This window comes from Streptomyces sp. CHD11, assembly GCF_018638295.1.
In the GTDB taxonomy this organism is placed as follows: Bacteria; Actinomycetota; Actinomycetes; order Streptomycetales; family Streptomycetaceae; genus Streptomyces.
This window is the reverse complement of the sequence record NZ_JABTTS010000026.1, coordinates 57,672-115,342: the sequence shown is the minus strand read 5'-3', so window position 1 is coordinate 115,342 and position 57,671 is coordinate 57,672. Positions and strand designations below refer to the sequence as shown.

The following is a 57,671-nucleotide window of genomic DNA, read 5'->3' as shown; positions in this document are numbered from 1 at the left end:
TGGTGCCGACGCTAGGGCGGTCCGGCACCCCGCCCCAGGTAACGGCTCCGGCAGGCTCTCGGCAACTCCGCGCGCGAGCGCCGATGCTGCTACCGCGCAAGCTGCCGCCGAGCTGCCTGGCCGCGCCGCGTCCGCGGGGGTAAGGCTGGTCCGTATGAGCACCCTTGACCCCGTGGCGCCGGCAGCACCGTGGATCGCCGGGCGGTACGCCGCCGGGCCGGCCCGGCTCCGGCTGTTCTGCCTGCCGCCCGCCGGAGGCAGCGCGGCCTCCTTCACCGTCTGGCGTCCGTACCTGCCCCGGGGCGTCGAGCTCGCCCCGGTACAGCTGCCGGGCCGCGGTCCGCGCATCGACGAACCGGTGCCGTACGCCCTGGAACCGCTGGCCGACGCCCTCCTCGATGCGCTGCGTGGCGAACTCGACCTGCCGTACGTGCTGTTCGGCCACAGCTTCGGCGCCGTCGTGGCCTACGAGCTCACCCGGCGCATCGAGCGGCAGCACGGCCTGCGGGCCCCCGCCGCGCTGGTCGTCTCGGCCCACCGGGCCCCGCACGTACCCCTCGGCCGGGAGCGCCTCACCGGCAGCGGCGACCGGAGGCTGGCCGCCTGGCTGCACCGCACCGGCGGACTGCCCGGAGAGCTCCTGGAGCACCCCGAGTTCCTGCGCGACCTGCTGCGTGCGGTGCGGGCCGATCTGGAGATCGCCGAACGCTACCTCCTGCCCGGTCCGGTCCCGGTGCGCTGCCCGCTCGTCGTCCTGGCCGGCGCCGACGACGACGTCTGTGCCCCCTCCGCGGCCGAACCCTGGGCCGGATACGGCGCGCCGCCGCCCCGGACGCGCGTCGTACCCGGCGGGCACTCCTACCCGCGGACGCATCCGGAGTCGACGCTGGCGGCCGTGACCGGCGAGCTGCGCCGCCTCGGCCTACCGGGGCTCGGGGCGGAGGGTGACCGGGAGGGCTGACATGCCGCTGAGGAAGTTGGAGTAGACGTACTCCGGCTCCCCGGCGGGCTCCGCCCCGGCCACCAGGTCCCGCACGCTCTCCAGCAGGGCCGACAGCTCCGCGCGGGCAAGGAAGGCGCCCAGGCAGAAGTGCGGCCCGTACGCGAAGGACAGGTGCTTGTTGGGGGTCCGGGACAGGTCGAAGACGTCCGGCCGGTCGAAGACCCGCTCGTCCCGGTTGGCCGAGGCCATCCAGACGGTGACGATGTCGCCCTCCTCGACGAACCGGTCGCCCAGCAGCACGTCCTGCGCGGCGGTCCGGCCGCTGTGCAGCGCCGGGGTGGTCCAGCGCAGCACCTCCTCGACCGCCGACGACGTCTCCACGGCACCGGACTTCAGCGCCCGCCACTGGTCCGGCCGCTCCATCAGGGCGTGCAGGGCGCCCACCATGGAGAAGCGGGTCGTCTCGTGACCGCCCATGATGATGCTGTAGCAGTTGAAGACGATCTCCTCGTGCGTCAGCGGACGTCCGTCGATCTCCCGGTTCACCAGCAGGCCGACCACGTCGTCGTAGGGCTTCCTGCGCCGCTCGGCGGCCAGCTCCGAGAAGTACAGCAGCAGGCCGTTGCGCGAGGACCAGGTGGCCTCCTGGTCGGGCACGCCGTCCGCGGACGACAGCGCCGAGGACGTCAGGGAGATGATGTGGCCCCGGTCGGCGGCCGGCACACCCAGCAGGTCGCAGATCGCGGCCAGCGGGATGTGCGCGGCGACGTCGGCCGCGAAGTCCGCCGTGCCCCGCTCGACCGCCTCCGCGACGAGCCGGCGGGTGCCGCGGCGCACACTGTCCACCACCACCTCCAGCGACCGCGGGGAGAACGGCCTGAGCAGCGCGCTGCGCAGCGCCCGGTGCGGGTGCCCGTCGGTGACGGCGAGCATCTTCCCGGCCGCGGAGTCGCCGCCCGCCAGCAGCGTGTCGAGGACGTTGCCCCGCTCGGAGGTGAACGTCTCGCTGTCGCCCAGCACGGCGGCCGCGTCCGCGTGGCCGCTGACCGCCCAGAACCCCGGGCCGTGCGCGCCCTCCGGCTGCCAGTGCACCGGGTCCTCGGCGCGCATCCGGCGCCACAGCGGGCCCAGGTCGTGGCGGGCGTGCAGCAGCGGGTCGGCGAGGTCCACCTCGTCGAGCGCCACCGGATCCGGGACGGGGCGGGTCTGCAGATACATCTTCGGTCCCTAGGGCTCGGTCGGACGGCTTGCGGGCGAAGCCGGGTCAGCGCAGGGGCTCGGTGGGTCCGGGGAAGAACGCCGTCGTCGCCCCGGCGGTCTCGGCCCCGTCCACCGTGAACTGCTGGCCCGACACGAAGGCCGCACCGGGCGAGGCGAGGAAGTGGAAGACCTCCGCGATCTCCTCGGGCAGCGCGTGCCGCCGGGCCGGGATACGCGCGTTGACCTCGTCGAGCATGGCGTCGGTGTACTCGGCGCGCTGCATCGGCGTCAGCACCGCCCCCGGCGCCACGCACGCCGTACGGATCAGCGGGGCCAGCTCGACCGCGAAGGTCTGGCACAGCGACGTCACGCCGGCCTTGCTGGCGTTGTAGTCGGCGTACAGCGGGTAGCCGCGGGATCCGTTGACGGAGGCCGTCGCCAGCAGCACCCCCTCGCCCCGGCGCAGCATGTGCGCCGCGGAGTGCCGCCACAGGGCGAGGACGCCCATGAGGTTGACGTCGAGGGTGCGCCGGGCCTCCGCCTCGGTGATCTCCAGGATGCCGTGCCGGACGCTGATGCCGGCGTTGGCGACGACGACATCCAGCCGCCCCCGCTCGGCGGCCACCCGGTCGACGGCGTCCCGGACGGCGTCCCAGTCGGCGACGTCCGCCGTGACCCGGTGGACCTCGCCGCCGCCCTCCCGGGGCCCGTCCGGGCGGCCGGCGGCCGGGGGCCGCACGTCCAGGTTGACCACGTGGTCGCCGGCCCGGGCGAAGCGTTCGGCGGTGGCCTGCCCGATGCCGCTGGAGGCGCCGGACACGATGACGGTGCGCATGACGATGCTGCCTTTCGCGTACGTGGGGACCGGCCGGGTCAGACGATGACGCGCGGGTGGTCGAGGGCGTAACCGCTCAGGTTGCGGCGCAGGTTGCGGCTGACGGTGAGCTTCTTCAGCCAGCGGTCGGTGCCGTCGTAGCGGGCGGTGAAGGACCTGCGGCCGTGCACCGCACGGTAGTTGTCGACGATCAGCAGGGAGCCTGGGGCGACCGCGACGTCCCGCTGGACGCGGTGCAGCTCCGCCATCAGCCGGTCCAGCGCGGCCTCGGCCCGCGTGTCGCCGGGCAGGGTGTCCATGAACGGGCGGTCGATGCGCAGGTACGGGCTCAGCCGGTCGCCGAACAGCACGGCCGTCGGCGCCGGGCGCCCGGCCATCGCGCGCAGCCGGGGCAGCGCCGGGTGGCCGGGCGCGGAGGTCTCCAGCTGCCGGATGTGCTCGGTGTCCGGGCGGATCAGGAACCGGTCCTCGGCGAGCACCGCCCGGTCGGCGCCGGCGAGCCGGACGTCGTTCACCGAGGCGACGATGGTCGGCACCGCGTCGGGGTTGCGCAGCCCCATCAGCAGCAGGTAGTCGCAGCGGTTGGGGTGGAAGCCGTCCTCGGTGTGGAACTCCAGCAGCGCCTCGCTGCCGTACCCGCTCTGCCGGTCCTCGTCGCCGTGGATCGGCAGGATGTTCTGGATGATCCGCCCCTCCTGCAGGGTCGCCCAGCCGAACGGGTCGCCGAGCAGCAGGCCGCACAGCGCCAGCCACACCTCCTGGTCGCGGGCCGTGCGTCCGTGGATCGCCTCGCGCCAGTGACCGGGTGTGGGACCGAGCGCGCCGCCGTCCACCGGGAAGCCGTGCACCAGGCAGGAGGCGTTGCGCTCGCTGCGCCGGTACTCCAGCAGGAACGTGCGCAGGCCCGCCGGCAGCAACTCCTCGGCGGTGAGCGCGCGGTCGTAGAACTCGGGCAGGCTCGGCGCGCCGTAGACCTCGCCGAGTTTCTCCGCGGCGGCGCGCAGCTCGGACACCTCGTCGGCGTCCAGGAGGTACTCGGCGGGAGCGTCCGGGGTGCCGGGCGCGCGGCCGGCGTCCGGGAGGGACGCGTCGACGGTCGGGTTCATGGTTGTCATCTCGGTGTCCTCACCGGGTCGTGACCGCTCGGGTCGTCCGTCGTTCGGTCCTGTGCGGTCCGCGCCGCCAGGCGGCGGCCGGAACGCGCGGTGGAGCGCACCGGACCGGCCGAGCAGGGTCCCGGCCGTGTCGTGGTCCAGTGGTGGTGCGGGATGGCGCTGTACGGGTGGTGACCGGCGAAGGGGCGTGGTCCGCCCTACCGCCAGTCCTGCGCGAACCGGTCCAGCTCCTCCTGGTCCAGCGTGATCAGGGGCTCCCCGGGATCCGCCGTCGTGGCGGCCGGGGGCGGGGTGAGCTCCTTGACCGCCACGGCGATGGAGGCCACGGTCCGGTGGGCGAACACGTCCCGCGGGGAGATGTCCAGACCCGCCTCGCGCGCCAGGGTGACCAGCCTGATCGAGACGATGGAATCGCCGCCGAGATCGAAGAAGCTGTCGTCGACCCCGACCCGCTCCACCCCGAGGGCCTCGGCGAAGAGGGAGCACAGCAACTCCTCGCGGGGGGTGTCCGGCGCCCGCCCGTCCGCCACGGCCGCGAACTCCGGCGCCGGCAGCGCGTTCAGGTCGAGCTTGCCGCTCGCGGTCACCGGCAGCCGGTCCAGGACGGCGACCGCCGCGGGCACCATGTGCTCGGGCAGCGACTCGGCGGCCCGGCGGCGCAGCAGCACCGGGTCGGGCCGGGCGCCGGCGGCCGGGGCGGCGTACGCCACCAGCTGCCGGTGGCCGGGACGGTCCTCGCGTACGACCACCACGGCCTGCGCGACCGCGGGGTCCTCGGCGAGCACGGCCTCGATCTCACCGGGCTCGATACGGAACCCGCGTACCTTGACCTGCCGGTCGACGCGGCCGAGGAACTCCAGGTCGCCCCCGGGCCCCCGGCGGGCCAGGTCGCCGGTGCGGTACATGCGTGCCCCGGGCGGGCCGAACGGATCGGCGACGAAACGCTCCGCGGTCGGCGCGGGGCGGCCGAGGTAACCGCGCGCCAGGCCCTCGCCGGCCACGTACAGCTCACCGGGCACGCCCGCCGGCACCGGCTGCAGGGCTCCGTCCAGCAGGTACGTGCGGGCGCCGGTGACGGGCTCGCCGAGAGGCGGACGGACCCGGCCGCCCAGCGGGCGGCTCATCGTCGCCATGACGGTCGCCTCGGTCGGTCCGTAGGCGTTGACCATGCGGCGACCGGGCGACCAGCGTTCCACCAGGTCGGGCGGGCATGCCTCGGCCCCCACGACGAGGGTCACGGCCGGCGGCAGCGCGTCCCCGGCCAGCACGGCCAGGGAGGAGGGCGGCAGCAGCAACGCCGTCACACCGTGCCGGGCCACCGTGGCCGCCAGCGCCGGGCCGGGCAGCAGCTCGTCGGCCGGCGCGGTGATCGCGCACGCCCCGGTCAGCAGGGCGGTCGCCAGTTCCCACACCGAGGCGTCGAAGCTCGGCGAGGCGAACAGCAGCACCCGTTCGTCCGAACGCAGGCCGAGACCGGCGCGCTGCTGGGCGACCAGGGCCGCGATCCCGAGGTGCGGCACCTGCACGCCCTTCGGGCGGCCGGTCGACCCGGAGGTGTAGATGACGTACGCGGTGTGCGCGGGCCTGAGCGGCGTCACCCGGTCCGCGTCCGTCAGGTCGGCGCCGGAGAGGCCGGCGTCCACGGGCTCCGTGCGCAGGCAGCGGGTCCGTGCCGCGCCCGCCCCGGCGAGCAGCTCCGTCGTCCGCGGTGCGGTCAGCACCAGCACCGGCCGGGCGTCGCCGACGATGTGCCGCAGACGTTCCGGCGGGTAGCCGGGGTCCAGCGGGAGGTAGGCGGCGCCGGCCTTGAACACGGCCAGCACCGCGACCACCCATTCCGCGGACCTGGGCAGCGCCACGCCCACGACGTCCTCCGGGCCGATGTTCTCGGCCACCAGTTCCCGCGCCAGCCGGTTGGCCCGCTCGTTGAGCTCGCCGTACGACAGCGCGTCCTCTCCGCCGGCCACGGCGACGGCGCCGGGCCGCTCCCGCACCCGCTCCTCGAACAGGGCGGTGAAGGTGTCCGGTCGGGGAGAGGGAGGTCCCTCCGCGGCGGCACGCAGCGCGGTCCGCTCCCCGGCCGTGAGCAGGTCCAGCCGTCCGGGCGGGGCCGACGGGTCGGCCAGGAAACCGTCCAGGACCGCCCGGACCCGGGTGAGCAGGGCAGCGCTCTCCTCCGGGGTGAACAGGTCGGCCCGGTAACTGAGTTCGAGCCTCAGCCGCTCGCCCGGCACCACCACCAGGTTCAACGGGTAGTGCGAGGCTCCCGGCGCGGGTTCCTCGTCCACCGTCATGCGCAGCCCCGGCACCTGCCGCTGGACGGCCTCACCGTCGAACGGCGCGCTCGCGAAGTCGACGACGGTGTCGAAGAGTTCGCCCATCCCGTGGGTCCGCTGCACCTCGGTCAGACCGAGGTGCTGGTACGGCCGCAGTCCGGCCTGCCGCTCCTGGAGACCGGCCAGCAGCGCGCCGAACGGCCGGGCCGCGTCGAGCCGGACGCGCACCGGGACGGTGTTCATCAGCAGGCCCACGATGTCCTCGGAGCCGGGCAGTTCCGCCGGGCGGGCTGCGGTGGTGGCGCCGAAGACGATGTCGTCGCGGCCGAGGAGCCGGCCCAGGACGACCGCCCAGGCCCCCTGCACCAGGGTGTTGAGGGTCAGTCCGGCGCCGCGGACCGCGGCGGTGAGCGCGGCGGTCCGTTCGGCGCCGACGGTGTGCGTCACCAGGTGCGGCACACCGGCCGTGGCGGCCTCCGCGTCCGGGGCGACCAGCGTGGGCTCGTCGAACCCGGCCAGCGCCTCGCCCCAGGCACGGGCCGCCGCCGCGTCGTCCAGAGCACCCAGCCAGCGCACGAAGTCGGTGAACTGCGCCGGCGCGGGGCCCGGGTGGGCGCCGCCGCGGGCGTATGCGGCGAACAGGTCACGGAAGAACAGCGGCAGGGACCATCCGTCGAGCAGCCCGTGGTGGTGCGACACCACCAGCAGATGGTCGTCGTCCGCGAACCGGACCAGCGTCACCCGCAGCAGGGGCGGCTCGGCCAGATCGAAGCGCCGCATCCGCTCGTCGGCCAGCAGCTCGGCCACCCGGGCCCGCCGGTGCGTCTCGTCCAGGCCGCTCAGGTCGACCTCGCTCCAGGGCACGGGGACGTCCTGGTGCACCAGTTGCACCAGGCGGCCCGAGCCGAGCAGCCGGAAGGAGACCCGCAGCGCGGTGTGCCGGGCCAGGACCGCCTCGCAGGCCGCGCGCAGCACCGCCGGGGAGAGGGTGCCGGTGAGCCGTACCGGCGCCTGGGCGGTGTAGACGTCGACACCGCCGGCGGCCAGCATCGCGTGGAAGTGCATGCCCTGCTGCAGCGGTGTCGGCGGCAGCACCTCGGCGTACCGCCGCCCCGGTGTCCCCAGCTCGGCCAGTTCGGCCTCGGTGAGGATGATCGGCGGCCCGGCCGCGGCAGCGGGCTCGTCCGCCGCGGGACCGGCCTGGGGGCACGTCCCGGCGAGCCGGGCGATCGTCTTGTGGACGAACACGTCCCGGACGGCGACCGCGAGCCCGGCACGGTGCGCGCGGGCGGCGAGCCGCATGGCGATGATGGAGTCGCCGCCGAGGTCGAAGAAGTCGTCGTCGACGCCGACCCGTTCCCGGCCCAGCACCTCGGCGAACACCTCGTGCAGGATCCGCTCCGGCTCCGTGGACGGTGGCCGGTAGGCGCTCGCCGCCTCGAACCGCGGCTCGGGCAGCGCCCGCCGGTCCACCTTGCCGTTGGGCGTGAGCGGGAAGGCGTCCACCGCCATCACCAGCGCCGGGACCATGTACGCGGGCAGCCGTTCGGCGACGGCCGCGCGCAGCGCGTCGGGACGTACCCCGGCACCGGGCACCGCCTGTACGTAGCCCACGACCCGCCGCACCCCGCCCGCGTCCTCGGACACCGCCGCCACCGCCCGGTCCACGGAGGCGTCGGCCGTGAGGGCGGCCTCGATCTCGCCGAGCTCGACCCGGTGCCCGCGGATCTTCACCTGGAAGTCGGACCGGCCGCGGTACTCCACCACCCCGTCCGGGCGGCGCAGCCCCAGGTCACCGGTGCGGTACATGCGCGCGCCCGGCTCCCCGAACACGTCGGCGACGAAGCGCTCCGCGGTCGCCGCCGGGCGGTCCAGGTAGCCGCGGGCCACCCCGCCGCCGGCGATGTACAGCTCGCCGGTGACCCCGTCCGGTACCGGTCGCAGGAAGGTGTCCAGGACGTAGACACGCGTGTTGTCGGCCGGGGTGCCGATGGCCGGGCCGGCCGCGGCGCCGCCGTGCCACAGCATGGCGTCCACGGTGCACTCGGCGGGCCCGTAGAGGTTGTGGACCGACAGATCGGGCGCCGCGTGCAGCGCCTCCCACAGGTCGGCGCCCACCTCCTCGCCGCCGAGCGCCAGGACGCGCACCCGGTGTCCCGGTCCGGACGCCTCGAACATGCCGGCCGCGAGCAGCTGGCGGGCGACCGACGGTGTGGTGTCGACGACGTCGACGGCCGCGCGGGCCGTGAGACCGGCCAGGGCGACGGCGTCCTTGCGGACGTCGTCGTCGACCAGCAGCAGCTCGTGCCCGCCGACCATCCACAGCAGCTGGCTCCAGGAGGCGTCGAAGCCGAGGGAGTTGGTCAGAGCCGCGCGCAGCGTCCGGCCCCCGGCACGCCGCTGCTCCGGCTCGAAGAAGTTGTCCCGGTGGCTGTGGAACATGTTGACCAGGTTGCGGTGCTCGACCACCACCCCCTTGGGCCGGCCGGTCGAGCCCGAGGTGTGGATGACGTACGCCGGATGCCCCGGCCGCAGCGGCCGCGTGCGGTCGGCGTCCGTCAGGTCCGAGGCGTCCTCGGGCAGCACGGCGTCGTCGGTGCGCAGCGTCCGGCCGGGCACCCGCGGCGCGGTCGTCGCGTCGGTCAGCACCAGCACCGGCCGGGCCTGTGCGCACATCGCCGCGATCCGCCCGGCCGGGTGCCCGGTGTCGACCGGCAGATAGCCCGCGCCCGACTTCAGCACCGCCAGGATCGCCACCACCGTGTCCACGGTGCGCGGCAGCGCCACGCCGACCAGCAGCCCGGGACCCGCCCCCTCGGCGGCCAGCAGCCGCGCCAGCCGGTTGGCCCGGGCGTTGAGGGCGGCGAAGGTCAGGCTGGTGACGCCGTCCCCGACGGCCACCGCGTCCCCGGTGGCCCGCACCTGCTCCTCGAACACCTGGGGCAGCGTTTGCTCCGGATGCGCCACGGCCCGCCCGGAGCACGTGCGCAGCAGTTCCCCGCGCTCGGCCGGGAGGCACAGCGGCAGCCGCCCCGCCGGGAGATCGGGTCCCTCGGCGATGTCGCGCAGCAGCCCGCAGAGCCGTCGCAGCAGCCCGGCCGCGGCGTCGGCGGTGTACACGTCCTCGCGGTGGTTGAGCTCCAGCCGCAGTCCTTCGCCGGGGTGCACGGCGAGGCTCAGCGGGTAGTGGGTGCCCTCGAACGCGTCGTCGACGATGTCGCGCAGCAGCGTCACCGCGAGGCCGGGCACCTCGGCGCCGCGGACGGCGCTGTCGACGGGGACGTTCTCGAAGGCGACGGTGGTGTCGAACAGTTCCCCCACGCCCGCGGCGCGGTGGATGTCGGCCAGGCCCAGGTACTCGTGCCGGGTCAGCGCCGTCTGCTCGTCCTGGAGACGGGCGAGCAGCCCGGCCACCGGTTCGGCCGGATCGATCCGCACCCGTGCGGGCACCGTGTTCATGGTGAGGCCGACCATCCGTTCACTGCCCGGCAGGTCGGGCGGCCGGCCGGCGACCGTCTGGCCGTGGACCACGTCCCGGCTGCCCGTCAGCACCGACAGCAGCAGCGACCAGGCACCCTGGACGACGGTGTTCAGGGTCAGCCCGCGCGAGCGCGCCGTCTCCGTCAGCCGTGCCGTGTCCGCCGGGGACAGCTCCGCGACGGCGCGCCGCTGGGCCCGGGCCGCCCCGCCGTTCCCGGACGGGCCGGCGACCAGGGTGGGACCGTCGAGACCGGCCAGCGCCGACCGCCACGCGCGTTCGGCCTCCTCGCGGTCCTGCGCCGCGAGCCAGCCGAGGTAGTCACCGAACGGCGCCGCGGGCTCCAGGGCCCCGGCCGAGCCGCCGTCCCGGTGGATGCGGAACAGGTCGGCCAGCAGCAGCGGCAGCGACCAGCCGTCCAGCAGGATGTGATGGTGCGTCATCAGCAGGACGTGCCGCTCGGCGGCGAGCCGGACGAGGGTGAAGCGCAGCAGCGGCGGCCGGGCCATGTCGAAGCGCCGCGCCCGGTCGTCCGCCAGCAGCCGGGTCAGGCGCAGCCGCTGCTCGCCGCTGCCGAAGCCGGAGAAGTCGACCTCCTCCCACGCCGGCTCCGCGGACCGCGCGACGGCCTGTACGGCCTCGCCCGAGCGGCGCCGCAGGAACCCCGCCCGCAGACTCGCGTGCCGGGCGGTCAGCGCGGCCGTGGAGCGGCGCAGCACCGCGGTGTCGAGCGCGCCGGTCAGCTCCAGGGGCGTCTGCACGGTGTAGAAGTCGACGGAGGGCTCCGTGCCGTCCGCCGGGCCCGCGCCGTTCCCCTCGTCGAACAGGGCGTGGAAGAGCATGCCCTGCTGCAACGGGGTCAGCGGCAGCACCGCTTCCAAGGAAGTCTGTTTCACAGTGTCGTCCCCCACTGGGCTTCGAGCTCGTCGAGTTCGTCCGCATCGAGCCGCACCAGGCTGTCGGCGCGCGGTGCCGCGGCCCCGGGACCGGTGTCCCGGGCCACCTCGGCGAGCCGCGCGATGGTCTTGTGACCGAAGATGTCCCTGGCGGTCAGGGTGAGACCGGCCTGGTGGGCCCCGGCCGCCAGACGGGTGGCGGTGACGGAGTCGCCGCCGAGGTCGAAGAAGCTGTCGTCGACGCCGACCCGCTCCCGGCCCAGCACCTCGGCGAACACCGCGTGCAGGATCCGCTCCCGCTCCGAGGAGGGCGGCCGGTAGGCGCTCGCCGCCTCGAACCGGGGCTCGGGCAGCGCTCGGACGTCGACCTTGCCGCCGGGCGTGCGCGGGAAGGCGTCCAGGACGGTGACCGCCGCCGGGACCATGTAGGCGGGCAGCCGCTCCCCGGCGTGGGCGCGCACGGCCGCCGGCTCCGGCCGCGTCCGGGCTCCGGCCGCCGGCACGACGTACGCCACCAGCTGCCGTACGTCCGCCCCGGTCCCGCGGGCGACGACGACGGCCCCGCCGACGTCCGGTGCCCCGGTGAGGACGCCCTCCACCTCACCGGGCTCGATGCGGAAGCCGCGTACCTTCACCTGGCTGTCGGCGCGGCCCAGGTGGACCAGCTCGCCGTCGGCCGACCAGCGGGCCAGGTCGCCGGTGCGGTACATGCGGGTGCCGCAGGGCCCGAACGGGTCGGCGACGAAACGCTCCGCCGTCGTGCCGGGGCGGCCCAGGTAGCCGCGGGCCAGGCCGTCACCGCTCAGGTACACCTCCCCGGGGACCCCGGGCGGCACCGGGCGCAGCGCCGTGTCCAGCAGCCGGACCCGGGTGCCGGGCACCGGGCGGCCCATCGGCGGCACGGTCCGGCCGGAGAGCCCGCCCGTCTGGGTGGCGATGACCGTCGACTCGGTGGGGCCGTAGGCGTTGACCATGTGCCGGCCGGGCGACCAGCGGGCCACCAGTTCCGGGGAGCACGCCTCGGCGCCCACCACCAGGTCGGTCCCCTCGGGCAGCGCGTCCGCCGGCAGTGCCGCCAGCACCGACGGGGCCAGCAGCAGGCAGGTCACGCCCAGTTCGGCCACCAGTCCCGCCAGCGGGGGACCGGGCACGAGCCGTTCGTCCGGCGCGACCACGGCGGCGGCTCCGGTCAGCAGGGCCGTCGTCAGTTCCCACACCGAGGCGTCGAAGCTCGGCGAGGCGAACTGCAGCACCCTGGTGCCCGGCCGCAGGCGCAGCCGGTCCCGCTGGTGCCGGACCAGAGAGGCCAGACCGGTGTGCGTGACCACGACGCCCTTGGGGCGGCCGGTCGAGCCCGAGGTGTAGATGACGTACGCCGGGTGCCCGGGAGCGAGCGGCGCACGGCGGTCCGGGGCGGCCGGGCCGGTGGCGGCACGGTCCGCGTCGGCGGGACCGGCGTCCGGCGGGCCGGCGACGGCGCCGTCGTCCATGTGCAGCCGGGGCACCCCGGGCGCGAGCGTCGGATCGTCCGCCTCCCGGGTGGTCACCACCAGCAGGGGCCGGGTGTCGTCGAGCATCGCGGTCAGGCGGGCCCGCGGATAGGCGAGGTCGACCGGCAGGTAGGCCGCGCCCGACTTCAGCACCGCCACCACGGCGGTCAGGGCGTCGACGCCGCGTGGCACGGCCACCGCCACCAGGTCCTCGGGCCCCGCGCCGCGGGCCACCAGCGCCCGGGCCAGCCGGCCGGCGCGGGCGTCGAGCCCGGCGTAGTCGAGGGAGCCCGTGGGGGAGAGGACCGCGAGGGCGCCCGGGTCACGGCGCACCTGCTCCTCGAACAGCTCCGGGAAGGTGCGCGGCGGCTCGCCCCCGGCCCCTTCTCCCGCGGTGAGCACCGTCGTCCGCTCGGCGGCGGTCAGTACCTCGGCCGGGCCCGCCGGGGAGTCCTGCGGGGCGGCCAGGAACCGGGACAGGAACGCGGTGAACCGGGCCCGGTGCAGCTCCAGTTCGGCGAGGGAGTAGCGGTCGGGGTTCGCCTCGAAGGACACCCGGGCGCCGGTGCCGTCCGGATGCGGATGGCAGGTGATGTTCAGATCGGTGACCGGTCCGCCGGACAGCGTGGTCAGCTTCGCCTCACGGCCCGTGAAGGCCGTTTCCGAGCCGGCCGGCATGATGTTGACGAGCGCGCCGTACAACTGCTCCCCGGTGCCCAGCAGTCGCAGGTCGCGCCGCAGCTCGTCGTAGGGGTAGCGCTGGTGCGTGAGCAGTTCGCCGAGCCGGCGGGCCACCTGCCGGACCAGGGCGGTGCGGCTCTCGCCCGGGCGGACGCTCAGGCGCAGCGGCAGCGTGTTCGACAGCATGCCGGGCGTGTTGCGCGACCGGGCGCCCAGCCGCGCGGTGACCGGCACGCCGATCGTCAGGTCCTCGGCGCCCGTCATCCCGTGGAGGTAGGCGGCGACCGCCGACAGCAGCGCCACCGTCCACGGCGCGCGGGCCGCCCGGCCGGCCGCGTGCAGCGCCGCCAGCTCGGCCGGGGACAGCTCCGCCGAGGCGGAGAGCGCGCCGGGCGCGGCGCCCGTGGGCACACCGGGGGCGAGGCTCGCGGTCTCCGGCCGGTCGGCGAACGCGTCGTTCCAGTACCGCCGGTCGGCCGTGTACTCCGGCGAGGCACGGTAGTCCGCCTCCTCCGCGAGCAGCGCCCGCAGCGTGTCCAGCGGCTCCCCGGCCGGGTCCGTGCCGGTGGCCAGCGCCTCGTAGTGCGCGGCGATGCGGCGCGAGTGCAGCACCGACCCGAACGCGTCGGCCAGGACGTGATGGCTGCGCTGGTACCACAGGTGGTGGTCGGGCCCCACCCGCATCAGCACATGGGCGGACAGGGCGTCCCGCGTCAGGTCCAGCGCGGTGGACCGGTCGCGGTCCACCAGCGCCCGCGCGGCGGCGAACGGGTCCGGCTCACCGGTGAGGTCGAGCTCACGCCAGGTGGAGCAGCCCGGAGCCACCGGGCGCTGGAACACGCTGTCCGGCCGCTCGACGAACTCCACGTCGAAGGTGCCGCTCTCCGCCTCCGACCGGCGGACGGCGCGTCGCAGCAGATCCCCCTCCAGGGGCCCGCGGACCTCCATGACGGCCACGGTGTTGTAGGCGGGGTTGCCGGGATCGAGGCCCTGGGCGTGGAAGACCCCCCACTGGGCCGCGGTGAGCGGAAGCAGGCCGGGGTCGGCGGGCAGGTCGCCGTCGCGTGGTGTCATCTGGTTCGTAACCGCTCTCGTCGACTTCCGGGAACCGCCGGGCGCCGCCTGCGATGTCCCGGGCCTTCCGGAGGATGCCGGTGGCCGGTGCGGCGTCCCGCGAGCGCCCTTCTCGTCCGCGGCGGGGTGGGCCGGCACCCTGACCGATGCTGCACGGGCCGTCCGCCGGTCGCCAGGCAACCGACCGGCAACCGCTATTGCTGGTCTAACTGCCGCTCCGCAACGACGAGTTACCGGACTCCTGCCTGGCGCCGCCACCCGGCAGGCCACGAGGCTGGCCGTCACCGGATGCGCGCCGCCCGCGTGCGGACCGACCGTGCCGCGGGCGTCCCGTGTCGGCACCACATCCCGGAGAGGACAGCACGTTGGGAATCGGGGACCGAGGTCTGCTCGACTGGCTGGACGACGCTTCCGCCGAGCGCGGCCTGCACTACGCGAACCGCGGTGACGGCTGGGACTTCTGGTCCTACCGCGATCTGCGGGATCTGGTGCTGCGCACCGCCGCGGCCCTGCGGGCGCGGGGCGTCGGGAACGGTGACGTGGTGGCGCTGGTGCAGCGTTCCGCCCCCGGATTCGTCGCGACCTTCTTCGGCGCGCTGGCCGCGGGAGCCACGCCCTGCACCATCGCCCCGCCGTTCGCCTTCCAGCGTGCCGACGACTACGAGCGGCACGCCGCCCACCTGCTCAGCACCGTACGGCCCCGGATCACCGTCTGCGACGAGGAGTCGCAGGAGCGGGTCCGCAAGATCGCCGCCGTGACCGGTCTGACGGAGCCGGTGATCTTCGGTGAACTCGTGGCCGGAGCCGAGCCCCTGACCGCGCTGCCGGCCCTGCCGGAGACCGCGCTGGTGCAGTTCACCTCGGGCTCCAGCGGCTACTCCCGGGGCGTACGGATCTCCGCGGACGCGCTGCGCGCCAACCTCACGGGGATGCGCCGGTGGCTGGGCTGCACGCCGGAACTCCCGGCGATCAGCTGGCTGCCGGTCCACCACGACATGGGCCTGGTCGGCGTCCTGCTCAACATCGTCGTCACCGGCTTCGACGGGCACATGCTCCAGCCGGACGACTTCATCCGCTCACCGCAGCGCTATCTGCGGCGGATCAGTGAGCAGCGGATCGCGATGACCGCCATGCCCAACTTCGGCCTCTCCTACATTCTGCGCCGCGTCCGCCCGGCCGACCTCGAGGGCCTGCGCTTCGACTCGCTGCGCTGTGTCATCATCGGCGCCGAGCGCGTCGACCCGCGGGTGCTGGACGACGTCCACGCCCTGCTCGGCCCCCACGGCCTCGACCGCGGCGCCCTGCTGCCCGCCTACGGCAGCGCGGAGGCGACCCTCGCCGTGACCGGGCTCGCCCCCGGCGAGGGCTGGTCGACGCGCGAGCCGGACGAGGGCGACGCCGGCTCCCTCGCCGGCACGGCGGTGGTCGGCTGCGGCCGGCCGCTCGAGGACCGTACGGTGACCGTCGTCGCGGAGGACGGAACCGCACTGCCGGAGGGACAGGTCGGCGAGATCGTGGTCAGCGGCGTGTCCATCGCCGACGGCTATATCGGCGACGCCGGCACCGCCTCCGGCACCAGCGTCGGCGACCGGCTGCGGACCGGGGACGCGGGATTCCTGCGCGACGGGCAGCTGTTCGTGATCGGCAGGCTCGGCGACGGGCTCAAGGTGAGCGGCAAGATGGTGTTCGCCGAGAGCCTGGAGACGCTGCTGCACCAGCGCGGCATCCCCGAGCGCCGTGTCGCGGTGCTGCTCGGTGTCCGCGACGGGCGGCCGGCCGGCGTGGCCGTCTTCGCGGGTGTCCGGGACGGCTGGCGGCGCGCCGCCCACGAGGTGCTGTCCGAGTGGCTGGGCGACGCCGGACTCCTCGCCGTCGAGGTACCGCGCGGCGGTATCGCGGTCACCTCCAGCGGAAAGCCCAGGCGCCGGGTGATCTGGAAGGCGCTGTGCGACGGGGCGTACGAGGACAGTGTCCGGCCGCTCACGGCGCAGGACGACTGACGGCGGGACGCGGCCGGCGGGGGTCAGGTCCACAGAGCCGTCCGGACCGGACCCCCGCCGGCCGCTTTCGATCCCGAGCGCGCTGCCGGTCCGTGGGGGAGCGTCCGACCCACCCGCGTGACACGACCGGCTCGCCACGCGACGGCCGGCTCGTGGAGTCGCGGGTTCTACGGGTCGGTCGCGGAGGGCTGACGGGCGTGGGGTGGGCGACGTGTCCCGGGACGCGGCTCGGGCTGCCCGTACGAGGGCCCCGTCACCGGTGGTGAGGACACCGCCGGTCGGTACCGCTCGCGGTCCCGGAGGGCCACAGCCCGTGACGCCGGCTCGGGGGCGGCCGCGCACCGACGCAGGGGTGGGCCGAAGACGCCGCGCCGGGACGCTGCCCGGCGACAGCGAGCCGGCCCGGGGCCGTTCACGCGCCGTCGGTGAGCGCCGCACCCGGTGGGCGTCCGCGTGAAGCAAGCGGCGCCGCCTGGACCTCACGCTCGCGCTGCTCGGTGACGGCCGAGACTGTTCTTCCCCGACGAACCGACCGCCGGGCTCGGCCCCGAGGGCCGCCCGGGACCTGAGAGCCGGCGAGCGGGTCGCGCGAGCGCGGGACGACCGTGCCGCTCACCACGTACTGCCCCGAAGAGGCCGAGCGGCCGGCCCCGGTGTGGCCGCGGCCGGGGCGCCGGCGTGCCACAGCCCTCGGGGAGGGCACGGGGGTCCCGTCCCGGGGCGCGCCCCGGGACGGAGCGGCCGGAGCGGCGGCCGACGGGCTCAGCGGACCGCGGCGATCGTCTCCGCGCGCACCAGGTTCTCCGCGATCAGGAGTTCCTTCACCTTCTCCGACAGCATGCCCAGCTGCCGCAGCACATGGATGACCTGCTGGAACAGCAGCTGCCGGTACGTGGCCATCATCGGGTTGGTCCGCGCGAACTGCACACCCAGCTCCACGTCCAGGTCCATGCGCTCCCACAGCTCCCGCAGCATGAACCGGCGCGACATCAACCGGATCGCCTCCAGCAGGAAGTCCTCCCGGTCGCGCAGCTCCGCCGAGGTCACCTGCTGGTACATGCCGGTGAGGGCGGTGACGCCGAAGGCGATGTGCCGGGCCTCGTCGCTCGCCACCATCCGCGTGATCTGGCGGATCAGGGGGTCGCCGAAGCCGCTGCTGGCCAGCCGGAGCCCGGTGATGGCCAGGCCCTCCATGACCACCTGCATCCCGAGGTAGACGATGTCCCAGCGCGACTCCGACAGCACGTCGTGCAGCAGCGTCCCCAGGCCCGGGTTGACCGGGTACACCACGCCCAGCTTCTCGTCGACGTAGCGCGCGAACGCCTCCACGTGCCGTGCCTCGTCGGCGACCTGGGAGGCGGCGTAGGTCTTCGCGTCCATGTCGGGCACGGTCTCGACGAGCCGGGCCGTCGTCACCAGCGCACCCTGCTCCCCGTGGAGGAACTGGCTGCACATCCACGCCTGGTACTCCCACCGGAACCGGGTGAGCAGCTCCCGGGGCACCGGGCTGCCCTCGCCGATGACGAACGAGGCGAGTCTCGCGCCGTTCTCCTCGGCCAGTTCGGAACCGAAACGGACGTCGTGGTCCCAGTCGATGTCGGTCGTGGCGTTCCACTGGGAGGCCTTGTTCTTCTCGTACAGGCTCCACACACGGCTGTCGCGCTTGCCGTAGTCCCAGTTCAGGAAGGTCCGGGTGAGGCTCTCCACCTCCATGAGCTCCGCCTTGACGGATTCCAGGGTGAAGAACGTCGGGTCGGCTGCCTCGTCAGGAAGGGCGGTCATCGTGAAGGAGATCCCCTCGGGGGCGCAAGAACAGGACTGTTCCGCAGATCCTCGTCACCGGGCGTTCCCGCAGGCCAGGCAGACGCCGGGCAACTGGGCGGCAGAGGTGTTGCCGGTCGGTGTGCCTGGCCCCGCCGCCACCGGCCGCCCACCATCGTCCCCGCGGGTCACCGCCCGAAGGACGACCGGCCGACGAAGGAGCGGGATGCGAACCGACGCCGCCGCACGACCCTTCCACCCTGCGCACACCCCGACGCGCGGTGTGGGCAGTCCGTGGATCGTCGGCCGGGTGACAGCACCCGATGCCCGCCTGAGGCTGATCTGCCTGCCGCAGGCGGGCGGGAGCGCCGCGTCGTTCGCGCCCTGGCGGCTCACCCCGCCGCCGGGCATGGAGCTGGCCACGGTGGAACTGCCCGGCCGGGGCGTCCGCAGCGCCGAGCCGGTGCCGGAGACCCTGGAGGAGCTGGCCGACGCCGTGCTCGACGGCATAGCCGGCGAACTCCGCGCGCCGTACGCGCTCTTCGGCCACAGCTTCGGCGCCCTGATCGGCTACGAACTCGCCGTCCGCATCCGCCGCCGCGGCCTCACCCCGCCCGCCGCGCTGCTCGTCTCCGCCTCCCGCCCTCCGCACGCCCAGGTGCTCCGGCGGATCACCGACCACGACGACGAGGGCCTGCTGAGCTGGCTGGAGGGGTTCGGCGGCTTCCCGCCCGAACTGCGCCGCTACCCGGCGTATCTGAGGTACGCCGTGCGCACCGTCCGCCGCGACCTGGCGCTGGCCGAGGCGTACACCGCCCCGGACCCCGAGCCCGCCGGCTGCCCCCTGCACGTGTTCGGCGGCGCCGACGACACGCTGGTCGGCCCGCGACGCCTGGAGAGCTGGCGGGACTGCGCCGACGACGACTTCACCCTGCGGATGCTCCCCGGCGGACACGACTTCCCGTTCACCCACGCCGGGCCCATGCTCGACGCCCTCGGGCGGGCTCTCGGCCCGCTCACCCGGCCGGCCTCCCGTTCCTGACCCGCCGGCCGGCCCCGCCCTGGGCGAGCGCGTCGCCGTACCCGCCGCCGACCCCTTCCGGGAAGACCTCACAGTGAAGACCAACGCTGCCCCGCAGGACCGCCGGCTGTCGCAGCCGGCGCCGCAGAGCACGGCTCCGTCGCCGATCGAGGCCGCGCTGCCCGTCACCCCGCTGCAGGAGGGCATGCTCTTCCATGCCCTGTACGACCCCGAGGGCGCGGACGTCTACACCGTCCAGGCCCCGTTCGAGCTGACCGGCCGGCTCGACGCCGACGCGCTCAGGGCCGCGTGCGCGGACACGCTCGCCCGGCACACCGCGCTGCGGGCCGGTTTCCGCGAGCGCGCCGGCGGGCAGCCCGTACAACTGGTCCGCCGCACCGCGGTCACGTCCTGGACCGCCCTCGACCTCGCGGGCGAGGAGGACGAGGTCCGCGCCGAGAGACTGGTCGCGTTCCTGGAGGACGAGCGGCGCCGCCGCTTCGACATGGCGGACCCGCCGCTGATCCGGTTCGCGCTCGTCCGGCTCGACGGCGACCGGCACGCGTTTGTGCTGACGTACCATCACATCCTGCTGGACGGCTGGTCGGTACCCCTGGTGCTGGAGGACCTGTTCACCCGGTACCACCACCACGCCGCGGGCGGCGGCACCGTCACCGGCGCCCCCCTGACCCCCCTCACCGACTACCTGCGCTGGCTGTCCCGGCAGGACCGGGCCGCCGCCGAGCGGGCCTGGAGCGAGGCGCTGGCCGGACTGGCCCGGCCGACACTCGTCGCGCCCGGGGCCGCCGAGGCCGGCGACGGAACGCTGCCCGGACTGGTCCGCGTCACCCTGCCCGAGGACACCAGCCGCGCGCTGGAACGCGCCGCGCGCCGGCACGGCCTCACCCTCAACTCCGTCGTCCAGGGCACCTGGGCGCTGCTGCTGGCGCTGCTCACCGGGTGCGACGACGTGGTGTTCGGGCAGACCGTGCACGGCCGCCCGGCCGACCTCCCCGGCGCCGACCGGATCGTGGGTCTGCTGATGAACACCGTCCCGGTACGGGTGCGGATCGACCCCGCGGAATCGTCGGCCGCGCTCTTCGCGCGGATCCAGGACGAGCAGCTCGCCCTCGCCGCGCACCAGCACCTCGGTCTGACCGACGTGCGGCGCCTGGCCGGCCACGGGCCGCTGTTCGACACCGCCACCAGCTTCGGGGACGCGCCCCTGGGCTGGGACGCCCTGCGCGACGCCGTCCCCGGCCTGCGCATCGCGCCCCTGCTGGAGGCCGAGGGGGAGGCGCCGGCCACCGCGACCGCCGACGCCGGTTCTCCCGGCGGGCAGGAGATCACCGGCGCGACGCACTACCCGCTGAGCGTCGTCGCCCTCGCCGGCCCCAGACTGAGCCTCCATCTCAGCTACCGCAGGGACGTGTTCGACGAGGACCGCATGGAGCTGATCGGCTCCCGACTGCGGCTGCTGCTCGACGGCTTCGCACAGGACCCCGCGGTTCCCGTCGCCCGGCTGCCCCTGCTCACCGCGGGAGAACGCCGGAAGGTGCTCGACGAGTGGGGCCGCGGCTCCGGGCGGGTCCCCCGGCTGGCGTCGCTGACCCGGCGGTTCGCGGAGCAGGTGCGTGCCACCCCGGACGCCCCGGCGGTGACCGACACCGGACGCGCGCTTGCCTACCGCCAGTTGGACGACGCGGCCGGCCGGCTGGCCCGGCTCCTGACCGAACGGGGCGTCACCCGCGGTGACCTGGTGGCCGTCGTGCTGCCGCGCGGCACCGATCTGATCGTGGCCGTGCTGGCCGCGCTGAAGGCCGGCGCCGGCTACGTGCCGGTCGACCCCGGACACCCGGCGGAGCGCATCGCCGACCTGCTCGACGACGCCGCGCCCGCGGCCGTGGTCTGCGCCGACGCCGGCCACCCCGCCCTCGCCGGGCGCGCGGCACCGGTCCCGCTCGGCGACCCGGCCGTACGGGCGGCGCTGGCGGCGTTCGACGCGCCCGCCCCGGACGTCGAGGTGCGGCCCGGGGACACCGCCTACGTGATCTACACCTCCGGCTCGACCGGCCGGCCCAAGGGCGTGGTCGTCGAGCACCGCACGGTCGACGGCTACCTCGCCTTCGCCCGCGCCGCCTACCCCGGACTGGCCGGCCGGGCGCTGGTGCACTCGCCGCCGTCGTTCGACCTCACCGTCACCGGCATTCTCGGCCCCCTGACCGCGGGCGGCCTGGTCCACGTCGTCGACCTGACCGACTTCGACGCCCCGGCCGGTGCCGGGGCCCGGCCGCCCGCCTTCGTCAAGGCCACCCCCAGCCATCTGCCGGTGCTCGTGGCCTCCTCCGACTGGTACTCGCCCACCGGGCAACTCGTCCTCGGCGGCGAGCAGCTGACCGGTGAGTCCCTCGCCGAGTGGCGCGCGGGCCATCCCGGCGTGACGGTCGTCAACGAGTACGGCCCCACCGAGGCGACCGTCGGCTGTACGGAATACCGCCTGGAGCCCGGCGATCCGCTGCCCCGAGGCGCGGTGCCCATCGGCGGCCCCGTTCCCGCCGCGCGGCTCTACATCCTCGATCCCTGGCTGCGCCCGGTCCCGGCGGGCCTCCCCGGCGAGCTGTACATCGGGGGTGACGTGCTGGCCCGGGGGTACGTCCGCCGCCCCGGACTCACCGCGGCCCGCTTCGTCGCCGACCCGTTCGGCGCGCCGGGAGCGCGGATGTACCGTACCGGCGACCTCGCGCGGTGGCGGCCGGACGGCGCCGCGGTCTACGCCGGGCGCACCGACGACCAGGTCAAGATCCGCGGCCACCGGGTCGAACTCGGCGAGGTCGAGGCCGTGATCGGCGCCGACCCCGCGGTCACCCGGGTCGCCGCGGCCGTGCGCGAGGACCGGCGGGGCACCGCCCGCCTGGTGGCGTACGTGGTGCCCGGCCCGGGGAGCGGCCTGTCCGGCCTGGCGGACCGCGTCGCCGAACGGCTGCCCGCCTACATGGTGCCCTCGTCCTTCGTCCCGCTGACCGAGCTCCCGCTCACTCCCAACGGCAAGGTCGACCGCGCCGCACTGCCCGCGCCCGAGGACGCCCACGAGCCCGAGCGGCCGGTCACGGTGCCGGTGCCGGACGCCGATCCGGGCCCGGACGCGTCGGCGGCGGGCCTGGCGGGTCTGTTCGGGCGGGTGCTGGGGCTGGACGCGGTGGGGGTGGAGGACGACTTCTTCGGCCTCGGCGGGGATTCGATCACGGTGATCCAGCTGGTGGCGCGGGCGCGTGAGGCGGGGGTGCGGCTGACGCCGAAGCAGGTGTTCACNGGAGGACGACTTCTTCGGCCTCGGCGGGGATTCGATCACGGTGATCCAGCTGGTGGCGCGGGCGCGTGAGGCGGGGGTGCGGCTGACGCCGAAGCAGGTGTTCACGCACCGTACGGCCGCCGCCCTGGCCGCCTCCCTCGCCGAGGTCACTCCCGGGAAGCCGGAGCCGGTGCCGGACGGCGTCACGGCGCCCGGTCCGGTTCCGGAAACCGCCGCGGGCGGTGACGCCGCCTCGTCGGTGGCGGGTCTGTTCGGGCGGGTGCTGGGGCTGGACGCGGTGGGGGTGGAGGACGACTTCTTCGGCCTCGGCGGGGATTCGATCACGGTGATCCAGCTGGTGGCGCGGGCGCGTGAGGCGGGGGTGCGGCTGACGCCGAAGCAGGTGTTCACCCACCGTACGGCCGCCGCCCTGGCCGCCTCCCTCGCCGACGCCGCGCCCGTGAGGACCGAACAGGAGCGCCCGGCCGCCGGTCCGCGACCCGGTCCGGTCACGGCCGGCTCGGTCACAGGCGGTCCGGTCACGGCCGCTCCGGTCACCGCCGGGCCGTGGCACGACCCGGCCCCCGTCGGCCTCGGGTCCGACACGGTCACCGTCATCCCCGCCACGCCCCTGATGCGACGTCTGCACGAGCACGGCGGCGGCTACGACGCCTTCCACCAGTCGACCCTGATGCGCGTCCCGCCCGGCCTCGGCACCGACCGGCTGCGCACCGCCGTGGACTGCGTCCTGGCCCGGCACCAGGTACTGCGCGGACGGCTGCGCGAGGACGGATCCCTTGCCGTGGACCCCGCCCCGTGGACCCCGCCGCGGGACACCGTACGGCGGGTCGACGTCTCGGCCGTCGCCGCCTCGGACGAGGCACTGCGGGACCGCATCGCCGCCTGCGCGGCGGAGGACGCCGACGCCCTCGCCCCACGCGACGGCGCCCTGCTGCGGGTCACCTGGTTCGACGCGGGGGAGGGGCTGCCGGGCCGGCTGCTCGTCACCGTCCACCACCTCGCCGTCGACGCGGTGTCCTGGCACATCGTGCTCATGGACCTCTACACCGCCTGGCACTCCGCCGCCTCCGGCAGCCCCGTGCGGCTCGACCCCGTGCCGCTGCCGCTCGCCGACTGGAGCGGCGCGCTGCACCGGGCGGCGCAGGGAGCGGACGTCCTCGCCGAACTGCCCCACTGGCGGGGAACACTGGACGCCGGCGGCCTCGCCCTGACCGGCACGCGCCTGTCGCCGTCCCGGGACATCCACGCCACCGCCGGCGAGCTGCGCCGCACCCTGCCCGAGGACCTGACCGCGCACCTGCTCGCCGCGGCGCCCGCCGCGCTCGGCGCCCGTACGCACGAGGTGCTGCTGACCGCCCTGGCCCTCGCCGTCTCCGCCCGGCACCGCCCGGACACCGAGGGCACCTCCGTCGTGGTGGACGTCGAGGGACACGGCCGCGAGCCGCTCGGGCAGGAGGCGGACCTGTCGGAAACCGTCGGCTGGCTCACTTCCCTCTACCCCGTCCGCATCGACCCCGGGATCCCCGGCTGGAGCCCGGGGGGCGCCGACCCCGCGTCCGACGACCGCCTCGCCGAGGCCGTGCGCCGGGTCACGGACCAGCTCGGCCGGGTGCCGCGGCACGGCGTCGGCTACGGACTGCTGCGCCACCTCAACCCCGGGACGGCGGCCGCCCTGGCCACCCTTCCGACACCTCAGCTGTGCTTCAACTACCTGGGCCGCCAGAGCGGTTCGGCGTCCGGGGACGAGGACTGGAGCGTGGCGCCCGAGTCCGGTGTCCTGCCGCTCGGCGCCGACCCGCGGATGCCGCTGACGCATGTCGTCGAGGTCAACGCCGCGGTCGAGGAGGGCCCGGACGGACCCCGGCTCGTCGCCCACTGGCGGTGGGCACGGCGCCTGCTGTCCGAGTCCGGGGCAGCGGAACTGGCGGACCTGTGGTTCGCGGCGCTGCGCGCCCTCGTCGCCCATGGCACCGCGCGGCCGGCCCGCGCCGCACGGGAGGACGCCGCCGAACGCTCCCGGCTCTCCGCCCGCGCCGGACGCCCCGTCGAACGGCTGCTGCCGATGACGCCCACACAGGAGGGGCTCCTCTTCCACGCCCGCTACGACAGCGACGACCTCGACGTCTACACCGTGCAGATCGCGATGGAGACCCAGGGCCCGCTGGACGTCGAACGGTTCCGGAGGGCCTGCGACGCCCTGCTGCGCCGCCACCCGGCGCTGCGTGCCGCCTTCCTCCAGCGGCGCTCGGGCGAGCCGGTGCGGGCGGTGGCGGAACACGTCAGGATGCCCTGGCAGGTCCACGACCTCACCGGTCTGGCCGGTCCGGAGCAGGACGCCCGCCGCGCAGAACTGCTGGACGCCGACCGGCACCGCCGCTTCGACCCCGCCGTGCCGCCGCTGATGCGCTGCACCGTGCTCGCGCTCGCCGGGGACCGGCACGAACTGGTGCTGAGCACGCACCATCTGCTCGTCGACGGCTGGTCCACGTCCCTGCTGCTGCGGGACCTGCTGGCGCTCTTCGACGGGAACGGGGACGCCGGGGACCTGCCCGCTCCCGGCAGCCCCGGCGGTCATGCGGACTGGCTCGCCGCGCAGGACCGGGACGGGGCACGCACCGCGTGGAGCGCGGCCCTGGCCGGTCTGCCCGCTCCCACCCTGGTGAGCCCGGGGCGCGACACCGCCCGCGTGCGGGTCCTGCCGAAGACCCTCACCCTGGAGTTGTCCGAGGCGGAGACCACCACCCTGTTCGACGCGGCCCGCGGCCACGGCGTCACACCCAACACCCTGGTCCGCGCGGTGTGGGCGCTGTGCCTGCACGACCTGACCGGGCAGCGGGACCTGGTCTTCGGCGCCGTGGTCTCCGGCCGTGAAGCCGGTCTGCCGGACGTCGCCGAGGCTGTCGGGATGTTCGTCAACACCGTGCCGGTCCGGGTGCGCCTGGACGCCGACGAGCCGGTGACGGACCTGTTGCGCCGCATGCAGGGCGAGCAGGCCGCGCTGCTGCCCCACCACCATCTCGCGCCGGCCGAGGTGCAGCGGGCCGTGGGCCGGGGTCCGCTCTTCGACAGCTGCGTGGTCTTCGAGAACTTCCCCCTGGCCCAGGGCCTGCCGAGCCCGGACGAGGGTCTGCGCCTGGTCGGACTGACGGGCCACGACGCCTACCACTATCCGATGAAACTCATGGTCGCGCCCGGCAGCAGGCTCCGGCTGGAGATCAGCCACCGCGCCGACCTCCTCGAGGACGGGACCGGTGAGCGGGCCGCCGCCCGGCTGCACGGGCTGCTGACCGCCCTTCCGCCGGCGCTCACCGCTCCGACCGGACGTTTCCTGTGCCCGCCCGTCCTCTCCGCGGCCTCGCGGGATGCCGGCACCCGGCGCCTGTGCGAGCTGGCGGCCGAGGTCCTCGGACGCACGGCCGTCGGCGCCGACGACGACCTGTTCGACCTCGGCTGCGACTCACTGACCGCGCTGCGCCTCACCGGCCGTATCGAGGCGGACACGGATGCCCGCCTCGACGTCTCGGCCGTTTTCCGCCACCGCACACCCAGAGCCCTCGCCGCGGCGCTCACCGCACGACGCGCCGACGCCGAAACCGCACCCACCGGGAGAACGACATGACCAACCCCTTCGACGACGAGGCCGGCACCTTCCACGTGCTCGTCAACGGCGAACGGCAGCACTGCCTCTGGCCCGCCTTCGCCCAGGTGCCGCCCGGCTGGGACGTCGTCCTGGCCGACAGCGACCGGCAGACCTGCCTGGACCACATCGAACGGAACTGGACCGACATGCGCCCGGCGAGCCTCGCCGACGCCTGACACGCACCACCCGCACCGCCGGCGCACCACCCGCACCGCACCACCCGCACCGCACTACCGCACCGCCCTCACAGACAGGTGACCGCACTGATGCAGAACGACTCCGTGGTCGTCAACTCCTGGAACGAATGGGATCCACTGGAGGAAATGGTCGTCGGCTCGGCCGACAACGCCTGCTTCGAGCCCACCGAGCCGGGCAGCCGGCCCGCCGTCCGCAACGCCCCCGGCACACCCTTCCCGTCCGGCCCGAAGTCCAAGGAGGCGATCGATCTCGCGGGCGAGGAACTCGACGGCCTGGTCCGCCTCCTGGAGTCCCAGGGCGTCACGGTCCGCCGCCCCGCCCCGCACGACTTCTCGCGCCCGCTCACCACGCCCGACTTCGAGGTCGAGAACCAGTACTGCTCGGTCTGCCCGCGCGACGTGATGATCACCTTCGGCAACGAGATCGTCGAGGCCACCATGTCGCGCCGGGCCCGGTACTTCGAGTACCAGCCCTACCGCTCACTGGTCTACGAGTACTGGAACGCCGACCCGCGCGTGCTGTGGACCACCGCCCCGAAACCCTCGATGGCGGACGGCATGTACCGCGAGGAGTTCTGGGACTGGCCGCTCGAACAGCGGCACGAGCGGATGCACGCCTTCGAGTTCTGCGTCACCCAGGACGAGATCGTCTTCGACGCCGCCGACATGAGCCGGCTGGGCCGGGACATCCTCGTCCAGGAGTCGATGACCACCAACCGGGCCGGCATCCGCTGGCTGAGGCAGCACCTGGAGCCACGCGGCTTCCGCGTCCACACCGTGCACTTCCCGCTGGACTTCTTCCCCTCCCACATCGACTGCACCTTCGTGCCGCTGCGTCCCGGCCTGATCCTCACCAACCCCGAACGCCCGCTGCGGGAGGGCGAGGAGAAGATGTTCCTCGCCAACGACTGGGAACTGATCGAGGTCCCGCAGCCGGTGCTGACCAACGACGAGATGCCGCGGTACTGCCAGTCGTCCAAGTGGCTGTCCATGAACGTGCTCAGCATCTCCCCGACCAAGGTCGTCTGCGAGGAGAACGAGAAGCCCCTCCAGGACCTGCTGGCCGGCCTCGGCTTCGAGGTCTTCACGGTGCCCTTCCGGCACGTCTTCGAGTACGGCGGTTCCCTGCACTGCGCCACCTGGGACGTCCGCCGCACCGGCACCCGCGAGGACTACTTCCCCCGCCTCGACTACACCCCTCTCGTCTGACACCGCGGGGCCGTCCGCGTCCGCGACACCGGACCTCCGCCCGGACCCTCCGGCAGCGGCCGTCCGCCCCTCCGCCCTCCGCCCGCGGCCCGCTCGTGCGGCCCCGCCGCCCTCGCCGCCCCCGCCGTCCGCGGGGGCGGCGTTCTCCGTGCGGAGCGAGGCCCGCACGCCATCGAGGGGGCCGGTCCGGCGCGCGTCGTCGACGAGCCGCACCCGCGCTCCGGTGCCCGTCGTCGACCGCCCGACGCCTCCCCGCCTCCGGTGCCGGGGGCCCCGGACCTGCGCGAGCGTGCCCATGGCGCCGCGGAGCGGTGCCGCGGGACTGAGGGGCCGCTGTCCTGGGCAGAACCTTGCTGCAATTAATATGCAACAGCGATATCCACGCACCATGGATGTGAGGTCCGATGACAACCCGACGAATACGGGGCGCCGCCGCAGCAGTGGCGATGGCCGGGGCGGTCACCGCCTGCTCGGCGCCGGGCAACGGCGGCGCGGACGGCGGTGCGGCCGCCGGATCCGTGGTGATCGGCGTCTCCAGCGAACCGGACACCCTCAGCCCGCTCCTCGGGTACGGCAAGGACGGCAACTCCAAGATCTTCGACGGACTCCTCGCCCGGGATGCCGACCTCCGCCTGAAGCCCGCGCTGGCGAAGGCCCTCCCCGAGATCGGCGACAACGGCCGCACCTACACCTACACCCTGCGCGACGGCGTGAAGTTCAGCGACGGCGAGCCGCTGACCGCCGACGACGTGGTGTACACCTACCGCACGGTCCTGGACGACAGGACCAACAACACCGCCAAGAGCGAACTGGACGCCATCAAGGAGGTCAGGGCGGACGGCGACGACAAGGTCGTCTTCACCCTCGACTACCCCTACGCCGCCTTCGCCGCCCGCACGGTCCTGCCCGTCGTCCCCGAGCACATCGCCGGCGAGCAGGACCCCAACACCGGCGACTTCAACACGAAGCCGGTCGGCACCGGTCCGTACGTCCTCGCCGGCTGGAGCAAGGGCGAGAAGCTCACCTTCAAGGCCAACCCGGACTACTGGGGCGGCGCTCCGAAGGTGAAGAAGCTCACCATGGCGATCATCGCCGACGACGACGTCCGCGCCACCCGGCTGCGCTCCGGCGACCTCGACGGCGCGACCCTGCCGCCCAACCTCGCCGCCACCTTCAAGAGCGACGACGGCAAGAAGACGTACCGGGCGACGTCGTACGACTTCCGCGCGGTCAGCCTCCCCACCGGCAACCCCGTCGCCGGCGACACCGCGGTCCGCCGCGCCCTCGACCTCGCAGTGGACCGCCGGGCGATGGTCGACAAGATCCTCGACGGCGCCGGCCGCCCCGCCTACGGCCCCCTCCCCCTCGACGACGACTGGTTCGCCGAGGACGTCGAGCGCTCCCAGGACCTCGCCGAGGCCGGCCGCGTACTGGACCGGGCCGGCTGGAAGGCCGGCAAGGACGGCGTCCGCGCCAAGGACGGCCGCCCCGCCCGCTTCACCCTGTACTACCCCTCCGGCGACAAGGTCCGCCAGGACCACGCCCTCGCCTACGCCTCCGACGCCAAGAAGGCCGGCATCGACGTCCAGGTCGAGAGCGCCACCTGGGAGGTCATCGAGCCCCGGATGAAGCACGACGCCGTTCTCGCCGGCTTCGGCAGCACCGGCGACCCCGACTTCGGCCTCTACACCCTGCTGCACTCCTCCCTCGCCGGGGACGGCTTCAACAACATGGCCCTCTACGACAACCCGGCCGTGGACAAGGCCCTCGACACCGCCCGCCGCAGCCAGGACACCCCGGTCCGCGAGGCCGCCTACGACGACCTCCAGCGCGCCCTCGTCAAGAACCCCGGCTACACCTTCCTCACCCACATCGACCACATGTACGTCCTCGACGACCGCTGGAAGGGCCTCACCACCCAGACCGAACCGCACGAGCACGGCTTCGCCAGCGGCCCCTGGTGGAACGTCGAGGACTGGCAGCCCAAGGCATGACACGCGCCCCCTGGAGAGCCATGGCACGGCTCACGGCACGGCGTGCGCTGTACGCCGTGCCGGTACTCCTCGTCGTCACCTTCGGTGTGTTCGCCGTCGCCGCCGCCTCCCCCTTCGACCCCGTCAGGGGGTACGCGGGCACCGCCGCGCTCGGCGCCGACCAGGAGACCCTGGACCGGCTGCGGGAGAACCTCGGTGCGGACCGGCCCTTCACCGCCCGCTGGTGGGACTGGATCACGTCCGCGCTCGGCGGCGATCTAGGTCAGTCCACCGTCATGCGCCAGCCGGTGGCCGAGGTCATCGGCGAACGCCTGGTCTGGTCGACGCTGCTGTGCGCCGTCGCGTTCGCCGTCGCGGTCCTGCTCGGCACCGTGCTCGGCGTCCTCGCCGCCCGCCGCCCCGGCTCCCTCCTCGACCGTGCCGTCACCTCCCTCGCGTACTCCCTGGAAGCGGCCCCGGTCTTCTGGATCGCCCTGCTCGCCGTCTGGCTGTTCGCCCTCAACCTGGACGTCCTCCCGGCCGGCGGCCTCACCGACACCGGCAGCGACCGGGTCACCTTCGGCCAGGTCACGAGCCACCTGATCCTGCCCGCCGGAGTGCTCGCAGCCTCCCAGCTGCCCTGGTTCACCCTGTACGTCCGACAGGGTGTCGGCGACGCCCTCGCGGAGGACCCCGTACGCGGGGCCAGGGCCCGCGGCCTGAACGAGCACACCGTCCTGCTCGGCCACGCCCTGCGCTCCGGACTGCTGCCCGTGCTCACCCTGATCGGCTCCCGCGTGCCCGAACTCATCACCGGCGCGCTGCTGGTGGAGAGCGTCTTCAGCTGGCCGGGCATCGCCGCGGCCACCGTGGAGGCGGCCACCGCCGTCGACTTCCCGCTGCTGGCCGCGCTCACCACCCTCGCCACCGCCGCGGTCCTCGCCGGGAACCTGCTCGCCGACCTGCTCTACGGACTGATCGACCCGAGGGTGAAGCTGAATGAGATGTGACTCCCATGGCTGACACCACCACCGAGAAGACGGACGCCACCGAGAAGACGGACGCCGCGAAGACGAACACCGTGCGGAAGGCGGACGCCGCCGGGGACGCGACGGCGTGGCGCTCGCACGGCACCGCCCGCCGCTCCACCCACACCCTCCGGCTGCGCGTCTCCGCCGCCCTGGTCGCCGTGACGGTCCTCGCGGTCCTGCTCGTACCGCCCGTGGTCCAGCTCGACCAGCAGGCCGTCGACCTGGCCGCCAAACTCCTGCCGCCGAGCTGGTCCCACCCCTTCGGCACCGACGACGTGGGCCGCGACCTGCTCCTGCGCTGCGTCTACGGGCTCAGGGTGTCGCTGCTGGTGGGCGTGGTGGCGGCGCTCACCGCCACCGTGATCGGCACCGCCGTCGGCGCCACCGCAGGCGCGCTCGGCGGCTGGGCCGACCGCTTGATCATGCGCGTGGTCGACACCCTGTCCTCCGTCCCGCACCTGCTGCTCGGCATCTTCATCGTCGCCATGTTCCGGCCGGGTGTCTGGCCGGTGGTGATCTCCGTCGCCCTCACCCACTGGCTGTCCACCGCCCGTATCGTCCGCGCCGAGGTCCTCTCGCTGCGCTCGCGCCCCTACATCGACGCGGCCGTCTCCGGAGGGGCCTCCCGGTGGCGGGTCACGGTGCGCCATCTCCTGCCCGGTGTCCTGCCCCAGGCCGGCCTCGCCGCCGTCCTGATGGTCCCGCACGCCATGTGGCACGAATCGGCGCTGTCCTTCCTGGGCCTCGGCCTGCCCACCCACACCGCGAGCCTCGGCACCCTCATCCAGGGCGCCCGCGGCTCCCTGCTCGCCGGGCAGTGGTGGCCCACGCTCTTCCCCGGCCTCTTCCTGATCATCCCCACCCTCGCCATCGCCGGCCTGGCCGGTGTCTGGCGGGAACGGATCAACCCACGCCGCCGATCGGAGCTCATGCTGTGACGACCGAGCGACCTTCCGTGCTGTCGGTCCGCGGACTGTCCGTGCGTTTCCTGCTGCCCGGCGGACGCCGCGTCGCCGCCGTCACCGACGCGCACTTCGACGTGGCGCCGGGGGAGTGCCTGGCCCTGATCGGCGAGAGCGGCTGCGGCAAGTCCGTCCTGGCCTCCGCCCTGCTCGGTCTGCTCCCGGCCAACGCCCAGACGGCGGGCAGCGCGCTGCTGGGTCCCGTTCGCCGAGCCCCCGCGCCGGCCCCCGGCGGGAAGGTGCCCCCGGCCGGGCGCGACGTCGCGCCCGGCCTGGACCTGCTCACCGCCGGCGAACGCACCCTCGCCCGCACCGTACGCGGCCGCCGCATCGGCCTCATCCCGCAGAGTCCCGCCGCCCACCTCACACCCGTGCGCACGATCCGCTCCCAGATGGAGGAGGCGGTCGCCCAGCTCACCGGCGCCCGCGGCCGTACGGCTCTGCGGGCGGCCGCCGAACGGGGCGCCGAACGCGCCGGGTTCCCCGCGGACCACCTCGATCGCCACCCCCATGAACTCTCCGGCGGCCTGGCCCAGCGTGCCGCCACGGCCCTCGCCCTGATCGGCGACGCCCCCCTGCTGCTCGCCGACGAGCCGACCACCGGCCTGGACCGTGACCTCGTGGACCGCACCGTCGACGAACTGCGGCGTCATGTCGACGCCGACGGCGACCGCGCCCTGCTGATGATCACCCACGATCTGGCGGCGGCGGAACGCATCGCCGACCGGGTGGCGGTCATGTACGCGGGCCGCATCGTCGAACTGACCGACGCGGCCGCCTTCTTCGGCTCCCCCGGGCCTCGCCACCCCTACAGCCGGGGACTGCTGGAGGCGCTTCCCGACCGGTCCTTCACCCCCGTCCCCGGGCTGCCCCCCGAACTCGGTGACCTCCCCGACGGCTGTGCCTTCGCCCCCCGTTGCGACCGTGCCACGGACCTCTGCACGACCCTCCCGCCCCTCACGGGTCCGGTCGCCTGTCACCACCCGGTCCCCGACCCGGCCCGCACCCCGGAGGCCACCCGTGCTTGAACTCCGTACCGTCACCGCCGGCTACGACCGCCGCGACCCCGTCGTACGCGACGCGAGCCTCACCGTGACCCCCGGTGAGGCCGTGGGCCTGCTGGGGCCCAGCGGCTGCGGCAAGTCCACCCTCGCGAAGGTCGCCGCCCTCCTCCACCGCCCGGACTCCGGGACCGTCGTCCTCGACGGCGTCCCCGTCCACCGCTACCGCCACCGGGCCCCCCGCGACCGGCGCACCACCATCGGCGTCGTCTTCCAGCAGCCCCGCCTCGCCGCCGACCCCCGTCTGCGCCTCACCGACCTGATCGCGGAACCCCTGCGGGCGACCGGCCGACGCGCATCGGTCCCCGCCCGCGTGGCCGGACTCGCCGGAACGGTCGGCCTCACCCCGGACCTGCTCATCCGCCGCCCCCACGAGGTCAGCGACGGCCAGCTGCAACGCGCCTGTCTGGCTCGCGCGCTGGTGCTGCGCCCCCGCTGGCTCATCTGCGACGAGATGACGGCGATGCTCGACGCGTCGACCACGGCCGCGCTGGTGCGTGTCGTCGAGGACTACCGCGCCGCCACGGGAGCCGGCCTGCTGGCCGTCGGCCACGACCAGACGCTCCTGAACCGCTGGTGCGACCGCACGGTCCACTGGGACACGGTGACGGCGACACCGACCGTGACCGCGACGAAGGCACCCGCCTGAACGGAACACCGCTGCCCCGACCGGTCGCGTGCGTACAGTCGGCCCCAGGCATCTCGAAGGGAACCCATGGAGTTCTTCTGCTACCACCGGGACAGGCCCGGATCCCTGCCCCTGCGCGAGGAACTGGGCGAGGAACACTGGTCCTACATGGACGGGTTCGCCGAGCGGCTGATCGCCCGCGGCCCGACCTTCGCCGACGACGGCGAGACACCCACCGGCAGCGTCCACATCGTCGGTCTCCCGGACCTGGGGGCGGCTCGCGCGTTCGCGTTCGACGAGCCGAACCATCAGGCGGGCGTGTACCGGGACGTACTGCTGCGCCGCTGGGACAACGTACTGGGCCGGACCATGTGGGACTTCCCCGGCGGCCGGACCGGCGGCAACCGCTACCTGGTGCTGGGCCTCGGCCCGGACCGGACCGCGGACCCCGAGGCGCCGACCGCCGACCGGGACGAACTGATCCTGTACGGACCCCTGTTGTCCGACGACGGCACGGCCTGGCTGGGTACCGCGGCCCTGGTCCGCGCACCCGACCGGCGCACGGCCCGGGCCGTCCTGGCCGCGGACCGGTACGCCGTCGTCGAGGTCCACGACTGGGAGTTCGGCGGCCGCAGGTGACGCCCGCGGCGCGCCGGCCCCGCTAGAACTCGCCCCCTCCGAAGCCCTCCTCACCGACCGGCCTCATGCCGCCGAGGAGGCCCGACATGATCTCGTCGATGCGCACCTCGGTGGCACCCGCCGGAGCCGTCGCCTTCTCGCCCTTGCCGATGCGCAGCACCAGCGCCAACTTCTTGACCTTCGCCTTCTCCGCGAGCTTGGAGAGGTCGACGGAGACCTCGGTCAGCTCGCCGTTCTTCAGCGTGAAGTCGGCGGTGACCTTCTTGTTCGGCGCGTCCTTGAACTCCTTGGCGGTGGGCAGCTCCGGTGCCCCGGGCAAGTCCTTCTGCAGCGGACGGATTTCGTCGAACAGCTCGGTGATCAGCGTACGGAACGGCGCCGTGGCCTTGACGTGCTCCGTACCGTCCGATCCGCCGGAGGTCGTGAAGTCGACCTGCTCGGCGAAGACCTGCCGCAGCGCCTTCGTCAGCTTCTTCTGCGTCCTGGCGTCGAGGCTGGGCTCCGCCGCAGGCTCGCCGCCGGGGCCCCGGGCCCCCGACATCTCGTCGCGGGTCTCTTCCAGCTCCTTCATCGAGAGCTTGAGCCACTCACCGGCGAGGAGCTTCTTGAACGCACCGGCCTCAGCGGGCAGTTCGTCGGCGGGCGGCATGGGGCTGCCCGCCATTTGCCCGAGCGCCTCCGCGTCGACGCGGACGTAGAGGTGGACACCGACCATCCGGTACTCGAGCAGATCACCGTCAGGGCCGCTGAACTTCACCGCCATGGCGGTGAAGTCCTTCTCGTCGGACTTGTCGATCGGCTTCTTCGAGTGCACGGAGAAGGAGATCCGCGCGTCACTGAGCAGCTCGGCGACCTCGTCGGGCATCTCCTCGCCCGGCTCCGACGACTCGGCGTCCAGCGCCTTCAGCGTGGCCGCGTCGGCGTCCAGGTCCAGCTCGAACGAGAGCGAGCGGGCGTCGCCGAGCTTGGTGAAGGCGTTGTCCAGCTTCTGCCCGGCGGACAGGTTCTCCACGGTGCCGCAGGCGGCGGAACCGGCCAGCACCGCGGTGGCGACGGCGGTGGCGGTCAGGGTCTTGCGTATGGCGGAAATGACGTACTCCTCGTGAAAACGACCAGCCTGGTCGATGTAGGAGACCGATCAAAGCATCGAACGGTTGTACGCGGTACGTGAATTGTTTGCGAGGAGTCCGCGCGAGCGAGAGTCCCGTCGTGTCCCCGAAGCGCTTACCCCCGCGGCACGGTGCGGCGCGGACGTCGGCCGTCGCCGTTCCGGCCCGACATCAAATCGACCGCGGATGGGCATATCTGAAAACATGTCCACACATGCGATGCCTTCGCCCGGAGTGCAGGTCTGCTCCCTCAAGCGGGACACCCCGCAGTCGGTCCCGGCGAACAGCCCCTACACCGTCATCAGGTTCCCGTTCGGGGCCGCCGAGTCCACCGACCGCTTCGCCATGCACCAGGTCAACCAGCCGGACGGCCATGTCGTCACCAGCTGGGACACGGACGAGCGCTCAGGACTGATATGGCCCAGCACGGCCGGCTGGGGCACCCTGTACGCGATGATCCAGTGGGAGGCGGGGGGCTACGACGAACTGCGGGACCAGTTCGTCCGGGACCCGCTCGGTCTCACCCCGTCACCCAACGACACGACGGCGACGGAACACCGGCCGCCCAGCCCCGGCATGCAGTGCTGGACCAAGCAGTGGGGCATCTTCGTCGACCCGGCCGTCCCGCTCGCCCTGCGCGCGACCCACGACGACAGTGTGACGCGGAAGGTCGTCCTGGCGGAGTTCAAGCTGGTCGTCCACGAGGCCGCCTGACGCTCCGGCGGCGGGAGGCGGAGCCGCGGGGAAAGCCCGTCGTCACCGAGAGGGCCGAAGGGCCCGGGACGACGGGCCCCCGTTCGCTTACGGTGCCCGAGTGCCCTCCACGTCCCTCCCCCCGTCCCCCCGGCTCGCCGGACTGACACCGGCGCGTCTGTCCCCGGCTACTTCGCCCTCGTCATGGCCACCGGCATCCTCTCCGTAGGCTGCCAACTGGGCGGCTGGACCCCGGTGGCGCAGTCGCTCCTCGTCCTCACCGGCGTCGAGTACGCCCTGCTGGTCGTCCTCACCGTCCGGCGCTTCGTCACGCACCGCCGTGAACTCACCGCCGACGCCCACGACGCCCGCAAGGCGTTCCTCTTCTTCACCTTCGTCGCCGGCACCGACGTCTTCGCCACCGGCAACCGCACTTCCGCCGATGTGATCACGCGCTGGTGTTGACCAGCTCGGCCCGGACGGTCTTGCGCCGCGCTGCGTGGACGACAGCAGCTGGGTGAAGGTGCCGATAGGGGCGCCCACTGGGGATGTTGCGTGGTTCATGCCGTCAGACTGACGGTCGGGTGTGGGCGGGGGCGAGTGCCGCCCCCCCGTACGCGGAGTGACCGTACGGCGGCGGAGGGGAGTCGGTGCGCTTGCGGAGCGGGCGTGTGCGAGGTAGTTGGGGAACGGGCCATGAAGCGAGCGGGCCGCACCCCGGAGCGGGGTGCGGCCGGGTGTGCGCTTTTGGTGTCAGTGGGCCGAGGACCTGGGGTTCCTCGGCTCTTGGCTGGAGATTGCGGTGTGCTCCGGGCTCTGGGCGGGGGCGGGGAGGCGGTCCGTGGAGGAGGGGGTGGCGAAGACCTCGTCGAGGGTGGTGGCGTCGATGGCGCGGTCGAACCAGAGATCCAGGAGCGGCATGTCCGTGCAGGTGGTGACGTGCTGTCGGGTCTCCTCCGTCAGCGAGAAGCCGCGGCGCTCCATCAGGCGCAGCAGCTGCTCGGCCTTTCCTGCCACGCGTCCTTCCTCGCGTCCTTCTTCCTGTCCTGCGAGGCGGGCGTCGCCCACGATGGTGCCCCGCCTGGGGAGGAAGAGGGTTTCCATCAGGTTCCTCCAGATTTTCCGGGCGTGTTCGCTGCCCAAGCCGTCCTCGATCAGTCCCGCCAGGTCGTCCCGGCAACCGGAGCGAGACCCGGGGTTGCCCGGATCCGGTCACTTCCGCCCCCGCCTCCCACGACCGGGCCGTTCGGCAGCGTCTGCGGACCGTCTCCGAGGAGCTCACCGGGGTGACGTTTCCCGTGCCGGTGAAGCGATGACTCAACGGCGTGCCGCCGGGTGGGACGGCCGGGGCGCCTACGGTGCCGTGGCCTCGGACACGGCGTAAACGATGCTCAACGCCATGGCGTCGAAGTTCTCCCGGAAGAAGCTGGTCCTGTTGTAGAACCCTTCCTCCGAGAATCCCCTGTTCGACAGGAACATCGGGGCGATGGCCGTGATCGCGGCATGGATGACGTGCAGTTCGCGGGCGGTCAGGGTGAACTCCCGGGGGGTTTTGTGGTCGCCCTGGAGCCGGTCGCACAGCCGGCGGACCTCTTCGCGATCCGCGCCGAGCTGTACGACCAGGGCCTCGTCCGTGGAGGCCCAGTCGTCGAGTATCCCCAGCGCGTGGCACATCAGGTCCGTCTGCGTCGCCGTGAGCCGTCCGTGGAACGCCTCACCGTCCCTGGTCAGCTTGATCCGTGTCCTCATCGCGGTCAGTGTCTCCCGACCGGCCCACTGGGGGCGAGAGCTGTGCGTGGCGTCGTCTACGCGACGGGGCACAGCAGTTCGGGTGTGGTGCGGTTCGGGGAGCAGGTCAGCAGGGCCAGGGAGAGGTACGAGGGGCGTTCGAGGTAGCAGCCGTACGAGATGTCGGCGCCCGCGCACAGGCGTTCGGCGGCGGCATCCACCAGCCGGGCCAGGCGCGCGGTGTCCCGGTCGGCCGCCGACGCGAACCGGGGCGCGTACTCGGCCAGCTGTTCACCGAACCAGGCCGCCGCCTCCTTCGCCTCGTCCCAGGTGCCCCGGACCAGTGAGCGGGGCTTGACGAGCCAGTACGCCGTCTCCAGGGGCGGGAGGTCCGACGTCCGGAACTCCGCGGCGACCTGGCGGTAGCGGTCGATCAGTTCCGGCCTGCTTCCGGGCGGGGGCGGATCGGGGTGCGGGGGCCGCCGCAGGGCCTCGTCGTCGAAGCGCGCCTTCGGGCCGGTCCAGAGGTAGGCGTGGTGGTGCACGTGCTGCTCCCGTTTCGAGGAGCGCCGGCGGCCGGACGCGGGGAGGGATCCGGTCCGGCCGGCGGCGGGGAGGGGAGGGGGAGGGTCAGGCGCCGAGGCCGAAGCGCGCCGGGTCGATACCGGCGGCGTCCAGCTCTTCGGTGGTGAACCGCAGCGGCTGAGCGTCCGGCCGCTTGCTGTCGCCCAGCGCCCAGGCGTCCTCGCCGATCCGGGCGAGGGTCACGCACCCCTCGGTACAGGGGCCGCCGCACGCCTTGGTGAACGAGGCCCCGCTGATGTCGAGCGCGTAGAGGTTGGTTCCGTTCCGCATGACTGCACCTTCCAGCTCGTCCGACGCGGCCGGGTCCGGCCGCCGCCGCCCGTGGTGGGCGGGAGTGCACGGGAGGGGAGACGGCCGCCCGCGTGTTTCCGCAGGTGAGCGGTGGACGCGGACGGCTTCTCCCGGCTCTCCGTGACCTCAGGGTGGCGGTCGGACGGGGGCGGGGACGAGTGTGGCACTCCGTACGCTGAGTCAGCGTACGGACACGAAGAGTGGACGGTACGTCCGATGATCCGTCAGGCTGGAGGTGGACGCGGGCGGCGCGAGGAGCCGTCGTGGTGCGCGGTACGGAGGAGAGGAAAGGGGCGGCGGATGGACGTGATCGGGGTCGAGGGGGAGGCGGCCGGGGTCGAGGGCGCCGGTGCGCGGGTGGTTCCGGTGGGGGAGTGGGAGCGGGAGCCGCATCCGTCGGACAGCCTGCGGACGTTCGGGGCGTTCGTTCAGGCGCTGCGCGAGCATGCGGGGCTCAGCCGGGTCGACCTGGGCGCTCGGGTCCAGTACTCCAAGCACACGGTGGAGTCGGTGGAGTTGGGGCGCCGGATGCCGGACGAGGCGTTCGTGGAGCGGGCCGAGGAGGCCCTGGGCAACACCGGTGCGCTACGGAAGGCCGCCAGGCATCTGACGCGGGGTGAGGCGGGGCTGGCGGCGTGGTTCCGGCGGTGGGCCCGGCTGGAGCGGGAGGCGGTAAGCCTGTGCACGTACGAGTGCCGGTTGGTGCCGGGGTTGTTGCAGTCGGAGGCGTATGCGCGGGCGGTGTTCGACAACAGCATCCCGCTGCTGACCGACGAGCAGACGGAGGCGCAGGTCACGGCCCGGATGGAACGGCAGGCGATGATGAGGGAGCGGCCGACCGTGCCGTTCGGGTTCATCGTGGAGGAGTCGGTCTTCCGGCGCGGACTGGGTGGGGCGCAGGTGCAGGCGAACATGCTGGACCATGTGCTTGAGCTGACCGCGCCGCGCAACGTGACGCTTCAAGTGGTGCCGGTGGAGTTGGAGTTCCATGGGTGCCTGGACGGGCCCATGCGAATTCTGGAAACCCCGGAGGGGCGGCGGCTCGGGTACTCCGAAGGGCAGCAGAACGGACGGCTGATCTCCGACGCGAAAGAGATGAGTCTGCTCTGCCGACGCTATGACACACTGCGCTCGCAGGCCCTCAACCCCAAGGAATCCCGGGACCTGCTGGAGCGACTGCGAGGAGAGCTATGAGCAGCGGTACGTCGGAACTCGCCTGGTTCAAGTCCAGCTACAGCGGCACCCAGGGAGACGACTGCGTGGAGGTCGCGATCGCCGAACAGGCCGTCCACGTACGGGACTCCAAGGACGTGACCCGCCCGGCCTTCGCCATCGGCCGCGAAGGCTGGGGGTGGTTCGTACGGTTCGCGTCGGAGCGATGAGCGACGTGAGGGCGTGCCGTCCGGTGGAGTAGCGGACGGCACGCCTTCAGCGCGTTCGGGAGCGCTTGGTCTCGTCCGTGAAGCCGTAGCCGAGGGCCGCGCGGTTGATGACACGGTCACCGAGGTCGCGCAACGGCGCGGGCTTCGGCTGCTGAGCGGTGTTCTTCGCCGTGGCCGGGCAGGGCGTCGAACAGATTCCCCTACTCCCCGAGCGTGGCCACCGCCTCGTCGTAACCACCCGCCGGCGGCGTGGTGTCGGGGCCGTACACGAGATTCAGTACGCCCGTGGGGAACGTCTCGGACGTCAGCAGCTTCAGCGGGATCGACGGCCCGCCCTCGTCGAACAGGCGCATGCCCCGCCGTACGGCGATCGGGTGGACGAGGAGGTGCAGTTCGTCGAGGAGGCCCGCGGCCAGCAGTTGCCGGACGACGGAGACCGAGCCGCTCAGCGAGATGTCACCGCCCGGCTCGCGCTTCAGCGCGGCGGCGACCTCGGCGACGTCGCCCTCCGCCTGCTCGCTGTTCCGCCACCGCAGGTCGAGCCGGCTGCGGGAGAAGACGATCTTCCGCATGTCGCCGAGCTGCTTGGCGAAGCCGGCGTCCTCGCCGCCCGCCGCCTCCCGCTCCGGCCAGGCGCCGGCGAAGCTGTCGTACGTGGTGCGGCCGAAGAGCAGAACCTCCGTGGAGTCCAGGCCCGCGCCGACGGCAGCTCCCATCGCCTCGTCGAAGTACGGGAAGTGCCACTGGTCGGGCGCCTCGACGACGCCGTCGAGGGAGATGAACAGGCTTGCGGTGATCTTCCGCGACATGGTGTCCTCCAGAACCTGGTGCGTGTACCGGATATGACCGTGCCGCCCACCGGAACTCATCGGTGGGCGGCACGCGGCTGGTCAGACGGTGTCCATCTCGGTGTCCGTCTCCCTGTGGTGCGACGAGCCCCGTACCCCCGCACCGCCGGCCGCCCGGCGCGGGCCCGTGACGCTGCCCAGCCAGCCCAGCAGGAATCCGGCGGGTACCGTCACCAGGCCCGGGATCGTCACGTCCCAAACCCGGAAATCCGCTCCGGGGAAGATCGACCCGGGTGTGCCGGAGACATACGGCGACAGCGCGAGCGCCGCGATGGTCAGCGCCGTGGCCCCCCACAGGCACCACAACGCACCCCGGCCGGTGAACCCGGGCCAGTACAGGGCGTACAGCAGGACGGGCGCGAGGGCGGCACCGCAGATGGCGAGCCAGAGCGTCGAGACGACCACCAGGTTCCAGTCGGCGGCGACGACCGCCACGACCGCGGAGAGCGCACCCGTCAGCGCCGCCGCCCAACGCGACACGGCACCGTCCGCCTTTCCGGACGCGGCCATCACGTCCCGTCCCAGGGCGATGCCGGCGGCGAGGGTCACGTCCACCACGGCGGCGAGCGCGGTCAGGAAGAGGACACAGGCCAGGGCGGCGACGAGGATGCCGCCGCTGTCGAGCGCCCGCCCGAGCATCAGCGGCGTGAACACCTGCGCCGCCGGACCGGCCTCGCGCAGCGCCTCGCCGACGAGGGCCGCGGCGCCGACACCGACGACGGCGAGCGCGCCGTACAGCAGGGTGAGTTCGCCGAGCATCCAGCGGCCGCTCGACCGGGCGCCGCGCGGGCTCTTCGTCGAGATGGCACGCATCAGGACCGCGGGCATCGCCAGCGTGGCCATCGACATGCCGAAGGTCTGCCCGATCCGGTTCACGGCACCCACCCACCCCTCACCGGTGTAGCCGCCCGGACGCAGATAGGCCGCACCCGTCCCCGAGCCGAGCGCGGCCGCGTCGAACAGCCGCCCGATGTCCCCGCCGAAACGGTGGAGCACGAGCACCGCGGTGACCACCAGCACCGGCAGGGCGATCGCCGACTTCGCGATCATCACCACACCCGTGCCGCGGATCCCGCCGCTGACGGCCAGCGCCGTCATCGCGCAGCCGATCACCACGATGCAGCCGGTCCGCATGCCGGGCTGCCCGATCAGCGCCGCGGCGACGTTGCCGACCACCACCAACTGCACGACGAGCAGCGGGAAACAGACGAACAAGGTCACCACGCCCCACGAGACGCGTACGGCGGGCCCGCCGCTGCCGCGCGCGTCCAGCAGGTCCGCGCCCGTCAGCGAGGCGTGCCTGCGCAGCGGCTCGATGATCAGTACGAGGAACAGCACGACCCCGATCAGGCTGCCCAGCATGACGCCGAGGCCGTCGAAGCCGAACGTGGCGACCATGCCCACCAGCACGGTGACCGTCGCGACCGTGGTGGTGTCGCCGCCCATCGCGATCCCCTGCTGCCAGGAGCGCAGCCGGCGGCGGCTGTCGGACCGCGCGAGAGCCCGGTCGTCCTCGTCGGCGCCGGTGACGACGCACAGCATCAGGCAGATCACGACGAACACGGAGAACACCGCGAACACCAGGGACCGGGAGGAGGGATCGAGCAGCGTGGTCACGACCACCTCCGGACGCCGGGCCGCGGCTCGACCCGGTCGACCCGCCGCCCGTACACCACCAGTGCGTGCACACCGACGGCCACGGGCACCACGGCCAGCAGCACGCCGAGGCTCACCGGCCCGGCGACCCGCGTGCCGTACACGGCGGGCAGGAAGCCGGCGGGCAGCACGTAGAGCAGCCACACGACGGCGATCCGGACACCGAGCCGCAGCCCGACGGCCAGTCGGGCCGCCTCCTCGTCGTCGTCGCGCCCACGCTCGTGCCCGGCGGGAGTCCGCGCACCGGCCGCGGGCTCGTGAGGGTGGGGCGGCCCGTGTCCGGGCTGCGGTCCGAAGGACATGGGGGCGGCTCCGCTCACGTCGATCCGGCACCCTGGCAGGGGTGCGTGTACGGGTGGGGCTGGCCGCGGAGTCAATCAGACACCTGCGCGGATCAGCCCGCCCCGCGAGCGGATCTGTTCCCCCGCCCAATCCGGAGCCGTGCGAACGGTGAACGGGCACTGCCTGAGCGCCGGGCCGGGAGCAGCCGGGCGGACGGCTCGGCCAGTGACCTGAAGCGGGGATTCAGGTCACTGGCTAGGTGGCCGGACCGGCGACGGCCTTGTCGGATGTTTCCCAGAGCCGTGCCGCGTGGTCCGCGTTGAAGACGCGGGGGTCCGTCCGGATGGGGGCACCGGGGCCGTAGAGGGCGCCGTTGGTGAACTCGCCGGCCGGTGCCGTGGCGAGCCGCAGCAGGCGCCGGGCCGACTTCTCCGGGCTGATCAGGAACGGCGCGTAACGGAAGACGAAGCGCAGCGCCGTGTCACGGCCGATGTCGGTCCGGACCAGACCGGGGTGCAGGCCAAGGCTCAGGATGTCGGGCCAGCGCCGCGCCGCCTCCATGGCGAAGAGCACGTTGGCCGCTTTGGAGGTCTGGTAGGCCGCGATGCCGCGGTACCGCTGCCCGTCGCGGTCCAGCCGGTCCGGGTCGAGCCGCACATTGCGGCCGGGGCGCACCGAGGTGTTCACGATCCGGCCCCCGCGCAGCCTCTCCCGCAGCAGCGTGCTGAGCAGGAAGTGCCCCAGGTGGTTGGCCTGGATGGTGGCCTCGTGACCGTCCACGGTGCGCCGGTGGGACGGGGCGACCATGCCGGCGTTGTTCGCCAGCACGTCGATTTTCGGGTACGTCGACAGCAGGTGGTCCGCGAGTGCCCGTACGTCGGCCAGCCGCTCGAAGTCCGCCTGGAAGTGTCCCGGTTCGGTCCCGCGCCCGGCTGCCCGGACCCGCTCGACGGCGACCGCCAGACGACGCTCGTCACGGCCGACCAGGACGACCCGGTCCCCCCGGGCGGCGAACTGTTCCGCGGCAGCCAGCCCGATACCCGAGCTCGCACCGGTGATCACGATCGTACGCGGTGGCGTCATGCCGGACGTTCCTCCCAGGTTCCCGAGTCCCCTTCGACAGGACGCGAAGCGGGCACCGCGGGTTCATCCGGGATTCGGGAAACGGATGGCGCCGAGGGCGGCGTCGTCTGCCACGGGCGAAGGCTTCGGCGTCGAACTCCCCGCGCTGCCACGCGTGATCGACGGCGACGGCGACGGTGACAGCGGTACGGGCGGGGCGGGGCCTCCCCCGCCCGCCGCCCGCCGAGGGTGCCGCGGCGGGCAGGCCTGCCGCCGCACGGTGCGAAGGGTGCGTGGCCTGTCCGTGTGCGCTGGGGCCCGCCTTCAGGGCTTGCGCGCTCCGGTGTCAAGCGCCCTGTGTTCCCCGGTCCGACAGTTGGGCCTCCCGGGGAAGGCCCCCCGCTGTCAGGTTCCAGGCCTCGACGGCGACCTCGCCGCGCCCTGCTCCTGTCGTACGGGCCTGCAGTCGCCACGGTCCGTCGGTGGAAGGGTAGAACCTCAGGGTGAGAACCTGTTCGTCGGCCAGGTAGACCTCGGCTAACGACCGCTCGATGGCCGAGGCGTACGCGAACAACCACAAGTCCATCACCACCCGCTCCTACCCCCTTCCGCCAGGACTCCCTCCGCCTGCGCCTCTTCGGCGACGGCAGCGTCATCAAGTCCATGACCGTATGGAAGATGGGCGCCATGACCGGCTGACCCAGCCACCCTGTCGACGGCCCCGGGGCACCCACGCCCACGCCGGCCCGGTCCGCGAGCTCGCCGCGGACCGGGCCGGCGCATGGGCTGGTCAGCTGTTCGCGGGCGTGTACGACTCGGGCGTGAAGTCCCGGAGAAGTCCCACGAAGCCTGGCCGCACCTCCCGGGAGCGTGTATTGCCGCAGGTCAGAAAAGGGTCTCACCGGCCATCACCTGGCGGTCGATCAGATGTCGCGGAAGATCTCGATCTGCGCCCCGATCGAGTTCAGGCGTTCCGCCAGGTCCTCGTAACCGCGGTTGATGACGTACACGTTGCGCAGCACGGAGGTGCCCTCCGCCGCCATCATCGCGAGCAGGACGACGACGGCCGGGCGCAGCGCCGGCGGGCACATCATTTCCGCGGCGCGCCAGCGGGTCGGGCCCTCGACCAGGACGCGGTGCGGGTCCAGGAGCTGGAGACGGCCGCCGAGGCGGTTGAGGTCGGTGAGGTAGATGGCGCGGTTGTCGTAGACCCAGTCGTGGATGAGGGTCTTGCCCTGGGCCACCGCCGCGATCGCCGCGAAGAACGGGACGTTGTCGATGTTCAGGCCGGGGAACGGCATCGGGTGGATCTTGTCGATCGGCGCCTCCAGTTTGGAGGGGCGGACGGTCAGGTCCACCAGGCGCGTGCGGCCGTTGTCGGCGAAGTACTCGGGGGTGCGGTCGTGGTCGAGGCCCATCTCCTCGAGGACCGCCAGTTCGATCTCCAGGAACTCGATGGGGACGCGGCGGACCGTCAGCTCGGACTCCGTCACCACGGCGGCGGCCACCAGGCTCATCGCCTCGACCGGGTCCTCGGAGGGGGAGTAGTCGACGTCCGCGTCGATGGTGGGCACGCCGTGCACGGTGAGCGTGGTGGTGCCGATGCCGTCGACCTTGACACCCAGCGCCTCCAGGAAGAAGCACAGATCCTGGACCATGTAGTTGGAGGAGGCGTTGCGGATGACGGTGGTGCCGTCGTGGCGGGCGGCGGCGAGCAGCGCGTTCTCGGTGACGGTGTCCCCGCGCTCGGTCAGCACGATCGGCCGGTCGGGGGCGACGGAGCGGTCGACCACCGCGTGGTACTGGCCCTCGGTCGCGGCGATGTCCAGGCCGAACCGGCGCAGCGCGATCATGTGCGGCTCGACGGTGCGCGTCCCGAGGTCGCAGCCGCCGGCGTACGGCAGCATGAAGCGGTCCGTGCGGTGCAGCAGCGGGCCGAGGAACATGATGATGGAGCGGGTGCGGCGGGCGGCGTCCGCGTCGATGGCCTGGAGGTCCAGCTCGGCCGGGGGCACGATCTCCAGGTCGACGCCGTCGTTGATCCAGCGGGTGCGCACGCCGATGGAGTTCAGCACCTCCAGCAGGCGGTACACCTCCTCGATGCGGGCGACGCGGCGCAGCACCGTGCGCCCGCTGTTGAGCAGCGAGGCGCACAGCAGTGCCACGCACGCGTTCTTGCTCGTCTTGACGTCGATGGAGCCGGAGAGGTGCCGGCCGCCCACCACGCGCAGATGCATCGGGCCGGCGTAGCCCAGGGAGACGATCTCGCTGTCCAGCGCCTCGCCGATACGGGCGATCATCTCAAGGCTGATGTTCTGGTTGCCGCGTTCGATGCGGTTGACGGCGCTCTGGCTGGTACCGAGCGCCTCGGCGAGCTGTGTCTGCGTCCAGCCCCGGTGCTGCCGGGCGTCGCGGATGAGCTTGCCGATGCGTACGAGGTAGTCGTCTGCCATGAGGTTGAGGCTATCTCAGATATGAGATGCCGCCTCTTGGGGGGTCCATTCGGGTGACGATCGGGTGATGTGATGTCAATGTCCCCTGCTCCGGCGGCTCCGACTGGTCCGGCGCCATCCGAAAGGTCCGGGCAGATCCATCGAAGTCGTACGGCGTCCCGTGCTGCTGCGGGTGTAGCGCGGGCCGTTCCTGCCGCCGCCGGTCGTAATGGACCAGGAGCGCTTGTTGATGTTCAGCCGCACCCCCGGAAGGATCCGGAAGCTCTTGCGGAACGTCAGCGGCATCCCTGCCTCCCTATCTGCCTGTGTCTGCCTGCGCCTATCTGAAATTGTCCGTATTCGTCTGCCGGTATCAGTCCGTCCGGATTCGTCTGCCGGTATCCGTCCGTCCGGAACTGACTCCGTATCAGCCGGGTACCCCGTCCGGGCGCGCTGATGACAGGCGCGGCCCCGGGCACGGCGGGTGAGGGCGGGCGGCGCGGCGAGCGGAGGCCGGGTGTGGCGGTGGGGGTTCCGGTGGTGGGAGCGTGCGCTCCGGGTACTCGCGGAGGCGGGCGGCGTTCACCGGCGGCCGGGGCATGGGCGGGCGGTTGGGTGCATCCCCGTGCGATCACCCGCGCGAGCGGGTTGACTGAGGCGGGCGTGGATGGCTGCGCGGCCGACCCTGGCCCGGGCATGACCATTCCGTCCGCGTGTACTAGAGTTATCTCGACATCGAGATAACTGCCGAGGCGCACCGCAGCCGCCACCCTGGTGAGGGTTACCTAACTTAGCCTTACCTTAGCGGATCGGCCAGGGCGGCGTGGCGGCAGGATGCGGTGGTACGTACGCGCACATCAATGAAGGAGACTGTCGTGTCGGCGAACAGCTTCGACGCCCGCAGCACGCTGCAGGTGGGCGACGAGTCGTACGAGATCTTCCGGCTGGACAAGGTCGAGGGCTCCGCGCGCCTTCCCTACAGCCTGAAGGTGCTGCTGGAGAACCTGCTCCGCACCGAGGACGGCGCCAACATCACCGCCGACCACATCCGCGCCCTGGGCGGCTGGGACTCCCAGGCCCAGCCGGCGCAGGAGATCCAGTTCACGCCGGCGCGCGTGATCATGCAGGACTTCACCGGCGTGCCCTGTGTCGTCGACCTCGCCACCATGCGTGAGGCCGTCAAGGAGCTGGGCGGCGACCCGAACAAGATCAACCCCCTCTCCCCGGCCGAGATGGTCATCGACCACTCCGTCATCGCGGACAAGTTCGGTACCCCCGACGCCTTCAAGCAGAACGTCGACCTGGAGTACGGCCGCAACCGCGAGCGTTACCAGTTCCTGCGCTGGGGCCAGACCGCCTTCGACGACTTCAAGGTCGTCCCGCCCGGCACCGGCATCGTCCACCAGGTGAACATCGAGCACCTGGCCCGCGTCGTCATGACCCGTGACGGCAAGGCCTACCCCGACACCCTGGTCGGCACCGACTCGCACACCACCATGGTCAACGGCCTCGGCGTCCTCGGCTGGGGCGTCGGCGGCATCGAGGCCGAGGCCGCCATGCTCGGCCAGCCCGTCTCCATGCTGATCCCGCGCGTCGTCGGCTTCAAGCTGACCGGTGAGCTCAAGCCGGGCACCACCGCCACCGACCTGGTGCTCACCATCACCGAGATGCTGCGCAAGCACGGCGTGGTCGGCAAGTTCGTCGAGTTCTACGGCGAGGGCGTGGCCGCCACCTCCCTCGCCAACCGCGCCACCATCGGCAACATGTCGCCGGAGTTCGGCTCCACCGCCGCGATCTTCCCCGTGGACGACGAGACGCTGAACTATATGCGGCTGACCGGCCGCAGTGACCAGCAGGTCGCCCTCGTCGAGGCCTACGCCAAGGAGCAGGGCCTCTGGCTGGACCCGCACGCCGAGCCGGACTTCTCCGAGAAGCTCGAACTCGACCTGGCCACGGTCGTCCCGTCGATCGCCGGCCCGAAGCGCCCGCAGGACCGCATCGTCCTCGCCGACGCCAAGGCCCAGTTCGCCCAGGACGTGCGTAACTACGTCAAGGACGGCGGTGACGTCGACGAGGCCAGCAAGGAGTCCTTCCCGGCCTCCGACGCCCCGGCCATCTCCAACGGCTCCCCCTCCCACCCGGTCGAGATCACCGCCGCCGACGGCACGACCTACACCCTCGACCACGGCGCGGTGACGGTCGCGGCGATCACCTCCTGTACCAACACCTCCAACCCGTACGTCATGGTGGCCGCCGCGCTGGTGGCCAAGAAGGCGGTGGAGAAGGGCCTGACCCGCAAGCCGTGGGTCAAGACCACCCTCGCCCCGGGCTCCAAGGTCGTCACCGACTACTTCGAGAAGGCGGGCCTGACCCCCTACCTCGACAAGGTGGGCTTCAACCTCGTCGGTTACGGCTGCACCACCTGCATCGGCAACTCCGGCCCGCTGCCGGACGAGGTCTCCCAGGCGGTCAACGAGCACGACCTGGCCGTGACGTCGGTGCTCTCCGGCAACCGCAACTTCGAGGGCCGGATCAACCCCGACGTCAAGATGAACTACCTGGCGTCCCCGCCGCTGGTCGTCGCCTACGCCCTCGCCGGCTCCATGAAGGTGGACATCACCCGCGAGGCACTCGGATACGACCAGGACAACAACCCGGTCTTCCTGAAGGACATCTGGCCCTCCGAGGCCGAGGTCAACGACGTCGTGGCGAACGCCATCGGCAGCGACATGTTCTCCAAGTCCTACGCCGACGTCTTCGCCGGTGACGCCCAGTGGCAGGCGCTGTCCATCCCGACCGGCGACACCTTCGAGTGGGACGCCGAGTCCACCTACGTGCGCAAGCCCCCGTACTTCGAGGGCATGGGCATGGAGCCGGCCCCGGTCGAGGACATCTCCGGCGCCCGTGTCCTCGCCAAGCTGGGCGACTCGGTCACCACCGACCACATCTCCCCGGCCGGCGCCATCAAGGCCGACACCCCGGCCGGCAAGTACCTCACGGAGCACGGCATCGAGCGCCGCGACTTCAACAGCTACGGCTCGCGCCGCGGCAACCACGAGGTCATGATCCGCGGCACGTTCGCCAACATCCGCCTGCGCAACCAGATCGCGCCGGGCACCGAGGGCGGCTACACCCGCGACTTCACGCAGGCGGACGGCCCGGTGTCGTTCATCTACGACGCCTCCCGCAACTACATCGAGCAGGGCATCCCGCTGGTCGTCCTGGCCGGCAAGGAGTACGGCTCCGGCTCCTCCCGCGACTGGGCCGCCAAGGGCACCGCGCTGCTCGGCGTCAAGGCCGTCATCGCCGAGTCCTACGAGCGCATCCACCGTTCGAACCTCATCGGCATGGGCGTCCTGCCGCTGCAGTTCCCGGAGGGCCACACCGCCGAGTCCCTCGGCCTGACCGGTGAGGAGACCTTCTCCGTCTCCGGCGTCACCGAGCTCAACGAGGGCACCACCCCGCGCACGGTGAAGGTCACCACCGACAAGGGCATCGAGTTCGACGCGGTCGTCCGCATCGACACCCCGGGTGAGGCCGACTACTACCGCAACGGCGGCATCCTGCAGTACGTGCTGCGCAGCCTGATCCGCAAGTAGACGACAGGGCAGGGCAGTCGAGGGCCGCATCCCCGTGCCGGGGATGCGGCCCTCGCCGTCGCCCCGCTGTACGCTGAGAACCCAGCGGACGACGGGGGTGGCGGTGGGCCGCACGGAACGCATGCAGCTTGTCCTGGCCGGCGGGCAGGACAGCGACCAGGAAGAACTCGACGAGCTGGCACTCCAGTTGCGCGAGCGGTTGCTCGAACTGGACGTGGACGGCGTCGAACTGAGCCGTTCCGGGGATATTCCGGCCGGGGCCAAGCCCGTCGACGCGATCACGGTCGGGGCGCTCGCCGTCACCGCGGCCCCCTTCGTGCTGCGTTCGGTCCTCGACCTGGTGCGCACCTGGATCGAGACCCGCCCGGTCCGCACCGTCAGCATCACCCTGGGGGACGACACCCTGGACGTGGAGGCCGTCTCCTCCGCCGAGCAGCAGCGGCTCATCGACGCCTTCCTGGCCGCGCACGGCCCGGAACCGGAACCGGCCGGCGGCCAGGGCGAGTGACGGAACCACGACCATGTCCGCAGGCCGCCACGCCCTGCTCGTCGCGACGGGCCGGTACCACAACGAGGCGCTGAGACGACTGCGTTCACCCGCCAGGGACGCCCGGGAACTGGCGGAGGTGCTCGCGGACCCCCGGATCGGCGGCTTCGAGGTCACCACGGCCGTCGACCGGGCCCATCACGAGGTCACCCAGGCCATCGAGCACTTCTTCCTCGACCGCCGCCGGGACGACCTGCTGCTGCTGCACATCTCCTGCCACGGCCTCAAGAACGACGACGGTGAACTGCACTTCGCCGCCGCCGACACCGACCAGCGACTCCTCGCCTCCACCTCCGTACCCGCCCAGTTCGTGCGGCGGCAGATGAACCTGTGCCGGGCGCGTTCCATCGTCCTGCTCCTCGACTGCTGTTACAGCGGCGCCTTCCTGACCGGCAGCAAGGGCGACACCACGGTCCACGTCGGGGACGAACTGGCCGGACACGGCCGCGTGGTGCTCACCGCGACCAACCGCACCGAGTACGCGTGGGAGGGCGAGCGGGTCACCGAACTGGGCCCGGAGCCCTCCCGGTTCACCGGTGCCCTCGTCAAGGGCCTGCGCAGCGGCGAGGCGGACCGAGACCGGGACGGCGTAATCAGCGTCCATGAACTGTACGACTACGTGTACGAGGAACTGCGCGACGCCGGCGTCCGGCAGCGCCCGCAGATGTGGGCCGAGCTGGAGCACCGGGTCGTGCTGGCACGGTCGGTCCTCGCCCGGCCCGCCCTGTCGTCCGGCGGGGGGCAGGACACGGAAGCGGTGCCCACGGCCGGGCGGGACGCGGGGCCGCCGCCCTCGTCCGCACGCGCCCCGGACCCCGCACCCGTCGGCCCGGCCTCCGCCCCGCTCCCTGCCGGCTTTCCGCGCCCCGAGGAACGCCGCGAGCCGCGGACACCGCACGCGACGCGGACCCCTCTGCTGGTGCTCACCGAGGTGCTGACCGGACTGACGTGCATGGAGGACGCGGGAAGCCGGGCGCAGTTCGCCGCGGTACTGGGCGACCTGTTCGGGCGACGGATCGACCTCCGGGGTGTGCGTCAGCGGGAGGACGTGGTGGCGATCGTACGGGCCGCGCTGATGCACGGGAGCGACGGCACTCGCGCGCTGCTGTCGGTCGTCGAGGTCTTCGAGGGGCACCTGGCCGCCGGGGAGATACGCCGCGGACTCACGCCGTGCGACCACGGCGCGACGCGCCCCGGCCCCGTGACGAACGCCCCCGATCCGGTCACGAAGAGCCCCCGTCCGGCGTACTCCGGGCCGCAGGGGTTCGTCCCCGGCTCCCGGACCGGGGCGGACGGTGCCCGCGCGCGTTCCGACCGGGACCCGGTGGTCCCGGAACTCCGGCCGGGCAGCCGTCCGGCGTACTCCGGGCCGCAGGGGTTCGCCCCCGGCTCCCGGAGCCGGGGGGAACGTCCTCGTGTGGGTTCTCAGGGGTCTTCGCCGGCCGACGACCGGTCACGAGGCCTGCTGAGGCTGGGCCTGCTGACCGACGGTCTGTGCGAGCTGTCGTGCATGGACACGCCGCAGGGCAGGGCGCAGTTCGCGGCGCTGCTGGCGGAGCAGCTCGGACGCCCCGTCGATCTACGGGGCACCCGTCTGCGGGAGGACGCCGTGGCCATCGTGCGGGCGGCGCTGAGCGTACCGGGCGGGGACCGAACGCTGGTGGAGGTCGTCCGCATCCTCGAGGGAGGGCCGGCGGGCGACGACATCGAGTGGCTGCTCGACGCCCCCGACTGACCGGCGCGGGCACTCTCCGGCGCGGCACCCGTTTACAAGAGCGTCACTCGGCGCTACCGTCCCTCAGGGGCGGGGTGGGAGCGCTCCCACGCTCGGCGGACCGGAACCCGCCGACGGTCGCACTGCCACCCCGCCCGACCCGCGCACCCCTGAAGGCACCGGCAACCCACCAGTCGAGGGCAGGTGTGTCATGACCAGGACTGCAACAGGGGTGGAGGCGGCCCCCGGGCCCCTGCTCCCCACCCGCACCAGAGCCCTGTTCCTCGTGCTCGTCCTCCTGCTGGCCACCGTCCCGGCCCTCGGCCTGCTCGTGAGCAGGAGCGGCCACCCGTCCGGTGCGGCCGTCACCCGCGGCGCCGAGGCGCCGTTGCCCGGCCGGACCCTCCCGCCCGGCCAGGCGTCCGGCAGTGCGTGGGGCGTCGAAGTGACGTACCGCGGCGAGGACGTGACGGTGCGCCCCGCGAGCCACCACGGTCCCCGGTATCCGGGGCGGAACACGGCGTTCGGCACCTCGGTCCCCGGCCCCGAGTCCGGCTCCGTCCACGGGTCCGGTTCCGTCCACGGGTCCGGTTCCGTCCACGGGTCCGGCTCCGACTACGGCCCCGGCTCCGTCCACGACTCCGCTGGTGACGATGTGACGTCCCTGTCCCGCAGGGCCGGCTGAACCGCCCCCGCCTTCAGCGGCCCAGCACCCGCTCCAGCCGGTCCAGTTGCCGCCGTACGTGCACCACGTCCCCGCCCTCGTGTCCGTTGAACGGGTAGGCGTGGAGCACCTTCTCCGGGTCCGCGGCCGTCCGTTCCGCGTACCGGTTGAACGCGGCGTACGCCCCGCTCGGCGGGCAGACCGTGTCCCGCAGGCGACCCCGAAGCGGGCCGGGGCCTGCGCGCGGCGGGCGAAGGAGACGCCTTCGACGTAGGACAGCGTGCGGCGGGCGGCCTCCCCGGCGTCCCGGTGCACCGAGAGGTAGGCGGTGATCTCTCCGTACGGGGGCACGACCGTGAGGTCGAGGGCACGCCGGATGCCGCACAGGAGGGGCGCGGTGACCAGGACGGCCGCCACATCCGGCACCAGGCCGGCCACCGCCAGCGCGAGTCCGCCGCCCTGGCTGTTGCCCACCGCCGTGACCCGGGAGGAGTCCACACCCGGCAGTGCGCGGACGGCGGCCACCGCGTGCACCGCGTCGGTGATCAGGCGGCGGCAGTGGTAGTCCCGCGGGTCGAGCAGGCCGCGTACCGGCGGGGCCGGGGCCGCCGGGCGCGGTGGCGTGCGGATCGGGGGTGTCGCCGCCGCAGCCGTACTGGTCGCCCTGGCCGCGGTTGTCCGTCAGCAGATGCGCGTACCCGGCGTTCACCCGGGTCAGCCGCTCGTGCGGCAGCCCGCGTCCCCGTCACCGCCGCGTACGACCTGCCCGCCGAACCGCTCGCAGGCGTCGGCCAGTTCCCGGTACACCGTGTCCGCGAGCGGTCCCGCGGCGCGGACCGGCGAGCGCCGGCTGCCGGCCGCGCGGAACGCGCCGGAGGGCAGCCAGGCCGCGTCGTAGTCCCCGGGGTCCGTCATTCCCGCCCTCTCTCCCACGCGTGCAGGCGCCTCCCGGAGGGCTCCGGGACCGCTCCCATTCTGGTGTACGGGGGACCGGAGAGATACCTGTCGGCCTGGGGAGACATACGAGAACGGCGGGTCCGGGGCATGCCCCGGACCCGCCGTGTGAGCGGAGGTCGGCTCAGCTCAGCTCAGCAGTTCCACCTCCGTCAGCGTGGCCTCGCCGGTCAGCACCAGCCGGTAGTGGCCGTAGGCCTTCGGTCGGTCCACCGAGAAGGCGCGGGTCTGGCGGTCCCAGCGGAAGGTCTCGTCCGTCCGCCGGTCCAGGTCCGTCCATGTCTCCCCGTCGACGGACCCCTGCAGCGTCCAGCCCGTCGGCGCCTCGGTGTGGTCCCCGGACGTCAGCGTGTACTGCACCGCCTCGGTGTCCCCGGTGACGGGAAGCTCCACGGTGGACACCGTGGCCCCGGTCTCCGACGTGTTGTCGAACAGTTCGCCCCCGCCCTCGAGCGCGTCCTGGCGAGGCGTGGGCACCTCGTCGTCCCGGGTGATCGAGACGGGCGCCGCGTTCTTGCCCGTGCCCCACGACGACGGACGCGGGCCCATGTCGAACTCCAGGACCCCGCCCCGGGCGATCACCGAGTGCGGCAGCGAAGTGGACGTCCAGCGCTTGCCGTTGACCTTCAGCCCCTGCACGTACACGTTCTTCGCGCTGTTCTTCGGCGCCTTGACGACCAGATCGCGGCCGTTCTCCAGGTGCACGGTCATCTTCTTGAACAGCGGGGAGCCGATGGCGTACTCGCCGCTGCCCATGACCAGCGGGTAGAAGCCGAGCGAGGAGAACAGGTACCAGGCCGACTGCTCGCCGTTGTCCTCGTCACCGTGGTAGCCCTGGCCGATGTCGCTGCCGGTGTAGAGGCGGGAGAGCACCTCGCGCACGTTCGACTGCGTCTTCCAGGGCTGCCCGGCCGCGTCGTACATGTACAGGGCGTGGTGGGCGACCTGGTTGGAGTGGCCGTACATGCCCATCCGGACGTCCCGCGCCTCGATCATCTCGTGGATGACCCCGCCGTAGGAGCCCTTGAACTCCGGGGCGGCCGTCTCGGGCGTGGACAGGTACTCGTCGAGCTTGTCCGCGAGGCCCTTGCGGCCGCCGTAGAGGTTGGCCAGGCCGAGGCTGTCCTGCGGGGCGGTGAAGGCGTAGCCCCAGCCGTTGGTCTCGGTGTAGTCGTGGCCCCAGATGCGCGGGTCGTACTTCGAGGACTCCACGCGCCAGTCGCCCTCGAGGTCGCGGCCCTGGAAGAACCCGGCCTCGGAGTCGAAGAGGTTGACGTAGTCCTGGGCGCGGTCGAGGAAGTACGCGGCCTCCTCCTTGTAGCGCTTCTCACCGGTCCTCTTGTGAAGGGCCTCGCCCATCTTGGCGATGCCGTAGTCGTTGAGGAAGCCCTCCAGCGCCCACGACATGCCCTCGTGCGTCTCGACGCTCGTGTAGCCGAGGAACGGCGAGGTGGCCATGCCCTTGCGGCCCACACCGGAGGACGGGGGCACCACGGTGGCGTTCTTCACCGCCGCGTCGTACGCCGTCTTCGCGTCGAGGTCGACGCCCTTGACGTAGGCGTCCGCGAACGCGACGTCGGAGGAGGTGCCGGTCATCAGGTCCGCGTAGCCCGGGGAGGACCAGCGGGAGGTCCAGCCGCCGTCCTTGTAGTGCTGCACGAACCCGTCCGCCAGCTCGGCGGCCTTGGACGGGGTCAGGAAGGAGTACGCCGGCCAGGTGGTCCGGTAGGTGTCCCAGAAGCCGTTGTTGACGTACACCTTGCCGTCGACGATCTTCGCCCCGGTCTGCGTCGGGGTGTCGGGCCCTTCCGCCTTCGAGAAGGGAGAGGCGTACCGGTACTTCCCGTCCACCTTCTCGTGGCCCGAGTTCGGGTACAGGTACAGCCGGTACAGGCTGGAGTACAGCGTGGTCAGCTGGTCCGGGGTGGCGCCCTCGACCTCCACCTTGCCGAGGATCCGGTCCCACTGGCGCTGCGCGTCGCGCTTGACCTTCTCGAAGGAGGCGCGCTCCGGCAGCTCCTGGCGCAGGTTGTCCTTCGCCTGGTCGACGCTGATCAGCGAGGTGGCCAGGCGCAGGGTCACCGTGCGGTCCCGGCCGGCGTCGAAGCGCAGGTGGCCCTTGAGGCCGCTGGAGTCCCCGCCGGTGACCCTGCTGTCGAACTTTCCGTACACGAACAGCCGGGTCGCTCCCGTGGACCCGCCGGACTTGACGTCCGAGTAGCCGGTGAAGGTGCCGTTGTCCTTGTCGAGGGTCAGACCGCCGCGTTCCGGGACGTTCTCGTCGCCGGCGTTGTCGAACAGTACGCTCGCGTCGTCACCGGGGAAGGTGAAGCGCATCATCGCGGCGTGGTCCGTCGGCGTCATCTCCGCCTTCAGCCCGTTCTCGAACCGCACCCCGTAGTAGTACGGCCGCGCGGTCTCGTTCTCGTGCCGGAAGGCCAGCTCACGCGCCTCGCGTCCGAGGTCCGGGGTGCCGGAGGCGACCGAGGGCATCACCTGGAAGGTCTGCCGGTCACCCATCCACGGGCTGGGCTCGTGGCTCGCGCTGAAGGCCTGGACGGTCGGGAGGTTGTCGTCGTTGTTGCCGCTCGCGTAGTCGTACAGCCAGCTCGTCGAGCGGGCGTTGGTGACCGGGGTCCAGAAGTTGAATCCGTGCGGCACGGCCGTGGCCGGGAAGGTGTTGCCGCGCGAGAAGCTGCCGCTGGAGTTGGTGCCCCGGGTCGTCACCGCGTAGTCGGACAGATGGGCCTTCGGCCGCTCGGGCGCCACCCGCTTCAGCTCCACGTCGTCCAGCCAGCCCCGGAACTTCGCCGGGCCCTTGGGGGAGTCGTAGGCGACCAGGATCCGGTCGACGGTCTTGCCGGCGGCCACCGAGCCGATCGCGGAGCGCACGCTGTTCCACTGGTTGACGTACAGGACCTTGGAGTCGCCCTGGCCGCGCGGCGACAGCGGGAAGCCGTGCTGGTCCGTCGCCCTCAGGTCGCTCAGATGGGTGCCGTCGGTGAAGGCCAGGTCGACGGAGACGTTCGTGGCGTCGTAGTCGAGGTCCCGGTCCGCCATCGACGGGAAGATCTTGTAGGACAGCTCCGTACGGCGGTCGACCTTCACATGGACGTCGAAGACCTTGTTGTACGAGTAGGCCCGGCCCTCCGTGGTGTGCCGGCCGGCGTACCTGAGGGCGCGCTTGCCGGTGAAGCCGGCGTCCGCCTTCGCGGTCGGCGAGCCGGCCGGGCCGCGGTCGACGAGCGAGAGCATGTCCTGAGGTATGGGGTCGGCGATGCCGGTGGACAGCTGGATCTCGGCGAGCTGGAGGGCGTCGTCCGCTCCCTTGTTCCTGGTGAACTCCACACGCCAGTGCCGGAACTTCGCCGGCTCGGCGAGGTCGTACGTCTTGGTCTCGAACCGCTCCGCGAAGGACTCCCCGGAGCGGGTGTCCAGGGTCTGCCAGTCCTCGCCGTCCGCCGAGCCCTCCAGCGTCCAGTCCACGGGGTCGCGCTCGTCGTGGTCGTTGGCCGAGGTGAGGGCGTACGTGACGATCTCCGTCGGCTCGTCCAGGTCGAACTCGATCCAGCCGGTCGGCGCGAAGGTCAGCCACTTGGTGGCGGACTCACCGTCGAAGAGGTTCCCCTTCACCTCCTTGCCGCCGGTGTTCTCCCCGCTGGCCCGGACGTCCGTGACACGGTGGGTGACATTGCCCGGGATACCGGACGTGAAGCCGCCGTCCACGCCCGAGGCGCGCTTGGCGCCGCCCCGGGTGGTGTCCACGGTGTTCAGCCAGTCCGGAGCCGGCTGGCCGGCCTCGAAGGACGAAGCGAACTCCCGGTCGGCCTTCTTCGGCGCCGTGGGCAGGGCGACCGCGACGCCCTGTGAGCCCGCGGCCAAAGCAAAGGCGGTCGTCGCGACGACCGCCGTTCCCCATCTGTGCCGAACCCTTGGTTGCATGCGCGAGCACCTTCCCTGCGCTGGACAACGTTGTCAATCACGATGCGCAAGGACCAGTAGTGGGTCAAGTCGCCCGTGATGTCAAGGGGGTTGAATGCGGCCTTCGGGGGAGGTGGCAAGGATTTCTCCGCAGGGCAGCGCACCGGCAGGCTTGTCTTTCCGCGAGGTCTCAACTCGGAAAAGACCGGAGGGGAACCTTGCATTCGATCTTGCTCCGTCGGCGTGAAGTGGACTATACCTGTCGGCACTCCGGGGCGTCTTCACCGCACCCGAACCCTGTACGGCCGTACTTCCTGCACGACCCAGCGTGACCCGAACGCGGTGCCGGGGAGGATCCGGTTCACCGCCTGAGTCCTGGAGAAGGCGAGGACTTGAGCATGGGATCCACTTCCGCCGAGAACAACGGCACCGGTGACAACAGCACGACCGGCGTGGGACGCCGCGCACTGATCAAGCGGTCCGCCGCGCTCGGCCTGGTTTCCGTACCCGCGATGAGCTTCCTGTCCGCGTGTGCCAGCGGGGGCGGGGAAGACAATTCCGGCGACAACGAGGGCAAGACGTCCGAATCCAACCCGTTCGGCGTCAAGGAGGGCAGCAAACTCGACATCGTCATCTTCAAGGGCGGCTACGGCGACGACTACGCCAAGGCGTGGGAGGCCGACTTCGAGAAGAAGAGGGGCGTCACCTCCGTCCACACCGGCACCCAGGAGATCACCGGCAAACTCCAGCCGCGGTTCAACGCCGGCAATCCGCCGGACATCGT

At 72.9% G+C, this 57,671-nt stretch carries 42 protein-coding genes and 3 pseudogenes (2 of these 45 cut by a window edge); 23 read left to right on the top strand and 22 right to left on the bottom strand.

Annotation, left to right across the window (positions count from 1 at the left end):
* A protein-coding gene (locus tag HTV45_RS23340) for an acyl carrier protein (protein ID WP_215207808.1) crosses the window boundary here: on the bottom strand, position 1 shows a 1-nt sliver of it. Its footprint begins 344 nt before the window's first position; just 1 of its 345 coding nucleotides falls inside the window; the start codon is cut by the window's left edge — 1 of its three bases falls inside, at position 1; the stop codon falls past the left edge of the window.
* Between the two features lie 153 nt (positions 2–154).
* Here HTV45_RS23340 and HTV45_RS23335 point away from each other — a divergent pair, with 153 nt between their 5' ends.
* The gene (locus HTV45_RS23335) at positions 155–961 is read left to right on the top strand and encodes a thioesterase II family protein (RefSeq protein ID WP_215207807.1); all 807 of its coding nucleotides are present in this window, start codon (positions 155–157) and stop codon (positions 959–961) included.
* Here HTV45_RS23335 and HTV45_RS23330 read toward each other — a convergent pair.
* The 5 genes from HTV45_RS23330 to HTV45_RS23310 all read right to left on the bottom strand — a co-directional run bounded on the left by HTV45_RS23330 (position 923) and on the right by HTV45_RS23310 (position 13,988).
* Positions 923–2,161 carry a cytochrome P450 gene (locus HTV45_RS23330; RefSeq protein ID WP_215207806.1) on the bottom strand — a complete coding sequence of 413 codons (1,239 nt, stop codon included), beginning with the start codon at positions 2,159–2,161 and terminating at the stop codon, positions 923–925. The two genes, HTV45_RS23335 and HTV45_RS23330, sit on opposite strands and share 39 nt — an antisense overlap.
* 46 nt (positions 2,162–2,207) lie before the next feature.
* A complete protein-coding gene (locus tag HTV45_RS23325; RefSeq protein ID WP_215207805.1) occupies positions 2,208–2,978 on the bottom strand; it encodes an SDR family NAD(P)-dependent oxidoreductase in 771 nt (256 codons plus the stop codon).
* A 38-nt stretch (positions 2,979–3,016) separates the two neighbouring features.
* Positions 3,017–4,093, bottom strand: a complete 1,077-nt coding sequence (gntD, locus tag HTV45_RS23320; RefSeq protein WP_215207804.1) for a guanitoxin biosynthesis L-enduracididine beta-hydroxylase GntD — start codon at positions 4,091–4,093, stop codon at positions 3,017–3,019.
* 197 nt (positions 4,094–4,290) lie between these two features.
* Positions 4,291–10,743, bottom strand: coding sequence for a non-ribosomal peptide synthetase (locus HTV45_RS23315; RefSeq protein WP_215207803.1), 6,453 nt, complete (start codon positions 10,741–10,743; stop codon positions 4,291–4,293).
* A complete protein-coding gene (locus HTV45_RS23310; RefSeq protein WP_215207802.1) occupies positions 10,740–13,988 on the bottom strand; it encodes a non-ribosomal peptide synthetase in 3,249 nt (1,082 codons plus the stop codon). Before HTV45_RS23310 ends, HTV45_RS23315 begins: the two co-directional genes overlap by 4 nt.
* A 365-nt stretch (positions 13,989–14,353) precedes the next feature.
* Here HTV45_RS23310 and HTV45_RS23305 point away from each other — a divergent pair, with 365 nt between their 5' ends.
* A complete protein-coding gene (locus HTV45_RS23305; protein ID WP_215207801.1) occupies positions 14,354–15,988 on the top strand; it encodes an AMP-binding protein in 1,635 nt (544 codons plus the stop codon).
* A 762-nt stretch (positions 15,989–16,750) separates the two neighbouring features.
* Here the strand turns inward: HTV45_RS23305 and HTV45_RS23300 are convergent.
* Positions 16,751–17,770: a diiron oxygenase gene (locus tag HTV45_RS23300; protein ID WP_215207800.1), complete on the bottom strand. Its 1,020-nt coding sequence runs from the start codon at positions 17,768–17,770 to the stop codon at positions 16,751–16,753.
* Positions 17,771–18,059: 289 nt separating this feature from the next.
* Here HTV45_RS23300 and HTV45_RS23295 point away from each other — a divergent pair, with 289 nt between their 5' ends.
* From HTV45_RS23295 to HTV45_RS23250, 11 genes are all read left to right on the top strand, one after another.
* Positions 18,060–18,791: an alpha/beta fold hydrolase gene (locus HTV45_RS23295; protein ID WP_308309737.1), complete on the top strand. Its 732-nt coding sequence runs from the start codon at positions 18,060–18,062 to the stop codon at positions 18,789–18,791.
* A 73-nt stretch (positions 18,792–18,864) separates the two neighbouring features.
* Entirely contained in the window at positions 18,865–22,149 is a 3,285-nt protein-coding gene (locus HTV45_RS34455) for an amino acid adenylation domain-containing protein (RefSeq protein WP_308309736.1), read from the top strand.
* A complete protein-coding gene (locus HTV45_RS34450; RefSeq protein ID WP_308309735.1) occupies positions 22,121–25,699 on the top strand; it encodes a condensation domain-containing protein in 3,579 nt (1,192 codons plus the stop codon). The genes HTV45_RS34455 and HTV45_RS34450 overlap by 29 nt, the downstream gene beginning before the upstream one ends.
* Positions 25,696–25,896: an MbtH family protein gene (locus HTV45_RS23285; protein WP_215207798.1), complete on the top strand. Its 201-nt coding sequence runs from the start codon at positions 25,696–25,698 to the stop codon at positions 25,894–25,896. The genes HTV45_RS34450 and HTV45_RS23285 overlap by 4 nt, the downstream gene beginning before the upstream one ends.
* A gap of 90 nt (positions 25,897–25,986) precedes the next feature.
* Positions 25,987–27,126 (top strand): glycine amidinotransferase, encoded by a 1,140-nt coding sequence (locus HTV45_RS23280; RefSeq protein ID WP_215207797.1) that lies wholly within the window; start codon positions 25,987–25,989, stop codon positions 27,124–27,126.
* 404 nt (positions 27,127–27,530) lie between these two features.
* A complete protein-coding gene (locus HTV45_RS23275) occupies positions 27,531–29,120 on the top strand; it encodes an ABC transporter substrate-binding protein (protein ID WP_215207796.1) in 1,590 nt (529 codons plus the stop codon).
* A 20-nt stretch (positions 29,121–29,140) separates the two neighbouring features.
* Positions 29,141–30,109: an ABC transporter permease gene (locus HTV45_RS23270; protein WP_251692608.1), complete on the top strand. Its 969-nt coding sequence runs from the start codon at positions 29,141–29,143 to the stop codon at positions 30,107–30,109.
* Positions 30,110–30,114: 5 nt separating this feature from the next.
* Complete coding sequence (locus HTV45_RS23265; protein WP_251692607.1) at positions 30,115–31,068, top strand: ABC transporter permease; 954 nt, start codon at positions 30,115–30,117, stop codon at positions 31,066–31,068.
* The gene (locus HTV45_RS23260; protein WP_308309734.1) at positions 31,065–32,120 is read left to right on the top strand and encodes an ABC transporter ATP-binding protein; all 1,056 of its coding nucleotides are present in this window, start codon (positions 31,065–31,067) and stop codon (positions 32,118–32,120) included. Before HTV45_RS23265 ends, HTV45_RS23260 begins: the two co-directional genes overlap by 4 nt.
* Entirely contained in the window at positions 32,113–32,802 is a 690-nt protein-coding gene (locus HTV45_RS23255) for an ABC transporter ATP-binding protein (RefSeq protein ID WP_215207794.1), read from the top strand. The genes HTV45_RS23260 and HTV45_RS23255 overlap by 8 nt, the downstream gene beginning before the upstream one ends.
* Positions 32,803–32,868: 66 nt before the next feature.
* Entirely contained in the window at positions 32,869–33,420 is a 552-nt protein-coding gene (locus HTV45_RS23250; RefSeq protein WP_215207793.1) for a YciI family protein, read from the top strand.
* Positions 33,421–33,442: 22 nt separating this feature from the next.
* Here HTV45_RS23250 and HTV45_RS23245 read toward each other — a convergent pair whose 3' ends face one another.
* A complete protein-coding gene (locus tag HTV45_RS23245) occupies positions 33,443–34,462 on the bottom strand; it encodes a hypothetical protein (protein ID WP_308309733.1) in 1,020 nt (339 codons plus the stop codon).
* A gap of 271 nt (positions 34,463–34,733) precedes the next feature.
* Between HTV45_RS23245 and HTV45_RS23240 the strand changes: the two genes are divergently transcribed.
* Together HTV45_RS23240 and HTV45_RS23235 are read left to right on the top strand one after the other, a co-directional pair.
* Positions 34,734–35,243 carry a hypothetical protein gene (locus HTV45_RS23240; protein ID WP_215207792.1) on the top strand — a complete coding sequence of 170 codons (510 nt, stop codon included), beginning with the start codon at positions 34,734–34,736 and terminating at the stop codon, positions 35,241–35,243.
* A gap of 174 nt (positions 35,244–35,417) precedes the next feature.
* Positions 35,418–35,687: pseudogene (locus HTV45_RS23235) on the top strand (hypothetical protein); the annotation flags it as partial.
* A gap of 288 nt (positions 35,688–35,975) precedes the next feature.
* Here HTV45_RS23235 and HTV45_RS23230 read toward each other — a convergent pair.
* Positions 35,976–36,326: a hypothetical protein gene (locus tag HTV45_RS23230; RefSeq protein WP_215207790.1), complete on the bottom strand. Its 351-nt coding sequence runs from the start codon at positions 36,324–36,326 to the stop codon at positions 35,976–35,978.
* Positions 36,327–36,409: 83 nt separating this feature from the next.
* Between HTV45_RS23230 and HTV45_RS34445 the strand changes: the two are divergent.
* Positions 36,410–36,538 (top strand): annotated as a pseudogene (locus tag HTV45_RS34445) (short-chain dehydrogenase); the annotation flags it as partial.
* 37 nt (positions 36,539–36,575) lie between these two features.
* On the opposite strand, the gene HTV45_RS23225 reads toward HTV45_RS34445, so the two are convergent.
* The 3 genes from HTV45_RS23225 to HTV45_RS23215 all read right to left on the bottom strand — a co-directional run bounded on the left by HTV45_RS23225 (position 36,576) and on the right by HTV45_RS23215 (position 37,805).
* Positions 36,576–36,971, bottom strand: a complete 396-nt coding sequence (locus HTV45_RS23225) for a hypothetical protein (RefSeq protein ID WP_215207789.1) — start codon at positions 36,969–36,971, stop codon at positions 36,576–36,578.
* A 56-nt stretch (positions 36,972–37,027) separates the two neighbouring features.
* Positions 37,028–37,495 carry a hypothetical protein gene (locus tag HTV45_RS23220; RefSeq protein ID WP_215207788.1) on the bottom strand — a complete coding sequence of 156 codons (468 nt, stop codon included), beginning with the start codon at positions 37,493–37,495 and terminating at the stop codon, positions 37,028–37,030.
* Between the two features lie 85 nt (positions 37,496–37,580).
* Positions 37,581–37,805, bottom strand: coding sequence for a DUF397 domain-containing protein (locus HTV45_RS23215; protein ID WP_109541727.1), 225 nt, complete (start codon positions 37,803–37,805; stop codon positions 37,581–37,583).
* Between the two features lie 321 nt (positions 37,806–38,126).
* On the opposite strand from HTV45_RS23215, the gene HTV45_RS23210 reads away from it, so the two are divergent.
* Together HTV45_RS23210 and HTV45_RS23205 are read left to right on the top strand one after the other, a co-directional pair.
* Positions 38,127–39,020, top strand: a complete 894-nt coding sequence (locus HTV45_RS23210) for a helix-turn-helix transcriptional regulator (RefSeq protein WP_215207787.1) — start codon at positions 38,127–38,129, stop codon at positions 39,018–39,020.
* Positions 39,017–39,208 carry a DUF397 domain-containing protein gene (locus HTV45_RS23205; protein ID WP_215207786.1) on the top strand — a complete coding sequence of 64 codons (192 nt, stop codon included), beginning with the start codon at positions 39,017–39,019 and terminating at the stop codon, positions 39,206–39,208. The genes HTV45_RS23210 and HTV45_RS23205 overlap by 4 nt, the downstream gene beginning before the upstream one ends.
* Before the next feature lie 200 nt (positions 39,209–39,408).
* Here the strand turns inward: HTV45_RS23205 and HTV45_RS23200 are convergent, their stop codons facing one another.
* The 7 genes from HTV45_RS23200 to HTV45_RS23170 form a co-directional block, all read right to left on the bottom strand.
* Complete coding sequence (locus HTV45_RS23200; protein WP_215207785.1) at positions 39,409–40,017, bottom strand: dihydrofolate reductase family protein; 609 nt, start codon at positions 40,015–40,017, stop codon at positions 39,409–39,411.
* 81 nt (positions 40,018–40,098) lie between these two features.
* Positions 40,099–41,673, bottom strand: a complete 1,575-nt coding sequence (locus HTV45_RS23195; protein WP_215207784.1) for a transporter — start codon at positions 41,671–41,673, stop codon at positions 40,099–40,101.
* Complete coding sequence (locus HTV45_RS23190; RefSeq protein WP_215207783.1) at positions 41,670–42,014, bottom strand: hypothetical protein; 345 nt, start codon at positions 42,012–42,014, stop codon at positions 41,670–41,672. Before HTV45_RS23190 ends, HTV45_RS23195 begins: the two co-directional genes overlap by 4 nt.
* Positions 42,015–42,249: 235 nt before the next feature.
* Entirely contained in the window at positions 42,250–43,077 is an 828-nt protein-coding gene (locus HTV45_RS23185; protein ID WP_215207782.1) for an SDR family NAD(P)-dependent oxidoreductase, read from the bottom strand.
* Positions 43,078–43,402: 325 nt separating this feature from the next.
* Complete coding sequence (locus HTV45_RS23180; RefSeq protein WP_215207781.1) at positions 43,403–43,642, bottom strand: hypothetical protein; 240 nt, start codon at positions 43,640–43,642, stop codon at positions 43,403–43,405.
* 337 nt (positions 43,643–43,979) lie between these two features.
* Complete coding sequence (locus tag HTV45_RS23175; protein ID WP_215207780.1) at positions 43,980–45,509, bottom strand: UDP-N-acetylglucosamine 1-carboxyvinyltransferase; 1,530 nt, start codon at positions 45,507–45,509, stop codon at positions 43,980–43,982.
* A gap of 75 nt (positions 45,510–45,584) precedes the next feature.
* A complete protein-coding gene (locus HTV45_RS23170) occupies positions 45,585–45,794 on the bottom strand; it encodes a DUF4236 domain-containing protein (RefSeq protein WP_215207779.1) in 210 nt (69 codons plus the stop codon).
* 569 nt (positions 45,795–46,363) lie between these two features.
* On the opposite strand from HTV45_RS23170, the gene acnA reads away from it, so the two are divergent.
* The 4 genes from acnA (at position 46,364) to HTV45_RS23150 (ending at position 52,033) form a co-directional block, all read left to right on the top strand.
* Positions 46,364–49,087, top strand: coding sequence for an aconitate hydratase AcnA (gene acnA, locus HTV45_RS23165; protein ID WP_308309732.1), 2,724 nt, complete (start codon positions 46,364–46,366; stop codon positions 49,085–49,087).
* Positions 49,088–49,208: 121 nt separating this feature from the next.
* A complete protein-coding gene (locus HTV45_RS23160) occupies positions 49,209–49,595 on the top strand; it encodes a hypothetical protein (RefSeq protein ID WP_215207777.1) in 387 nt (128 codons plus the stop codon).
* 13 nt (positions 49,596–49,608) lie between these two features.
* A complete protein-coding gene (locus HTV45_RS34440) occupies positions 49,609–51,369 on the top strand; it encodes a caspase family protein (RefSeq protein WP_251692606.1) in 1,761 nt (586 codons plus the stop codon).
* A 190-nt stretch (positions 51,370–51,559) separates the two neighbouring features.
* Positions 51,560–52,033: a hypothetical protein gene (locus HTV45_RS23150; RefSeq protein WP_215207776.1), complete on the top strand. Its 474-nt coding sequence runs from the start codon at positions 51,560–51,562 to the stop codon at positions 52,031–52,033.
* A 13-nt stretch (positions 52,034–52,046) separates the two neighbouring features.
* Here HTV45_RS23150 and HTV45_RS23145 read toward each other — a convergent pair.
* The 3 genes and pseudogenes from HTV45_RS23145 to HTV45_RS23135 all read right to left on the bottom strand — a co-directional run.
* Positions 52,047–52,757 (bottom strand): annotated as a pseudogene (locus HTV45_RS23145) (acetylxylan esterase); the annotation flags it as partial.
* Positions 52,727–52,927 (bottom strand): DUF3786 domain-containing protein, encoded by a 201-nt coding sequence (locus tag HTV45_RS23140; protein WP_215207775.1) that lies wholly within the window; start codon positions 52,925–52,927, stop codon positions 52,727–52,729. The pseudogene HTV45_RS23145 and the gene HTV45_RS23140, both read right to left, overlap by 31 nt.
* A 168-nt stretch (positions 52,928–53,095) precedes the next feature.
* Positions 53,096–56,908 carry a GH92 family glycosyl hydrolase gene (locus HTV45_RS23135; RefSeq protein WP_215207774.1) on the bottom strand — a complete coding sequence of 1,271 codons (3,813 nt, stop codon included), beginning with the start codon at positions 56,906–56,908 and terminating at the stop codon, positions 53,096–53,098.
* 377 nt (positions 56,909–57,285) lie between these two features.
* On the opposite strand from HTV45_RS23135, the gene ngcE reads away from it, so the two are divergent.
* Positions 57,286–57,671, top strand: the 5' end (the start) of a protein-coding gene (ngcE, locus tag HTV45_RS23130) for an N-acetylglucosamine/diacetylchitobiose ABC transporter substrate-binding protein (RefSeq protein ID WP_215207773.1). It continues 1,072 nt past the right edge of the window; the window shows 386 of its 1,458 coding nt (coding positions 1–386); it begins with the start codon at positions 57,286–57,288; the stop codon falls past the right edge of the window.

Coding starts and splice junctions, on each gene's coding strand:
- HTV45_RS23335 (WP_215207807.1), top strand. CDS start 155: ATGAGCACCCTTGACCCCGTGGCGCCGGCAGCACCGTGGATCGCCGGG.
- HTV45_RS23330 (WP_215207806.1), bottom strand. CDS start 2,161: ATGTATCTGCAGACCCGCCCCGTCCCGGATCCGGTGGCGCTCGACGAG.
- HTV45_RS23325 (WP_215207805.1), bottom strand. CDS start 2,978: ATGCGCACCGTCATCGTGTCCGGCGCCTCCAGCGGCATCGGGCAGGCC.
- gntD (WP_215207804.1), bottom strand. CDS start 4,093: ATGACAACCATGAACCCGACCGTCGACGCGTCCCTCCCGGACGCCGGC.
- HTV45_RS23310 (WP_215207802.1), bottom strand. CDS start 13,988: ATGACACCACGCGACGGCGACCTGCCCGCCGACCCCGGCCTGCTTCCG.
- HTV45_RS23300 (WP_215207800.1), bottom strand. CDS start 17,770: ATGACCGCCCTTCCTGACGAGGCAGCCGACCCGACGTTCTTCACCCTG.
- HTV45_RS23285 (WP_215207798.1), top strand. CDS start 25,696: ATGACCAACCCCTTCGACGACGAGGCCGGCACCTTCCACGTGCTCGTC.
- HTV45_RS23280 (WP_215207797.1), top strand. CDS start 25,987: ATGCAGAACGACTCCGTGGTCGTCAACTCCTGGAACGAATGGGATCCA.
- HTV45_RS23275 (WP_215207796.1), top strand. CDS start 27,531: ATGACAACCCGACGAATACGGGGCGCCGCCGCAGCAGTGGCGATGGCC.
- HTV45_RS23270 (WP_251692608.1), top strand. CDS start 29,141: ATGGCACGGCTCACGGCACGGCGTGCGCTGTACGCCGTGCCGGTACTC.
- HTV45_RS23265 (WP_251692607.1), top strand. CDS start 30,115: ATGGCTGACACCACCACCGAGAAGACGGACGCCACCGAGAAGACGGAC.
- HTV45_RS23250 (WP_215207793.1), top strand. CDS start 32,869: ATGGAGTTCTTCTGCTACCACCGGGACAGGCCCGGATCCCTGCCCCTG.
- HTV45_RS23240 (WP_215207792.1), top strand. CDS start 34,734: ATGTCCACACATGCGATGCCTTCGCCCGGAGTGCAGGTCTGCTCCCTC.
- HTV45_RS23230 (WP_215207790.1), bottom strand. CDS start 36,326: ATGGAAACCCTCTTCCTCCCCAGGCGGGGCACCATCGTGGGCGACGCC.
- HTV45_RS23225 (WP_215207789.1), bottom strand. CDS start 36,971: ATGAGGACACGGATCAAGCTGACCAGGGACGGTGAGGCGTTCCACGGA.
- HTV45_RS23215 (WP_109541727.1), bottom strand. CDS start 37,805: ATGCGGAACGGAACCAACCTCTACGCGCTCGACATCAGCGGGGCCTCG.
- HTV45_RS23210 (WP_215207787.1), top strand. CDS start 38,127: ATGGACGTGATCGGGGTCGAGGGGGAGGCGGCCGGGGTCGAGGGCGCC.
- HTV45_RS23205 (WP_215207786.1), top strand. CDS start 39,017: ATGAGCAGCGGTACGTCGGAACTCGCCTGGTTCAAGTCCAGCTACAGC.
- HTV45_RS23200 (WP_215207785.1), bottom strand. CDS start 40,017: ATGTCGCGGAAGATCACCGCAAGCCTGTTCATCTCCCTCGACGGCGTC.
- HTV45_RS23190 (WP_215207783.1), bottom strand. CDS start 42,014: ATGTCCTTCGGACCGCAGCCCGGACACGGGCCGCCCCACCCTCACGAG.
- HTV45_RS23185 (WP_215207782.1), bottom strand. CDS start 43,077: ATGACGCCACCGCGTACGATCGTGATCACCGGTGCGAGCTCGGGTATC.
- HTV45_RS23180 (WP_215207781.1), bottom strand. CDS start 43,642: ATGGACTTGTGGTTGTTCGCGTACGCCTCGGCCATCGAGCGGTCGTTA.
- HTV45_RS23175 (WP_215207780.1), bottom strand. CDS start 45,509: ATGGCAGACGACTACCTCGTACGCATCGGCAAGCTCATCCGCGACGCC.
- HTV45_RS23170 (WP_215207779.1), bottom strand. CDS start 45,794: ATGCCGCTGACGTTCCGCAAGAGCTTCCGGATCCTTCCGGGGGTGCGG.
- HTV45_RS23160 (WP_215207777.1), top strand. CDS start 49,209: ATGCAGCTTGTCCTGGCCGGCGGGCAGGACAGCGACCAGGAAGAACTC.
- HTV45_RS34440 (WP_251692606.1), top strand. CDS start 49,609: ATGTCCGCAGGCCGCCACGCCCTGCTCGTCGCGACGGGCCGGTACCAC.
- HTV45_RS23150 (WP_215207776.1), top strand. CDS start 51,560: ATGACCAGGACTGCAACAGGGGTGGAGGCGGCCCCCGGGCCCCTGCTC.
- HTV45_RS23140 (WP_215207775.1), bottom strand. CDS start 52,927: ATGACGGACCCCGGGGACTACGACGCGGCCTGGCTGCCCTCCGGCGCG.
- HTV45_RS23135 (WP_215207774.1), bottom strand. CDS start 56,908: ATGCAACCAAGGGTTCGGCACAGATGGGGAACGGCGGTCGTCGCGACG.